We start from the raw sequence: 56181 nt of genomic DNA, 5'->3' as shown, positions 1-56181 counted from the left end.
TGAGCGCGACTATCTGATTGCGCAGATCAGCCGGTTCTCGGGCAACATTTCGCGCACAGCCGAGTTTGTGGGAATGGAGCGTTCGGCGCTGCATCGCAAGCTCAAGGCACTGGGGGTCGGTTAAGTTCATGTCCCGCATTGCCTATGTGAACGGCCAGTACCGCGACATGCGGGACGCCAATGTGAATATCGAGGACCGCGGCTATCAGTTTTCCGATGGCGTCTACGAAGTCTGCGAGATCAGGGGCGGCAAGGTCGTCGACATGCCACGCCACCTGACGCGCTTGCAGCGCTCGCTCCGCGAATTGCGCATCGATATGCCGATGCCGCTGGCCGCGCTTGAGATCGTGATTCAGGAGACCGTGCGACGCAATCGCGTGACGTACGGGATCGTTTACCTGCAAGTGACTCGCGGCGTGGCCCGGCGCGATCACGCGTTTCCGGTCAAGCCTGTCAAGCCGGCTGTGGTGGTTACGGCGCGCAGTCTCAACTTCCAGAAAAATCAGGAGACCGCAGCAAAGGGGATCGGCGTCATCACCGTTCCCGAAAATCGCTGGCCGCGCGTCGACATCAAGTCCGTTTCCCTGTTGCCCAACGTGCTGGCGAAGCAGCAGGCACGTGAGAACAACGCCTACGAGGCATGGTACGTCGACGGCGATGGCCATGTCACTGAAGGGTCATCGAGCAACGCATGGATCGTGACGAGAGATGGCAGGGTCGTGACCCGGTCGGCCGAGAGCGGCATTCTCGCCGGCATCACGCGGGCGGTGCTGACCGAGGTGCTGGCAGCGCTCCAGATCAAGCTTGAGGAGCGCCCATTTACCCCTGCGGAGGCTTATGAGGCCGCCGAGGCGTTCGTCACCGCATCCAGCCAGATCGTCATGCCGGTGGTCAGGATCGACGGCCGGAACATCGGGGATGGCAAGCCGGGCTCGATTTCCATGCGATTGCGGGAAGAATTCCACCGATATTCAGCATTTTCGTAAGATTTTCGGCCCTTTGGCGGCTTAGCCCGGTACCGCGGCCTTGCCTAACAACCGGGCGTGTCCTTTAATCGCGCTGCAGCACCCGGAGGGGGATCTCAGGGACGCCGGCAGCCAGACCACGCCCCGAAGAGGGCAGGTCGGGCCCAAAAACAAGAATGCGGGATAAGAAAATGGCGGCAGACCGCGCACAAAACCTACAAGACACGTTTCTCAATCACGTTCGCAAAACCAAAACGCCACTGACGATCTTTCTGGTCAATGGAGTGAAGCTGCAGGGCATTGTCACCTGGTTCGACAATTTCTGTCTGCTGCTTCGGCGCGATGGTCACTCGCAGCTTGTCTACAAGCATGCGATCTCGACGATCATGCCGGGCGCTCCGATCCAGTTGTTCGAAGGCGGCGAGGACGCGCCAGCTTGAGATTGAACTAGTTTGGAACCCCGAGACTTCGACGGGGGCGCCGACCGGCCAAGGGCGGCGCGGGGCGATACAGGACGGGTGCTGGTCATCGGTCCTTACAAGCGCGTGCGGCGGGGCGACCCCGACGCGACGGCGGTAGCTCATGGAATACGCAATCCGGAGGCGCGGCTTGAAGAAGCCGCGGGGCTGGCGCGCGCCATCGATCTCACCGTGGCGGAAGCGATCCTGGCGCCGCTGAGCGAAATCCGGCCGGCGACCTATCTCGGCAAAGGCAAGGTCGAGGAGATGATCGGCCTGATCAAGGCCAATGAGGTCGATCTGGTCGTGATGGATTGTGCGCTCTCGCCGGTCCAGCAACGCAACCTCGAAAAGGAATGGAACGCGAAGGTGCTCGACCGCACCGGCCTCATTCTGGAAATCTTTGGCCGCCGCGCGAAGACCCGGGAAGGCACGCTGCAGGTCGAACTCGCGCATCTGAATTATCAGCGCAGCCGTCTCGTCCGGTCATGGACCCATCTCGAACGCCAGCGCGGCGGTTTCGGATTCATGGGCGGCCCCGGCGAAACCCAGATCGAGGCGGACCGGCGCATGATCGGCGATCGCATCTCCCGCATCGAAGCAGAACTCAAGAAGGTCCAGGCAACACGCCGGCTGCACCGCGCGGGGCGTCAGCGTGTCCCGTACCGCGTCGTTGCACTGGTCGGCTACACCAACGCCGGAAAATCCACGCTGTTCAACCGGCTGACCCGCGCCGACGTTCAAGCGGCTGACATGCTGTTCGCAACACTCGATCCGACCTTGCGTGCGCTGACACTACCGCACGGCGGCAAGGCCATGCTGTCGGATACCGTCGGGTTCATCTCGGACTTGCCGACCATGCTGGTGGCGGCGTTCCGCGCCACGCTCGAGGAAGTCATCGAGGCTGATGTCATCCTGCATGTGCGCGACATCTCGCATGAAGATGCCGAGGCCCAGCAGCATGATGTCGAAGGCGTATTGAGACAGCTCGGAATCGACCCGGGCAGCGGTCAGCGCATCGTGGAGGTCTGGAACAAGATCGACCACTTCGATGAGGAAGGCCGCGACAACCTTATGAACATTGCCGCGCGGCGTCCGCCCGAGCGGCCGTGCTTTCCGGTGTCGGCCGAGACCGGGGAGGGCATCGACGCCCTGCTTGCGGCCATCGAGGATCGCCTGGCTGCGACGCGCGTGACGCTCGATCTGTTCATCGATGCATCCGATGGCGCCGGCATCAGCTGGCTGCACCGGAATGCGGAGGTGCTCGACAAGCACATGGAGAATGGCCGCTTTGCCATGACTGTGCGCGTCGATGAGACCAAGCGTGACATCACCATTGCCAAGTTTGGCGCGGTACCCAGCACGCACTGAGACGTTATTTTTCAGTCTTGGCTTCGTTCCACAACGCGTCCATCTCCGCCAGCGTCGCCTCTTCGAGCGATGAACCGCGCGATGCGAGCGTTCGCTCGATATAGGCAAAGCGCCGCTCGAATTTCGCGTTGGTCGCGCGCAAGGCCATCTCCGGATCGGCATCGGCATGGCGCGCCAGGTTGACCACAGCGAACAGAAGATCGCCGGTCTCCTCGGCAATATGCGCCTGGTCGCGGCTATCCAGCGCGGCCTCGATTTCATCGGCTTCCTCGCGAATTTTGGCGAGTACCGCACGTGGGTCGTTCCAGTCGAAGCCGACGGTCGAAGCGGTGCGTTGCAAGTCCATCGCGCGAGCGAGAGCGGGCTGGCTCTTTTTCACCTTCTCCAGCAGGCCGGGCTTTGCGTCAGGAACTTCCCCGCGCAAAGTCGCGCGTTCGGCTTTTTCCTCGGCCTTGATGCTGTGCCACAGACCCTTCACCTCTTCGGGTGTCATACGCCCGGCTTTCTCCCCGAATACATGCGGATGCCGCCGGATCATCTTGGTCGTGATGGCGTTCACCACATCGCCGAACGCGAAGGCGCCTTTCTCCTCGGCCATCCGTGAATGAAACACAACCTGAAGCAACAGATCGCCGAGTTCTTCCTTCAGGTCATCAAGGTCGTCACGGGAAATCGCCTCGGCAACCTCATAGGCCTCCTCGATGGTGTAGGGGGCAATCGTCGCAAAGGTCTGTTCCAGATCCCACGGACACCCGGTTTTCGGCGTACGCAGCGCCGCCATGATGTCGAGGAGTTTGGAGATGTCATGGGAAGGAGGCATGGCGCACCATGGGCATGAGGAGCTTCCCCTCTATGCCGTAACGACGGCCCCGAGACAATTGGCGGCGCGGTGTTCGGGTGCTAAGTGCAGTGCCATGACGGAATTAGGCCAAAACAACGCAGCTCTTGTGCTTTTCTCCGGCGGGCAGGATTCCGCCACCTGCCTCGCGTGGGCATTGACTCGCTTTGAGCGCGTGGAGACCATCGGATTTTCGTATGGCCAGCGGCATGCCGTTGAGCTTGAAAGCCGTGCAAAGCTGATCGACGGGATGATGAGGCTTCGGCCCGAGTGGGCGGCCAGACTCGGCGAAAGTCATACACTGGACATTCCGACCCTCGGCGACATTTCCGAAACCGCACTGACGCGCGACACGGCAATCGCAATGGGTGAGGGTGGCCTGCCCAATACGTTCGTGCCGGGCCGCAATCTGGTGTTTCTCACTTTTGCCGCTGCGCTGGCCTATCGACGGGGCATCACCCACATCGTAGGCGGCATGTGCGAAACGGATTTCTCCGGCTATCCCGATTGCCGGGACGAGACCATCAAGGCGCTCAATGTGGCGCTCAATCTCGGGATGGCGCGTCCATTCGAATTGCACACACCGCTGATGTGGCGCGACAAGGGTGACACATGGGCGCTGGCGGAAGAACTCGGCGGCCGGGGATTGGTCGATCTGATCGTTGAACACTCCCACACCTGTTACCTCGGTGAGCGCGGCGCACGGCACGACTGGGGTTACGGCTGCGGCGAGTGCCCGGCATGCAGCCTGCGCGCCAAAGGCTGGACGACATACGCCGCGAAAGCCAAGACCGAAACGTGATGACGCTTGCGCAACGGTTTCGCACGGAAGGCCTGATATTTCTATCGGCCTATATCGCCTGCATTCCGGTCGCCAATTGGTTGATCCAGCACGTCGGCACGCTGTGCCCGCCGGACGGGCCATGTCTTATTCCAGTGGCACCCGGCTTGATGGCGCCAAGCGGTGTGCTGATGGCGGGTCTTGCGCTGGTGCTGCGCGATCTTGTGCAGAGGCGGCTCGGCGTGACTTATGGATTGGCGGCGATTGGAGCAGGGACAGTGCTCTCTGCGGCGTTCGCACCGGCGCCGCTGGTGGTCGCATCGGCAGTCGCGTTTCTCCTGTCGGAACTTGCGGATTTCGCAGTCTACACACCGCTGCAAAAGCGCGGGCTTGTGCTCGCCGTAGCGGCGAGCAGCCTTGTCGGACTTGTTGCGGACTCGCTGCTCTTTCTGTGGCTCGCTTTCGGCAGCCTTCAGTTTCTCGCAGGCCAGATCGTCGGCAAAGCCGTGATGGTGCTGCTGACGCTGCCTGCGATCCGCTGGCTGCGCGACAGGGACCAGCGATTGGGCGTGACGTAGCTTCAGCGTCCCTTGAAGTCGGCTGGCCGCTTTTCGAGAAAGGAGGCCAGACCCTCACGGAAATCCTGAGTGCGCATCAGGGGCAGCAGTTGCAGGAAGACGTGATGGACATGATCGTTGAAGTTTTCCGAGAGGCCGACACGCATCATGCGCTTGGCCGATTGAACCGCGAGCGGCGCATTGGCGGCGATCTCGGCGGCGAGGGCGCGAGCGCGCGGCATCAGTTCGGCGTCCGGGACGACGTGATTGGTCAAACCCATCTCAAGGCTTTCCTTCGCCGAGAGCGTGCGGCCGGTGAAGATGATCTCTGCGGCCTTGGCCCAGCCCAGCATGCGCGGCAGAAACCATGTCCCGCCTGACTCCGGCACGATGCCACGCTTGACGAACGCGGCAGCGAACTTTGCGCTCTCGGCCATGATGCGGATATCGCAACCCAGCGCAGTGTCCATGCCGTAACCGGCCGCAGCGCCATTGAGCGCGCAGATCGTCGGCTTCTCCATATTGAAAAGGATCGTTGGAGGCGCGGTCTTGAGGTCAAGCGTTGTACGCGCGCCGTCGGCGTCACTCTGCGAGCCGATGCCAGTGCCGCTCGATGCACTGCCCACATCCAGTCCGGCGCAGAAGGCGCGCCCGGTCGCCGTGAGAATGACGGCACGCACCTCGGGATCGTTGTCAGCTTGCAGGAGCAGTTGGCCGAGCTGCGCCAGCATCGGGCGAGAGATCGTATTCAACCTCTCCGGGCGATTCAGCGTAATCGTGGCGATGTTGCCGTCGACCGCATAGAGCACTTCCGGCTCGGCTGCGCGGGCGTCCTGTACTCTTTCGACATTCGACATTTGGGCTTCCTCACATTTTCTCGTCGCAGGTAAGATGAAAAGCCGATAGGGCGCAAGCAGCCGCTGCCGCTCGGCTGCCTTGCACCAGATCCAGCAGCCGAATAGGCTCGACGGGCCGCGCACCGGGAGACGTCATATGATGAAACTCAAGCCGAATTGCGAATGCTGCGACAAGGACCTGCCGCCGGAGAGCAGTGAGGCAGTGATCTGCACATTCGAATGCACGTTCTGCAAAACCTGCGCTGATACCGTATTCGGCGGCGCATGCCCGAACTGCGGCGGCAACTTCGTCCCGCGGCCTGTCAGACCGGCAGCGATGTTGCGGAAGTATCCGGCTTCGACCGAGCGGCATTTGCGGGAGCAGCCGTGCTTGGCGAAAGCGAGCTGAGACGCAGGGACTTCGCTACTCCTTGTGATGATCATCCGTGCGCGGATGCTGGTGCCGCCATTCGCGCGGCGGTGTGAATGTCCCGGCCCACAATCCGCGCCTGGCGGATTTCGCAGCATCCTGTTGGGCGCTGTAAACGTTCGCAAATCCTGATGTGACAGCCCAGCCTTGCTGGACCATCCAGCCGTTGATGTCGGTGCCGTCGGGCAGGGTGCAGGTCGCCAGCGTGCGCCCAAACTTGTCGATCGATTTCGGCTGACAAGTGAGATTGTGGCCGCGGATACGGCTGCGCAGTTGGGCAGATGACTGCCGTCCGCATGGCCAGTCGCGTCCCTGAGCATCGGTGCAGGTCTGATCCAGTTCAGGGGCATCGATGTCAATGAGACGAATCCGCGTGCCGGCGATCGTCAGGGTGTCGCCATCGGCCACGAATGCATTGCCCGAGACCGGGGCGTCCGGTGCCCGCATCCAGCGTTCGACGGCGTAAACGCCGAGCGAGCCGATCAGGACGATTACCATGACAGTCCAGCGCCGCGTATCCGGGGTGAACTGTACTGCTCTGCGTGGTTGCCGCTGTGACATCCTGTACTTCTACTCGAGCGCCTCAGTGGCAAGCGAATCTCAATGTGAGAGTTTTATGTCACGCCGACCCCATCACGCGATTCCTCAACTGAATTATCGGCATTAGGTGAGTCGGGTTCAAGCGATGTTGCCAGCCACTTTCCCTTGAGACTATGTGGAGATTGCAGATAGCCTTGAACATCGACCCCTTCGGCGTGACCTATGCATGAAAACTTCGCCTGGTGGAGGTTTGGAATCCTCTATCAGATCTATCCGCGCTCGTTTCAGGACTCGAACGGCGATGGCGTGGGCGATCTCCGCGGCGTTATCGAGCGGCTGCCTTACTTGCGTGAACTGGGCGTCGACGCGCTGTGGCTGTCGCCGATCTTTCCGTCGCCGATGGAAGACTTCGGCTACGATATCGCAGACTATACCGGGATCGATCCGGTGTTCGGCTCTCTCAACGATTTCGATGCACTGGTTGTGGCCGCGCATGATCTTGGACTGAAGATCGTTCTCGATCTTGTGCCCAACCATACTTCCGACCGGCATCCTTGGTTCATTGAAAGCCGCAGTTCGAGAGCCAACGCGAAACGCGACTGGTACATCTGGCGCGACCCCAAGGGTGAGGGCGGCCCACCCAACAACTGGCTTTCCGAATTCGGCGGCAGCACATGGGAATTCGATGCGGATACCGGACAGTATTATTATCACGCGTTCCTGCGTAGCCAGCCCGATCTGAACTGGCGCAATCACGACGTCCGCCGTGCGATGCATGACGTCATGCGCTTCTGGCTGCGGCGTGGCGTCGACGGATTTCGCGTCGATGTGATGTGGCATCTGATCAAGGATGATCTGCTGCGTGATAATCCGCCAAACCCAGACTTCATTTCGGGGCAGCAGCCTTATCAGCAGCTGATCCCGCTGTATTCGGCCGACAGGCCCGAAGTCCACGAGATCGTGGCTGAGATGCGCAGGGTCATCGACGAGTTCGACGACCGGGTTCTGATCGGCGAAATCTATCTGCCACTGGACAAGCTCGTAACCTACTATGGCCGTGATCTGGCTGGTGCGCATCTGCCGTTCAACTTCGCGCTGATCTCGACGCCGTGGAATGCGCGCACCATTGCCAAACTCGTCGGCGACTACGAAGCCGCACTGCCGGCAGGTGCATGGCCGAACTGGGTACTTGGCAATCACGACCGCCAGCGCATCGCCAGCCGCGTGGGCGGCGATCAGGCGCGCATCGCGGCAATGCTGCTGCTGACGCTCCGCGGGACGCCTACGCTGTACTACGGCGACGAGATCGGCATGCCGCAGGTCGAAATCCGGCCGGATCAGGTGAGGGATCCCTGGGAGAAAAATGTACCCGGCCTCGGAGTCGGCCGCGACGGTTGTCGTACGCCCATGCAATGGGATTCGACGCTATATGCCGGCTTTAGCACTGCCGCGCCTTGGCTGCCGTTGGACCGGAATTTTGGCGCTGACAACGTTGCCATTGAGCGCCATGATACCGGATCCATGCTCAGCCTGTATCGGGCGCTGATCAGGTTACGCAGCGAACGGCCCGAGCTTGCGCTCGGTACATACAAGCTCGTGAGTATCGCTGAGGCGCTATTGGTGTTCGAGCGCGAGCATCAGGATCAGCGGTCTCTCGTTGCGCTGAACTTCGGGTGTGTGTCTGCAGAATTCGATGCGGCTGGTCTGCACGGGCAAATTCTGCTGTCGACGTTTATGGATCGCCAAGGCGAGGCCATACCCAAAAGATTGGCTCTCCGGGCCTCAGAGGGGCTTGTCGTAGGACTGCTAGGATAACCGGGCGGTCTGGAGCGCCATAGATCAAAGGCCACACCTCCGATTCGCATAAGGTATATTATGGAATATATTATATATCAGCAATTCCAGTATGATCGATCAAATATTCGATAAAATGGTCAAGGTATGTCGGGTTACATCTGAAAAACTTCGCGTAACGGCCAGGCATTCCTCTCCGGTGCATGCGGCTGTCCCGGCCTCTTCGCCTGGCGTCAGGCAGGCCCGTGAGGTTCATCCGCGTTAGACATCGGCCAGATGATTGACCGCGTGAACTGTCATTGTAGAACGATGCACGTGTCTGACCGGCAGACGCCGTTGGTGCTCACCGCGTCGGACAAATTAAGGAGTCAGGGACATGAGCAGCGATCAGGGCCAATACAGCACCGGTCTGGACAAAACCGCCGCCAACTATGTCCCTTTGTCGCCGCTGAGTTTCCTGGCCCGCAGCGCCAGCGTGTATCCAAATCACACCAGCGCGGTCTATGAAGGCCTCAGATTTACCTGGGCGCAGACCTATGAGCGCTGCAAGCGCTTTGCTTCGTTTCTGGCTCAGCGCGGTATACGGCGTGGTGACACCGTCGCGGCCATGCTGCCGAACATTCCGGCGATGAATGAGGTCCATTTCGCCGTGCCCATGGCCGGTGGCGTCCTCAACGCACTCAATATCCGGCTCGATGCGGCCTCGATCGCATTCCAGCTCGACCATGGCGGCGCAAAGGTCATTCTGGTCGATCCCGAGTTCACCGGCGTGATTTCAGATGCGCTTGGTCTAATGAAGGGTCCAAAGCCGCTGGTGATCGATGTCGACGACACGGCGTTTACCGGCGGCAAGCGCATTGGCGAACTCGAGTATGAGGCGGCGGTCGCGTCCGGTGACCCGGAGTTCGCGTGGCTGACGCCGGACGACGAATGGGACGCCATCGCGCTCGGCTACACGTCCGGCACCACGGGCAATCCTAAGGGCGTCGTCACGCATTATCGGGGCGCCTATCTCAACGCCGTCAGCAACATCCTCGCGGGCAATCTCGGTACGCATCCGATCTATCTCTGGACGCTGCCGATGTTTCACTGCAACGGCTGGTGCTTCCCGTGGACCATCGCAGCGTCGGCCGGTGTCAATGTCTGCCTGCGCAAGGTCGATCCGGCCAAGATTTTCGAGCTGATCAAGGCTCACGGCGTGACCCACATGTGCGGCGCGCCAATCGTCTACAACACGCTGATCAATGCGCCGGATGCTCCCAAGGGCAAGTCGGCGAAGCCCGTCGTGGGACTGATTGCGGGCGCGGCGCCGCCGGTAGCCGTGCTTGAGGGCGCCGAGAGCATCGGCATCAAGCTGACCCATGTCTACGGCCTCACAGAGGTCTACGGCCCCGCCTCCGTTTGCGCCGAACAACCCGGCTGGGACGAGCTTCCGGCAGACCAGCGCGCCCAGCTGAAGCGCCGGCAGGGCGTGCCCTATCCGCTCCAGGAAGCCGTCACGGTGCTCGATCCGGAAACGATGCGCGAGGTGCCGCGCGATGGCGAAACCATCGGCGAGGTCATGTTCCGTGGCAACATCGTCATGAAGGGCTACCTGAAGAACGAGAAGGCGACCAGGGAAGCCTTCGAGGGCGGCTGGTTTCATACGGGCGACCTCGGCGTGCTCGACAAGGACGGCTACGTCATCATCAAGGACCGCTCCAAGGACATCATCATCTCGGGCGGTGAAAACATCTCGTCGGTCGAGGTCGAGGACGTCCTGTACAAGCATCCGGCCGTGCTGTTCGCGGCCGTGGTCGCCAAGCCGGACCCGAAATGGGGTGAGGTGCCCTGCGCTTTCGTCGAACTCAAGGAAGGCGCCAGCGCAACCGAGGCGGAAATCCTGAGCTACTGCAAGGGCATATTGCCGGGATTTAAATCACCGAAGTCAGTGGTGTTCGGCGCGATCCCGAAGACGTCGACCGGCAAGATCCAGAAATTCGCGCTGCGCGATCAGGCCAATTCTGCGAAGGCGATTTCCGCCTGAACCTCAGGCCTCGATCGCCAGACGCATGCCGTCGTAGCCCGCCTCGATACCCGGCGGCAATTTGGCTTGCAGCACGTCGTAGTCCAGATCCGAATGCAGGTTGGTCAGAACCGCGCGGCGCGGCTTGAATTTCGCAATCCACGACAGCGCGTCGTCGAGACTGAGATGGCTCGGATGCGGCGCATAGCGCAGGGCATCGATGATCCACAGATCGAGGTTCTCCAGCGCGGGAAAGCTCTCCGGCGGAATGTCGTGGAGATCAGGCGTATAGGCGGCATTGCCGATGCGGTAACCGAGCGCCGGTATGTTGCCGTGCTGAACCAGGAACGCGGTCAGGGCGAGGGAGCCGCCCTTCCCCTCGACTCGCTCGGTTTCACCGGCCTCGATTGATCGCTTTTCGAGGATCGCCGGATAGTCACTGCCGGGCGCCTGCTCGAAGCAATAGGCAAAGCGCGTCAGGATATCCTTGGCCGTGGATTTGTTCAGGTAGACAGGAATCCGCTTGCGCTGATGCAGGACGACGGAACGCAGGTCGTCGATGCCGTGGGTCTGGTCGGCATGTTCGTGGGTCAGGAACGTCGCTTCGAGATGATCCACGTTGGCATCGATCAACTGCTCGCGCAGATCCGGCGAGGTATCGATCAGGACGCGCGTCAGGCCGTTGGCGCCACCCTTTTCGGCCAGCAGCGAACAACGGCGGCGGCGGTTCTTCGGATTGTTCGGGTCACATGCGCCCCAACCAAGCGCGGGGCGCGGCACGCCGGCGGACGATCCGGAGCCGAGGATTGTCAGTATCACCGTCATGCAGCTTTTGCGTCCGGGCGCGGCACTTTATCGAACAGCCGGAAGAAATTTTCCGTGGTTTGCTGCGCGATCTCGTCGAGTGAAACGCCGCGTGTTTCCGCCAGCACCCTTGCAGTCTCCGTGACAAAGGACGGCTCATTGCGCTTGCCGCGGAATTTCCCCGGCGCGAGGTATGGCGCATCGGTTTCCACCATGATGCGGTCCGCGGGCAGTTCGGCAGCGATGTCACGGATCGCTTGCGAGTTCTTGAACGTCAGGATTCCGGTGAAGGAAATCGACAACCCAAGCCCGATAGCCTTCATCGCAAGTTCGCGTCCGCCTGTGTAACAATGCAGCACGGCTTTGAACGGCCCCTTCGCGATTTCATCCTCAAGGATGCGGCCGCAGGCCTCATCGGCCTCGCGAGTGTGGATCACCAGCGGCAATCCGGTCGCGCGCGCCGCCGCGATGTGAGCACGAAAGCCCCGCTCCTGCGCTTCAGGCGATCCATCCTTGTAGAAATTGTCGAGCCCCGCTTCGCCCAGCGCCACCACCTTTGGATGCCTTGTGAGCGCTATCAGTTCGTCAGGGGTGATGCCGTCCTCTTCATCCGCGTTGTGCGGATGGGTGCCTACGGAGCAATAGACATTCGGAAACCGCGCTGTGATGCTCAATAATCCATCGACCTTCCGCACCCGCGTGGAGATGGTGACAATACGGCCAACGCCTGCGGCCTCAGCGCGCTTGACGATCGCATCGAGATCGTCCGCAAAGTCCGGAAAGTCGAGATGGCAGTGACTGTCGACAAGCATCTGGCTTAACTCACCGCGGCGTCTTTTGGTTCGACATAACGCGGGAAAACCGGCGCAGGCGGCGGCAATTGCGAGCCACCTTTTATCCGGTTACTGAGCGCGGCGAAATCGCGCGCGTCCGGCGCAATTCCGAGAATGTCGAGCAGCTTGGCACAAGCATCCGGCATAGCCGGCTGCGCAAGGATCGCAATCTGACGGACGACTTCAGCGGTAACATACAGAACCGTCTTCTGGCGCGCTGGATCGGTTTTGGCCAGCGCCCACGGCGCCTCACCCGCGAAATAGCGGTTGGCCTCCGCCACCACGGCCCAGATCGCGTTGAGCGCCTGATGAATCTGTTGCGTGGCCATGGCGGTACGTGCCTGCTCGAGCATGCCGTCCGCCATTGCAAGGATAGCCTTGTCGTTGTCACTGAACTCGCCGGGGTCCGGCAGCACGCCCTGATGCTGCTTGGCGATCATCGACAGTGAGCGCTGCGCCAGGTTGCCGAAGTCGTTAGCGAGATCGGCATTGGTGCGCGCCACGATGGCTTCATGATTGTAGTTGCCGTCCTGACCGAACGGCACCTCCCGCAGGAAGAAGTAGCGAAGCTGATCAACGCCATAGGCATCGGCGAGGCTGAACGGATCGACCACGTTGCCGACAGACTTCGACATCTTCTCGCCGCGGTTGAATAGGAAGCCGTGCGCGAACACACGCTTCTGCACCGGGATGCCCGCCGACATCAGGAACGCCGGCCAGTAAACCGCATGAAAACGGATGATGTCCTTGCCGATGATGTGCACGTCCGCCGGCCAGTACTTCCAGTTCTTGTCGCCCTCGTCCGGGAAGCCAACGCCGGTGATGTAGTTGGTCAGTGCGTCGACCCAGACATACATCACGTGTTTTTCGTCACCCGGCACCTTCACGCCCCAGTCGAACGTGGTGCGCGAGATCGACAAGTCTTTCAGACCGCTTTTAACGAAGCTGATGATTTCGTTCTTGCGCGAGTCCGGCCCGATGAAGTCCGGCTGACTTTCGTACAGCGCCAGCAGCTTGTCCTGATAGGCCGATAGCTCGAAGAAATAGCTCTTTTCCTCGACCCACTCGACAGGTGTCCCCTGCGGCCCTCGCCGCACGTTATCCTCGCCGACAACGGTTTCGTCCTCGGCGTAATAAGCTTCGTCGCGCACGGAATACCAGCCGGCGTAGCTGTCGAGATAGATGTCGCCGTTCGCGACCATCCGCTTCCAGATTTCCTGTGTCGACTCATGGTGCTGCTTCTCGGACGTGCGTATGAAGCGATCGAACGAGATATTCAGGCGCTGGTCCATCTCCTTGAAACGCGCGGCGTTTCGTGTCGCCAGATCCAGGGGCGTCATGTTTTCCTTCTGCGCCGTCTGGATCATCTTCTGGCCATGCTCGTCGGTGCCGGTCAGGAAGAACACGTCCTTGCCGTCGAGACGCTGGAATCGCGCCAGCGCATCGGTCGCGATCGCCTCATAGGCGTGGCCGATATGCGGCGCGCCGTTGGGATAAGCGATCGCAGTCGTAATGTAGAACGAGTTCTTCGCGCGCGCGCTTGCAACACTCTGCGGCACGGCAGCCACCTTGGCCTTGGCCGGCTTCGGCGGCGCCTTTTTTGTCACCGGCTTGACGTCCGGCGCGGTCTTCACAACGGTCGGTTTGGTGGCAGGTTTCTTTACCGCGGATTTCCTGACAGCGCTCTCCTTCGAGCCGCTCTTCTTGCCAACGGCCTTCTTGCCAGCGCGCTTGGTCGCAGCCTTCTTTGCCGTTTTCTTGGCAACTTTCTTTCCGGGTTTCCTGGCCGTCTTTTTCGCAACCGCCTTGCGTCCTTTCTTCGACGAAGCAGATGCGCTCCGGGCCGCAGCCTTGCGTGCCGACTTGACGGCCTTTTTGGCTGCTTTCTTTTTCTTCTTAACGGCGGTCTTCCTGGCTTTGGCCATTAGGCTTCCTTGAAATTCAAAACAGCGCTGACGTGCGCGCACTCATTCGTGATGTGGTCTGCGAGACCGCTGGGCTGGCCCGGTCAGCGAGTTGCGGTGGCTTCTGAGAGCATACCGAACACTGAGAAAACCAGCGGCTTCCGTTCCAGATTGAAGCTTTCTGTGTCGCGCGCGGCACTGTTGATCTTTTCCCATACCTCGGCAAGCCGTGCAAGGCGGGGCAGATTTGCGCCTGCATCGGGGGCATGCAGATGCCCTGTGAGCCAACGGTCAATGGTGTCGACGAAAGCTTTCAGTCCGACGCGATCATTCAGCGGCAACGCATCACCGAGAGCATGAAGCGCGCGCTGATCGAGCTGCGGCAGGCGATTCAGCAATTCGAGCGTGCGCTGGTGCAGCCCGAGCGATTGCCCGCCAAGCAACGTAAGCGCGCGTGCTACGCTCCCCTCAGCTGCGTCTGCTGCCTCGGCGAGTGCGGTATCGCCGCGGGTTAATCCGGCGGCCTCAGCTGCTGCTTGAATCACATCCTGCGTCGCCAGAGGCCGCAATGGGAGTTTCCGGCAACGGGACTGGATGGTGGCGAGCACACGCGCAGGAGCGTGACTAATGAGAAGAAACAGCGACCTCGCTGGCGGTTCTTCAAGAATCTTGAGCAGCGCATTGGAGGCATTGGCGTTGAGTTCGTCGACGGTGTCGACCACACAGACACGCCAGCCACCGACAGAAGCTGCGGTCGAGCCGAAGAATCCAATGGTTTCGCGCGACTCGTCAACCGTGATGACGGTTCGCATCGTGCCCTTCTCGTTCGCTGTGCGCTCCAGCGTCAGCAACCCGCCGTGACTGGCGTTCGCGACCTGGCGTGCCACCGGATGATCCTGATCAACGTACAGACTATCCGCATCCTGCACGGATCGTGCGGAGGAATCGGAATGTGCGAGCACGAACCGCGCCATGCGATAGGCCATGGTCGCCTTGCCGATGCCCTGCGCACCGCCGATCAGCCACGCATGAGGAATGCGACCGCTGCGATAGGCCGTCAGTAATGTCTGCTCGGCATCGCGATGACCGAACAGCGCCGTCGTTTCGCGCGGCGCCGGAATTGATGTCTCGGATTCAGCCGTGCGAGCACTCATGCCTTTGTGGTCTCGCGAACGGTCGCTACGGAGAACAGGTGATCGCGCAGCGCTTTCCAGACCCGCTCCGCGACAGTCTTGGGGTCGGCATCTGCGTCAACCAGCGCGCAGCGCTGCGGATCGCTTTCGGCTATCTTGCGATAGGCTTCTCGCAGCTTCTCATGGAAGCTCACGCCCTCGCCTTCGAAACGATCTGGTACAGCGGTCCCTCGCCGTTTGAGCGCGCGCTCCATCCCGACTGCAACAGGAACGTCCAGAATGATCGTGAGATCGGGCTTGAGGTTTCCGATGGTGACACGCTCCATCGCCCGGATCAGTGTCGGATCGACCTTGCCCAATTCGCCCTGATAGACGCGTGTCGAATCCGTGAACCGGTCGCACACCACCCAGAGTCCCTGCGCAAGCGCCGGCTCAATTACCTGACTGACATGATCGTCGCGCGCGGCAGCAAACAGCAAGGACTCCGTCTCGGGACCGAATGCCTTGGCCATTCCCGAAAGCAACAGGTGGCGTACGATTTCCGCGCCGGGCGACCCGCCAGGTTCGCGCGTTGTGATCGTCCGCAGTTTGGCTGCGTTGAGACGATCCGCCAGCAACTGGATTTGCGTCGATTTACCGGAACCTTCTCCGCCCTCAAAAGTGATGAAGCGGCCGCGCGGCGGCTGTCTCGGTTTGACAGCGTCACTCATGTCAAAGCTTCTCCGCGCCGGCGCGGAACAGGCCAATGACGAGTTCGCTGGCGCCGTCGAACGCGCGGCGGGTTGTCGAACCTGTCTCGATCGCTTCCGCCGCGACCAACGGACATTCCAGTGCAATGTTGCTGCCGCGCCAGACCTTGAGCGTCCCAATCCGTTGACCCGGCAGGATCGGTGCGCGCACCGGCCCTGTGTAAACAATTCGAGCAAGCAACTTGTCGTTGCCGTTCCTCTGCACCATGACCTTGATGGGCTCCGGGCTTGCCAGTTTGACGGAACGCGCGCTGCCGCCGAACACCTTTGCATAGCCGACCGTCTGATCCTTGGCGAACAGCGTCCGCGCCTCGAAATTACGGAACCCCCATTCGAGCAGCTTCTTGGCCTCGGCTGCACGATCATCGGCATCTTCAAGTCCGTTGACCACCACGATCAGCCGCATGCCGTTCTGCACCGCCGAGCCGACCATGCCGAAGCCGCCCTCCTTGGTGTAACCGGTCTTCAGTCCGTCGGCGCCTTCGAGCATCGTCAGCAGCGGATTACGGTTCTGCTGCCGGATCTTGTTCCAGGTGAATTCGCGCTCGCCGAACAGCTTGTAGTTGTCCGGATAGGTCAGGATGATGTGCCGGGCCAGCATGCCCAGTTCGCGCACGGTCATCTTGTTGCCGGGATCCGGCAGGCCGTTGGAATTTCCGAACGTCGATTTTGTCAGGCCGAGTTCGCGCGCGCGTTTGGTCATCATCGCAACGAAGTCGCGCTCGCTGCCCGCCACGCCTTCCGCCAGCGCAATGCAGGAATCGTTGCCGCTCTGGATCAGCGCACCGCGCAGAAGATCGTCGACGCTGACCTTGCTGTTGATTGCCGCGAACATGGTCGAACCGCCGGACGGCGCTCCGCCCTTTCGCCAGGCATATTCGCTGATCCGGTACTCATCGGTGGGCTTGATGTCGCCCTTCTTCAGCGCGTTGAAAACAACCTCCGCCGTCATCAGCTTCATCATGCTGGAGGGCGCGCGGAGTTCGTCGGGGTTTTTCTCGAACAGGATGCTGCCGGACTTCGCCTCGATCAGGATCGCGGTCGGCGCATCGATCTCGTACCCCTCGTCCTTTTTGGCCCCCTGCACGCTGTTGTTGGCCGCGTGGACCCCGCCGCCAAGCGCCAGACCGGCCGTCAGCAGAACGGCGACAAGCGGCCAGAACCGCCCATGTCGACGCCCGTGAGTCCGGGATGCTCTGAGAATGGCTGCCATGTTGAGATTCCTGAGGATCGCCTTGTAACAGTTGGGCTGATACCAAACAACGTGCGGCGGGCCGCTTCGGTGTCCCGGTCGCCTTCAAAATGTTGAAAAGAGGCGGAAATCCATGTCGTCATCGCAAATGATCTCAGCCAACGGCATTGAGATTTTTGTGACAGAACAGGGCTCCGGCCCGCTGGTCCTGCTGTGCCATGGATGGCCCGAACTCTCCCATTCCTGGAGGCATCAACTCCCCGCCATTGCGGCTGCCGGCTTCCATGCGGTCGCGCCAGACATGCGCGGTTTCGGGCGTACGTCTGCCCCCCTGAACATCGACGCCTATTCCATTTTCGACATGGTCGGCGACATGGTCGCGCTGGTGGCGGCCCTCGGCGAAACCAAGGCGATTATCATTGGCCATGACTGGGGCGCCCCCATCGCCTGGCATGCAGCCCTGTTCAGGCCCGACGTCTTCACAGCCGTCGGCGGATTGAGCGTCGCCCCGCCATTCAGGGGGCGCGAGCGGCCACTGGAGACGCTGGCGAAAAGTGGCGTCACCAACTTCTACTGGCAGTATTTCCAGAAGCCGGGTGACGCTGAGGCCGAGTTCGAGCGCGATGTCGATTTCACGATGCGCGCGGTGACCTTCGGTGTCGACGGCTCGCTGTTTCTGAAGGACGGGCAAGGTTTTCTGGGCGACCTGACTATTCCACGCCCCCTGCCGGCATGGGTCAGCGAGCAGGACCATGCGCATGTCGTCGAAACTTACCGTCGGACCGGGTTTCGCGGCGGCCTGAACTGGTATCGCAACATCGACCGGAACTGGGAGCTGACCGCTCCGTGGCAGGGCGCGAAAATCCATCAGCCATCGATCTTCATCGCGGGCGCCAACGATTCCGTCGTCACCGGCATTCTCGGCGGAAAGCGCGTCACAGAAATGGAACGCGTGCTGCCCAATCTGAGGCGCAAGCTGATCATCGAAGGCGCGGGCCACTGGATTCAACAGGAGCGCCCCGACGAGGTGAACGCGGCGCTGGTTGAGTTCCTAAATGGCGTGCGAAGCTGATCGCTCGGGATCCGGGCTCAGTAAAGCCCGCGACCCGACATCAGGTTAGGGCTGTTATCTCGGGATGCCGGAGCATAGGCCGCAACCGGCCTTGTCGTTGCCGGGGCTTCCTCGGCAGCTTCCTCGACCTCAGCGGGAGCGCTGCGTTCGAAGCGGCGTCCGCCAGAGCGCGCAGCACGCGAGGCAGAGACCTCCGACGAACCCGCCGCAGCAAAATCTTCCTGGGTATGGCCCAGCGTATAGGGACGCCCGGCGGGCAGCGGGACATCACCACGGGCCACTCCGCGCGAGGGCGAAGGGGTCATATCCGGAATGAAGGCACGGGCCGACGCGATACGAACGGTCGATGGTGCAGGTGCAGGCTCGCCGGTCCGCAGCGTGGCCATCAGTTGGCGATCGTCCGAACCTTCGAGAGGAGCGCGGCCGACATACTCCACCCTCACCCGGCCGATGCCGTTTTCGCGGAACTCAAGCAGCTTGGCAGCGGTATTTGAGACGTCGATCAGCCGGTTGCCATGGTATGGCCCGCGATCATTGACGCGCACGACCACCGATTTGCCGTTGGCCAGATTAGTCACGCGCGCATAGCTCGGCAGCGGCATGGTAGGATGGGCCGCGGTGAGCGAGGTCATGTCGAACACCTCGCCATTGGCCGTCAGACGGCCGTGGAAGGCATCGCCGTACCAAGAGGCCATGCCCTCAGCGCGATAATTCGGATTTTCTTCCGGAACGTAGGTCCTGCCGGCGACAACGTACGGCTTGCCGACGCGATAGGTACCTCCGCCCCTTGGGACCGGATCGCCGAAATCCACCACCCGAGGGCTGCTGGAAACGCCGTATTTCGGATCGACACGGCTGGAGAGCTTGTTTGACGAGGCGCAATTGGCGACCAGCAGACACAAGGCTCCCGCTGCCGCGATGCGCACGGCTGCCCCGCCCGATTCCCTGACGCAAATCCCCATAGAACCCCAAATAGCATCTTTCGCGGCCGCTTGCCTACCGGGCACCGCAGGCCGGAGGCTGGCACTCATACAGCGCTTACCTTAACTCATTGCTTCCATACCGGAAACGGCCCGGCACACGGCTTGGTAAACCGGAGATTGATTTTCCGGCTTTGCAACCCTCCCGCGTGGACAACCCTTGCAATCGCTCGCGCCTTCCCTCAAGAGGTGCGAACCGGAAGGGTGGCCGAGTGGTTTAAGGCACCGGTCTTGAAAACCGGCGTGCCTGCAAGGGCACCGTGGGTTCGAATCCCACCCCTTCCGCCAAAAACATCCGACAAGATATTGAATTCACTTGTCGGTTCACTTTTCCAAACTATTCATCCCCACCATTCTCCCTGCCATGACCTGATAGTCCTGGAAAGGAGGCGCGACGGCTTGCCCTCGACCACCGGTTGCGGTTGGATGCGCTTGGGTCTGGGGAGATCTTGAAATGGCTGGGTCGGAATGGACGACGCGACGCGTAAGTGTCGCGAGCTTGCACTTGGATCGAAAAAATCCACGTCTCGGACGCGAGACGACTGCACGCGCTCCACGTGAGATTATTCAATACCTTTTCGAACATGACAAAGCGCTGGAAGTTGCTGAAAGCATTGCAACAAGAGGTTTCTTTGCTAATGAACCGCTGCTTGCCGTCAACGAAGACGGTCGCTTGGTTGTCGTCGAAGGAAATCGACGGCTGGCTGCTCTCAAAGCGCTCAAAGAACCTGGGCTAATAGAGGGAGCGAAGAGCCGCCAGCTAGAGCGGCTGTCGCGGAAAATCATCGATCAACAATCGATATCAAGCGTGCCCGTTACAATCGCTCCTAACCGCAAGGCCACCGACCGACAAATTGCCGGCCGCCATATCGGCACGCCCGTACTTGCTTGGGAAGCCGAGAATCGCGCCAGCTTCATTTTGGATAAGCTAGAAGAAGGCTACGACAACGATGAACTGCGCGATCAGCTAGGATTCTCGCTCAGTGACATTCAAAGCGCTCGGCAAACACGCGCGATTGCAGACATCGCTCGTTCATTGCCCCTTGCCGAGGAAGTGAAGGCAAAGCTCGATAACCCGAGAGCAAAGATATTCACGACACTCGGCCGAGTTGTCGACTCCACCGTTGGCAGAGATGCTTTAAAAATCGAAAAAGATCCCGATCACGGATTGCGCGGAACGACGGACAAGGCAGAATTTGTAAAGGCATTCACTAAACTTGTTAGCGACGTCGCTCTTGGCAAGGAATCTTCAAGAACGCTGAATAATAGCGACGATATAAAGAAGTACTTTGATGGATGGGACTCAAAAGACAGGCCTTCGAAGAAGAAGGGATCATTTGTCCCCGCGGACATCATCAAGGGCAGGTCGATCGCGTCGCCCGCGAAGGCGGCAACTACTTCAGCACCAAAAAAATCGAAACAAGAAACTAAGACTGTTCTACCCCGTGATCTCGCGGTGCGCGTTCGCAACGATCGTCTAATTGATATTCGTCGCGAACTAACAAAACTCAAACGCGATGAATTTCCAAACGCTGGCGCCGTTCTTCTAAGAGTGTTCTTCGAGCTATCCGCGCTCGACTATCTCGAAAGAACTGGCGAGCTTGCGAAAATTGTAGCCCAGCTCGAAACGAGAGGGCGCTTGCCATATGGCGTTCCGACGATGAAGCAGCTAGTTCCTGCACTAACAAAAATCGCCAAAGCAAAGCTGTCTGCCTCAGACAGCAATAAAGTCGAGAAAGCGATTAGGTATGATGCGGCGGCTCCCTTCAGCTTGAGCGAACTTCATGCATTTATCCACCAAAAGACGGACCTACCGGGCGCTCGTGATATTTGGCAATTCTGGCTACGCACCGAACCGCTGTTCCGCCTTATGCTCGAGGACGACGAGGCAGTCGAAAAATGAAAATTGCGAGTCCACTTCGATATCCCGGAGGCAAATCCGCTATGTCCGGGCTGCTACAACAAATAAGGCGTCTAAACGATCTCGGTGATCTAGCTATCGCAGAACCCTTTGCGGGCGGCGCTGGCGCATCCCTTTCGTTGTTATATCTGGAAGAAGCACCCGCCGTTCACATCAACGATGCGGATCCAGCGATCCACGATTTTTGGTGGTCGCTAACCAATCAGTCTAAGCAATTCTCGGAAATGATATCGGCGAAGCGGATCAGCATGGCCGAGTGGCGCCGCCAGCGTGAAGTTTACAAATCTCGCGGCCGCGTGGCGCGATTGAAACGGGGTTTTTCAGCGTTTTATCTCAATCGTTGCAATCGATCTGGAATTATTATGAATGGCGGTCCTATCGGTGGGGTTAATCAAACTGGTGATTGGCTGCTAGACGCTCGATTCAATAAGGATGATCTGATCGCGAGATGCCAAAAGGTCGCCGAATATCGTGACAGAATTCACGTTTCGGGGGACGACGGTGTCGAATTTATCAGCAAACAGGATCCAACGAGTGTGATGTGCTTCATCGATCCTCCCTATTTTGTCAAAGGAAAGACGCTGTACCTAAATGCGTTGGACGAAACGTATCACAAGGGACTGGGCGAGCAACTCCGCGGAATGAAGGATGCTGCATGGATACTCACCTACGACGACTGTCCCGAGATCCGAAAGATTTACAAAGGCTGGGCGACAATTAGACCTTTTAGCTTGCGCTATGCCGCGGCAGAACGACGAAGTGGAAAGGAAATTCTCATTGCGCCGAAGTGGATGAAGTTGCCATCCGCTCAATCATCAGCAGCCATTGCTTGGTGATGATCGACGGTTGAAGCGATCGGTATTCCCTCCACGACGCTCCTGCGCGAGGTCGTGACCGTCTTAGCTTGAGCTTCGATAGCCGACCTAATGCATCTTCGAATCCGGAGGCGGGTTCTCGGGATCGTAGCCGAGCCGTTCCAGCACGATGAAGGATCGGGTTAATGCGGTATCGAGCATTTCCGCGAGACCTCTAAGGTGTTCTTTGGTCTCTACCCAACCATCGAGCATATCGGGAACAATCCCCTCTTTAACAACCCCGCTCATGAATCTTTCGAGGGATTTGTCGTCATGGTTTAGCGCCAACAGCGCTAAACGGACACGCGGTAAAAATGCCAAGGACCAGTCTTCATTGGTCCAGCTGAATTTTGGACGAATAGCCGCGAACGTCATTGCGCTTCGTTGTTCTGCAGTCGCGGCCTGGCCGCGCGATCTAGTCCTGTGCGCCATGTTCCTCTCCATAAGCTCAATCTTAGCGTTGATGTTCGTCCTGCTACGTTCCATCCCGCGACCTGCGGTACGATCAGCGACCTTCCGCAACCACATCTAGGACTATTTACCTGCGCCCTCGCCTGCGCTTGAATGCTGCTCATGAGCATCCTGTCGTTCTGCCGGCGGACCAAATCGCGCTTCAGCGACGACAAAGCCGTGGACAGCTTTGAGCGCGTCGTTGAGCAGACCAGAATTCTGTCCGACGAACGCACCCACGAACTCGCCAGCCTGATCGTGCGGGACGATCCAACGCCGGCAGAGGTGGCCCGGATTGGAAAGCTGCTTGGTGCTCCGTAATGAGTTCGAAGTCCCGGGAATATCTGTTTGGCAGCAGTATCCGCGCAGCGGCCGAGCGCGCGGCGGAGGCGCGGCTAAAAGCCGATCGGCTGGCATGCGAGGCTTGGACATTACGAATGCTCGGCTATCACGGACCAGCGCAGCCCTCCCCGACGCTCGGTGACGCCCTGAACGCGGGCTACCGCTACCTCGAGGTGAAGTGCCTCGGCTGCGAGACGCACAGCACCGTCGACCTGACAATCGTTCGCCGGCCAAAGACCGCTCCTATCCACGAACTCGAGCGGTGGATGAAGTGCCAGGATTGCTCGAAGGTCCGCGGCTACCCATACAAGCGAAGCCACCTTGTGGCACTCCGCGCCACCAAAATCTCAGCCAGCGACCCGCCGTCGCATGGCTATCCCGGAGAACGTTGATGTGCGGACGCGCTCGACCTGCCGATGATTGGTCTGAGATTAAGATCGCCCTGAAGTTTGATCAGGCGGCCCGGACCCGATCTTCCCCCTAACGGCCCCCGTAGACTTTTGTTACGATACGTCGGCTCGGGGGATTTTGATGACAGCTCTTTTTGCATGGACGTGCGCTGCTGTGGCTGCTCTTGCCACCTTAGGAGCGGCTTATTTTTTTGATCGAAGCGCTGAGGAAAGCATCGAGAAGGTTCGTCGTGACGCGGAGATAAAAACCGCATCACTCGAACACGCCACCGAACAACTTCGCGAAAGCAACAAGAAGCTCGACATCGACCAAGAGCGTCTTAAGGAGCAGAATCTCAAACTGTCGATCGAGCTTGAAAAAGCAAGGACTGCGCACCGCGAATTGGAAGCCAAGTTATCTTCGCGATCTCTTGAGCAATCTCAAAAGGAGGCAATCATCGATTCTTTACGAGGACGAAATCGAATTGGTGTGAAAGTTGTTAGACTTGGCGATCGAGAGGCAAATGACTTTGCCACCTCCCTCATCTCAACTTTTCAAGCTGCTGGGATAGATGTCGTTATTCAGGATACGGGAATGATGGCGCCACCCGTATATGGACTCCGCATCTCTCCCGGAGCTGGATTCGATCCCTTGGTCGAAGCCTTAACCGCGGGGAATATTCAGTTTCAACTTGGCGGGCTTGCCAGCGATAGAGCCACTGTTATCGTCGGCCTGAAACCACCTCAGCTTTGATCAAATTTGCCGCGCAACGAGGAGTAAATGAGACCTGATCATATGCCCATCACCGAAGGGGAGTTGGAGCGGGCTCTCATCCTACGTGCATACTTCATAGAACAAGACGGCCCAGTTTACGTGCCCCTGTTCGAAAAGCTCGAGAAAGAGTTGGCGGATAAACGCCGCGACAAAGCAGTTTTAAATCGCGCGCGCAAGTTGCGCGAGACCTATACGATCGAAGCAAAGACGCCTATCCCGGAACCTTATGTCAAATAAGATTGTCTCTCACGAAATTCGATTTCGCGTTGATCCAGGCGATATTCCTGCAGAGAAAGCAGCCCGCCGACTTCATATTTCGCTAGTCCGCTTCAACGAACTGCTGCCAAACTTGCTCAAGCGTGGGTTTCCTGCCGCCGATCCGGATACTGGAAACTTCGACCTAGATGCGATCGATCAGTGGCGCAGACTTAGAAATCCGCACCTCTTCAGCTTAGCTCCGGCTGAGAAAGCTGAAGAGCCGGCAGGTGACCGAGGCCTAAGCCTTGGAGACAGATTTGTAGCAAGGAAGGCGGCGGCCGATGCTGCGCGCCAGGCACAACACGGGCGACCGAAAAAACCGCCCGGCCCTGTTTTCAAAAAGTAAAGCCGCCGCCACGTCGCGTAGCGACGGCCAACTCTTCTTAACCGCGCTTCTTATCAAATTCCGCCTGCGCACGTTTTTCGCGACGGAGGTGCCCTCGTACATCTATGCCCAGCGCTTCCATCATAGGGAGCGCGCGGGACGACGGCGGCGATTTCTCCCAGCCTTTATAGCCATCGAACAATGGCGCGTGGAAATGAGTCGCCGCACTGTTCACCGGTGACCAGCGACCCGAAGGCTCGTAACCGGGTTCAAGCTCTTTGCAGAGCAACCGATGCTCCATGAATAGCCATTCGCAATAGGCCCTCATCGCTTCGCGCTTCAATTCCGCCGATATCACCGGCGATTCTTGATTCGGTCGCGCTTGGCTGACGGTACTTGTTAGGGTAGGTTTGTTTGCAGCTTTAGCCATGGGTTATCTCCAGTGGTTGAAGTTAGAGCCGAGGCGAAGTTACAGCTTCCCCTCGGCTCGAATTAATTGTACACGTTAATTCATGGCAAAACAATTAAAAACTGTACACAAGAAATCTCGAGGGCGCCCGGCCGGTGTGAGGTATGGCGAAACCATCCCTGCGCGCTTTGAGCGGGGCACGCTCGCCGCTCTCGATGCATGGGCAGAGCGTCACGAGATATCGCGCTCAGAAGCTATCCGCAGACTGGTTGAGATCGGATTGAAAGCGAAGCCCCGATGAGTGTTGACTACGGAATTCCGGCAAGCCAAGTCGTTGGTTTTTTCTTGACAATTGTTGTGGCCTACTTCTCTGCGCGTTGGGGTGGCGCTGAGAGCAGAAAACAATTTAAGTTTAAATCCGATACCGACCGGAAGCTTGCCGCCGCAGAACTCATTCCACTCTTGATGAAGTTTGCAAATGAATGCGATGAGAAGAAAGGTAATCTCTCGACTTTCATCAGCTCGCAGGGCCACGACGGAAAAGATGAACCGATGAGAGGTCTGACATTAGACCCCAAGATCAGGGCAGCTGCGGCTCAACTAGGTTCAGAGGTATCTCAACGAGCTATAAAGCTTGAAGTGACCAAAGATCGTGCGGAAGCGTACGTTACGGACGCAGGTGGATACATAGACCGCGAAGATCTCGACCAGAGCATATTAAGCTATCTCGCATTGCTATCTCTCAAAGCGCGTTATCTGGTCGACTTAGCTGCGGCCAAGGCCGGGATGTCCGCAACTCATCCACAGGATGAAATGGACCAATTGCTAAAGGAAGCGCAAAAACGCAGCTTCGAAATCGACTCGGGTGATGAGAACAAGTGGCACTGACTCTACGTCATGCCTCGCGTCGGATCCAATCCATAACGCGTTTGAAGAGCTTCGTTGATCGGGCCTTCGCCAGAACTGATAGCACCCGACACAGTTGATTCCACCATCCGTTTAATCGTGATTTCCATCGTCGCGCCGCCAGTCCCATTCTGTCGAGGCGGACTTTTCTCAACCGACATTCCGGGTGGCGCATTAACGACCACATTGAAGACGGGCGTACCACCGCGGTTGGCCATCAAGCCAAGGGCCTTCATCTGGCCCGCGGTGAACACGCCTTCACCGTCCTGCAAGATCGCTTGGCGCTCGCCCGGACCAATGCCGGTGTGAAACCGCGGCGCATCGTTCCAATGAGCCGGATGCATGTTGCGCGCGGCACCCTCGAGTCCGACGATACCCCCGCTGTGAAACGTCGGGAACGCCATGCCACCTGTGCCGGCGCCGAGGCCAGTTGATATACTTGGGCCGCCACCGGCGAACAGGCTGCCTAGATCGAAACCGCCGCCAGCGAAGCCGCCTAGCGCGGCCTGCAGAGACTTCGCGATCGGGGCGACAATCATCATCTTGATGACCATTTCCTCCAGAGAGCGGATGACCGTAGCGCTCAAATCGCGGAAGGCGTCGCCGCCCGATTTTGCGCCGCTCGCTATTTCAGTCAGCGAGGTGGTGAAATTATTCATTGCACCGACTGAGAACTGATCGAATTGCTTGTCGAGCCGTCCAGCCTCGAGTGCGAATGACGTCAGGCCTGGCAGGTTCGAACGGGCAACGGCTGCGGCGTCGGCGCCGTCTCGCAACCGCTTCGAGATCACGGACCAGGCAGCCGCATAGTCCTCGGCGTTCCGGATTGTCCCGTCCGCGATCAGCGTTTGAATCTCGCGACCGGCATTGGCCGATTGTCGCGCCGGATTATAGATGCCGTATTGAGAAGCGCGCTGCAGCTTCGCCGACTCTGCTTCGAACCGAGCGGCTTCCTTTAGCGCGGCCTCCTGTTGTCGTGTGATGTTGACGCCGGCGAGGCGAGCCAGGTTGATCTGAATCTCCTTCGCCCGTACCGATTCCTGAATGGTAGCGGCCTGGCCTAGCAGTGTTATGCGCTGTTGCTCTAGTCCGAGCGCGTTCTTCAGGATAGCGGGATCTACGGGCTTGGGAGCACCGGCTTCACCTCGGGCTCGAGCTGCTCCGGTTCGGTCATAGAACTCGCTGAAGTCGGTAGCGGGGCCGAATTTTTCTCCGTATCCGGTTTTCATGAGATTCTGACCGACGTTCACACCGACCGCGAGTAATCCCTTTGTGCCAAAGTCGCTCAGCCGGGACGCCCAGTCATAGGCGTCAACGAATGCAGAGCGCAGACCAGTCGAGAGGTTCTTGGTCGCCTTGTTCCAGGCCTCATCAAATTGACGGGCCTTCGCGATCATTTTGTCATCCGCCGCCGCGCCAAATTTCGTGGCTTCTGCGATCGCAGCCCGGAGACCATCACTTCCCTGCCCCAAGTAGCGCACCCACTCCTCTGAAGCCGGAAGACCCATCTGCTGCAGGAGGTTGAGCTTGGCTTGGTCACCCGGCATTGACTTGATGAGATCCGCGGAGCGAAGCAAATAGTCCTGAAATGATCTCGCGCTGAGGCCGTTCGCGCGAAACATCTCGGCCAATCCGCCCACGTTGTTTTGGGCTTGATAGACCTGGCCGCTGAAAGCTTTCATTGCATTGAAGAATGCCGGCTGTTCGATGCCTTTAAACGATGCCGCTGACTCGAGCTCGTGCAATTCGCGAACCGTCACGTTGGCCTGGCGAGCCACGGCATCGAACTGGAGTTCGCTTTTCTTCCAGCTTTCATACATCGCATATCCAGCAATACCGAGCACGCCGGTGACACCCACCAGAAGGCGAGCGGGAGTGATCACCGAGGCGATGCTGGCTCCGACCGACTTGAGCGCTCCGGTGACGCCACCGTTGGCTCCAGACAAGATCTGGTAAACTTGGCCGCCCTGCGTCGCGATGATCTGAAACGGGCTTGAGCCGCTGGCCAACATCGTCGCGACGTCGTTGACCTGGTAGCCGAGATTGCGCATCTCAAAAGCGGCGAGCCCGGTTGCAACGCTTGTCCCGCGCATGCTGACGACTTGTTCCGCAAAGGACGTCTTGAGGCGTGCAATCGCCGCGGCACGTTCGCTCGCTGTCAGAGCGGTCCGCGCTTCGACCGAATTCAGTTCCTTGAGCGAGCCGAGATAACCCTGCTGCGCCGCAAACAGCGGCGAATACTTTGACCGAAGGGCATCCAGGGATGCGCTCAGCGCCTGAATGTCCGCCGCGCGCGCCGCGCTGTTGTCGTTCGCGCCAATTCCAAACGAAGCGTTTATTCGGGCTTGGACTTGCTGCGCTTGAACAAGCTGGCGGGTCGCCCGTTCTACATCGGCAACGAATCCCGCCTGAGCGGCGAGACGGCTGTTTAGCCCTTCGACTGTTGAGGCGATCGAGACGAAACCCCGCTCGGCCAGCTTCGCCGCATCCGCCGTCATCCCAAATTTCTGATAGGCGCCGGTCAAAAGCGCCTCTGCCCGGTCCAGCCCCATGCCGCGGTCGACGGCATTTCCGATCTTTTGAATGGTGGCCTCGAACTTCTGGCCGGATCCGTAGCCCTCGAGGAGCGCCTTGCTGACGGCCTGCATTCCAGGAATGGCTTTGACCAGCGCGGCATCGGCCTGCGCAAGCGCAGCGTTGCGCGCCTTATCGGCGGCAATCATCTGCTGGTCCGCGGAGACCTTCTGAGAGGCCCCGCGGACATAGCCGGCGGCATCAAAGTCGCTGCTAACACGGAGCGAAGAGAGCGCTACCGTCATGAGTATAATCCTCCGCTCGAAGCGGTTCCTGTTGCGTTGCCTGGAAAGTAATTTGCGCCGCCGCCCCCTGTGTAGATTTGGGAGTTAGTGGTCACCCAGTATCGAGGACCCGTAACGGTGCCGCCAGAGTACGTGTTGGCGCTGGAATAGATAAGCGAAAGATCATCAGCTCTCGCGAAGCCAGATCCGAATGCTAGTGTGCCGCTGATCGTGATCGTTGCGATCTGGAAGCGGATGCGACCGCCGATCAGTGAGTAAAGATGTGAAGGCGCAGATCCCGTGATACTGTAGTTGACAAAGCTGGTGATCGTACCACCCTGCATCGCTTGCACATGGGCGGAGCCGCACGCACCGAAGTCCATTTTTCCGGTGACATTGCATTGCGCGCCCAATTCAACGGTCAACCCCCCGCCGACAGCAGCCTTTAGTTTGAAGCCTTCGATACTGAAGGCTGCATAATTGCTGGCGTACACGGCGTTGCCGGGCTCATCAATTACGACGTTGCTCGGCGTGGTGACGTCGCCACGTAGGATGATTTTTCCGGCACCGACTTGGGCTGACGTGATCGATACACCCGCTCCGTATGTGCCAGCACCAACCTGAATCACCACATCGAAGCCGCCAAGGTCCAAGGCTCCATAGACGACATTGATCGCCTTTTGGATCGTAAGAAACGCGCCACCGGCGGTGTTAGCAAGACCGTCGTTGGTGTCGTTACCGTCTGTTCGTACGTAGTAGGTCCGATTGGCGGTGAGCTTTCCTCGCCCTGGTGCCGAGTTCTTCTGAATCGATACAACGCGCCAGTTGCCATTCGCGTCACTCTCGCACTCCCACACGTCGCCATTTTCAGTCGTTAAACTGGCGCCGCCGGGAAGGATCAATGACGAACGAATTAGGGCAACCGAGCGCAGTTCGGTCCTGGAGAGCCGCCTCATGCCGCACCCCACTCTTGATGAAGCGGCCAGCGCTTGGGAACGGTTTGAACGATGTTATCCCGCGTTACCGTAGTGACCAGGCAAAGGCCACCAATCTGATTAGGAAATTGGTGGTTTAGAAACTTTCGTTGGAATTCGATCATAGTAGGGCCCTCCGCAAGGGGATCGAGCGACGCCGGTGACTTCCCTTTCCAGCTTTGGAAGATTGTTGCCGCAATTCCGGGATCGCACGGCTGTAGCAGGACATCTCCGGCCGGTGAATTTTCTGAGTACCGTTGCACACCACGTCGCCGCTTGTGATTCACAGCGAAGTAGAAATCAGAGCCCGACGTTTCAGATATGCCCGCAACGTAGATTTCGTAGTCAGGGTGCGTGTGCGTTATCATCTGCCTGGGATACATTGCCTCGCAATGGTGCATGATCTGGCCGATGTTGCGCTTTACCTCATCGTAGCTGTCTGCTTGACATGCCTCAGCAGCGATCATCAGGCCTGCACCAACTGTCCCAGAGCAAGCGATAACCGTCCGAAGGTGCGGCAAGGGAATTACTTTGCTAACGATGAAGCCGTCTGACGTAAGCCCATCCGTGATCATGTGCACGCGATCAGCTTGTTTGATGATGTTAATAGCTGTCATTGGTGCCTCCCTTGATTTCAGTGCCGGCGACTGGCTGACCGCCAACCAACCGCCGGCTAGGCGGCCTCCCGGTGTCCCTCGGGAAGCCGCTATTGAAGCGAGCAGCCGCGGCGCTCCGGACCAGGTTCTCATAACGGGAGCGCAACGCGTGGCCTGAGATGATCTTGGCGAGCAACCTCTGATCATCTGAAGCGCCCAGCGAATCCATGAAGAGATCCGATGGGCCATGGATAAAGATACGTTCAAGGGCAAATAAATTCTCTTCCGTCGCGTCCGCGCCGAAATCCCTGAACGCGACCTTACCGAACCGTTCACCGGCTCGGCGACATGCATCGAGAATTGGGTCGGAGATACTCATCTCAAGGACAACTCCTCCAGCCGGAGCCGTCTGGCCCGCGCTTGTCGCTTTCGCTGCTCGTCCGTGAGATCGGCGGGATCTCGCGTGAGCCGGGCAATAGTGGCCTGGCGAGGCGACGACGATCCGTTCAGAATTTGATTCAGTGCTCGATCTGCGGTCTCAATTCGATCGATCATGTTGGCTGCAAGCGCGTCGCGACTGGATAAACAGCGTCCGCCCCCGAACTGAGAGCGGACAACGCTAGCGGTTGTATTTCGTCCGCGCGCAACGGCTCCGACGAAGTCGGCATAAATGTTGTCGACATCGGTCTGGAGAAACTGCTTCGCGGCAGCGCTCAGTGGCTCCAGCGGATTCGCCTCAGTCTTGAACGGGCCGGCCGAAATGAAGGTTGGCTTAAGTCCCATATCGGCCAACATTTGCGACTGATCGATATGCAGGTAGAACACACCAACGCTTCCGATATCCGCGGACGGAATAGCGACGATTTCGCTACACTGACTTGCCAGCCAATATCCGGCGGAAGCGCAAAGCGGATTTACTATCGCAACGATCCCTTTCCGCGATCGTGCCGCGTAAATGGCGTCCGCAGCCTCTTTCGTGCCCGTGACGGCGCCGCCTGGCGTGTTCACATCTAAAACGATAGCGTTCACCGAGGGGTCGCTAGCCAACTCGGTAACGGTCCTTGCTAATTTTTGCGTGGAAAACATATACGGCCACATCTCAAGGTCGTACGTAGCCGTGCCTCTGACTGAAACAATGGCCGCTACCTTCCCCTTGCCATGCGCGGCTGGAACGATGTTTGTTCGATGGGACGCTAGAGGCTGCTGTGAGTCCGATGATAGTGCCGCCAATCTGGCGTCGGGGATCGCGTTGCCACGAGCAAGGTGCATGACGATGCTTAAGAGCTCCGGTGACTCCCGCCCGTCAAACGCCACCACCTCGCCATGCAGCTTCCGCAGGCCGCGGCGCAGGGTGTCGAAGTCCGACCCTTTCCCAATGGCGAGATGCTCAAACATCAGTTTCGCGCCTCCAGCGTTACGAAAGGCGAGACGGTCTCCGCCGAGTTTTTGACTGTGACAGGAGATGTCCAGGCTGGCGCCCCGTCGACCCGCGCCGCAACTCGGAATGCGGTTTCATCAGCCACGAAACGGACGTGGATACTGGAAAGGATGCCAGTCCCCGCCTCGCACTCAACCACCACGTACTCAGCGAGATCAGCCAGAATGATATCGCCGATCTCTCCTAACGACGATGTTGCCTCGGTCAGCACGATTGGAAAATCCAATAGCGTCCGCTCGCCCTCACTGTTCGTGCTGAGGATTGAGCCGTCGGTCTCCCACATGGAAAGGATTTCAGCGAAGGCGTCGTTACCCATGAGCCAACATGCCGTCGGAAATGACCCGGGCCAAAGCCGTTTTACCATTGCCTTCAGATTGTCGAAGCTGATCGTGCCGGCGGCCTGTGCAGCGTCCTTCTCGACGGTAATCAGCGCGGGCGCGTTCAAGAGGCCCAGCGGCTGGCCAACCCCGGATCCGGCGACGATGGAATCTTCGACGTCGAAAGCGAGCTCACGGGATGTGACCCGAGTGAACCACGCGTCAAGCGCGACTGTGTCTCCGAGCAATTCGTCGGTGACGTTGATCACGCCGCCGAGCTTTTTTGCGCGGAACTTCACCAGTCCGAAGGACGGCTTTGACTGAGGGAACGGTTCGCCTTGATCGAGCCAGGCGAGGTTCAAGCCGCCAAAGCGCGATCCGTCAGCTCGCGAACGTTCATCAACAGCCGGAATGTTCAGGTCACCGTGCTTCGTTGATACCGGTTGCTTGGTGCAGCGCCTGAGGATCTGTCCAACAGCGTCGACACGCTCCCAAATCGATGATGCGTGCTCAACGGGAATCAGAAACCCGCCACTGACACCGGTTACGCCGCCAAGCCCAGCGACGGCTTGCATGGCTAACCGTCGGTCAGGACCATCCTCCAGGTTGCGGGCGAACGCCGCAGTTGCGCCGAGCATACGGCCCAGTGACGGAAATTCTTCGCGATAGTTCACGGCAGTATCCTCATTTCTCGCAGGCGCCGCGCCCACGACGCGGCTGAACTATTCCAGACATCTAGACGGGATTGTCGCAACTCAGCGGTGACATCGGGCAGTAGCGCGGAAGTCGGTTCAGGTGCAGATGAGGCAAACTCAGCGCGAATTGCGTCCGCTGCGGCAATTGCGCGCGTCAATGTTTCCAGCGCCGCGGCAATGTCCTGGGTGGCGGCAAGGTGCGCCGGCTGCAGCCTCTCGCCTATTCTCGTGGACTCTGCTTGTACGGCTATTTGAAACCGATCGCGTTCATCGGCAACGACGGCATGAAAGTCCTCGAGCTCGCCCTCCGCCTTTTCAATCAGAGCCGCCAAGCCGCGCCGTGGCGGACCATCCGGAAAAGCCGCTGCGATCGCAGCGCGCATGTGTGCGAGCCGAGGACCTTTCCTTTCGAAATCGGAGGCGGCTTCAAACGCAACAACAGTGCGGAGGGCCTTAAGATAGCTTTCCATTGCGGCGAGTTTCGCCTTCACCGGGAGCCAGCGCGCTTTGGCGCTCTCGAATTCGGCGACAGGTTGATTCTTGGTCGCGGTTGCAAGCATCACGTCACCACCATGGATGTTGACCTTTACCGATCAGCCTCGCGACGGCGGGCCTACGTGATGGTCAGACTCTGGATCGATGATTCGCTGGGGCATTCAAACGATGATGATGCCCCACAAGGATGTGCTTCCGAATGTGCTCGGCAGAGGGTACCCCGCCCAACTTCATCAACTCGAACAGAACTACGGTTCTGGTACCGGCAATATCTGACGGGACCCCTGCCTTAAATCGATCAACGCGCCATCGCGTTGTCTCGTAGGCGATGATCTCCTCCACCAGATGCTTTGCCGCCCCGCGCGCGCTTTTGTTCGAGTGCCATTCCGCGCAATATTCGCGGATGGTGGTATCTCGCCGCTTCAGCCATCGCCATTTTTCTCGCTCGGCACCGATCCCATTGACGATCTCAACACATCGCGCGCGCTCTTCGGCGGAGAGCTCAGCTATCTCAGCAACGATACGGGCAACGGGATCGTCCGCGATCATGAGGCGCCCTCGCCCGCAGGTGCGCGCCTGGCCGCGCTGGCACAACCGCGGGAGCAGAACGTTTGCACGTGGCCGGCGCGCCGTTCGGCACCGCTGGGATTGCGGGCGATGAAGGTGGCGGAGCACTGCGGACAGGTTCGCTTCCGGCGGCGGTCCGCGTTTGCCCTCCGGCCCTCGTCGCCGCGACGCTTACCGCGGATATGTCCACAGGTCGTCCCGCAGCAAACAGTTTTTCGGAGCGGCGTTTCAAACGGGTCGCCGCACTCGGCGCAAATCTTTGCAAACAGGCGCGGAAGGTAAACCGGTGCAATCGTACGCCGGCATACATTGGAGCACGTGGTGGGCACCGGTCCGCGCGTACCTTGAGCCACAAAGTTCCCGCCGCAAACTCTGCAATTGCCGGCTCTGGGTTTACCCAATCCGGAATTCTCGATTTCCATCAAAATTGGTCCCGGGGGTTTTTCGGTCATTTTGCGATTTTCGGCCAAAATTTTCGGCCGCCCCAAAAAAAATGTGCGAATGCGGACCCAAGCGGTGTGAACCCCTTCGGTCTTTCGGAAACGATGGCCCCCCGGGGGTCACTGTGCCGCGCCGTGCTCGAACTGTGTCGATCGCTACGCGCGTGATGTGCGATCTCATTGCGCTGCAGGCCTTTCCGCGCAGCCGGACCGTGCGCGGACCTTGTCGGCTCTGTGCCGGCAGACCCCGTAATTTTACCTAAGCGATTGAAATTGCTTGCTACGGTTTCAACCCAATCCTTTTGCGGGTTGAGCGAACAGCCGAAAATGATCCAACGAACGCTCGGCCGACAAAATCGACGTTGGGAAGTGGGCCAGACTGGGTATCGCGACCAGAGTGAGATGAGTCGAACCGACTCATTGGCTGATCCGCAGGATGTCCCTCTACAGGGAAGATATAATAGGCAGTTACAGCATGTGTAACTTGGCAAGAATGGCAGTTCTTGCTGCTTTTCTGCGGTTCTCCTAGTTCCCCTTTTGTAACCAAGAAGTTCCAAAACCGTCACTGGAAATTGCGCAAAACGACACTGGGAAAATTCCTTCATGCCGCCCTCCGATCGGCGGCACGACGGGCGAGGTGTTCAGCACGAACAGCTGCCTTGTCCGCTCGTTCCCTCCGCAATCGCTCGACTGCATTAGAAATCCGAATCCGCGCCTCCTCCTCTGTTTTGATTGCCTTCCACTCGTTTGTGGGCGTCATGCCGTCCGGGGTTCCGAGCCATGTCAGTCGGTACTTCGAGGGAGCTTTGCGTGATCCGTACGAGCGTACACCGCGCGTCGGATCCACGATCCCGAGCGCTTCAGCCTCGATGATGGCGTCCAGTATCTTTCCGCGGCGCATCCCACGGGATTGGAGCATGTCGTAAGGAGCTTTTAGGTTTCCATTTTCCAGTCCACCATGATCAGCGTGCTCCGCCATGAGGCCATCTATAAGCTTTCTGCATTGATCGGACATTGCGAGCCAAGCGGGGCTGATTAGAAGGTCACGTGGGACTGGGACGCAGAATCCCACGCCTTGTGGTAGACCCAAGGCGCGGCGCATCCGTTTTCCTGCGATAGCACCGGTAGCGCGCCCTCGATTATCGCGCTTGAAATCGACGGTCATGCAGCACCGCCTGGCGTGATGACCAAACGCCAGAGCGAGGCTCTGATAGCCCCCTCCAGACACTTAGATTCGCGAGTGATTAAATCTTCTCCGATGCCTTTTCGACGCATCGCAGCAGCTTGCACTTCGATTTGATGAGCGATGTACCTTTCGCCGGCGTCGCTGTTCAACTGAGCGGCGCGTTGCGCCTGTCGGTCGATAAAGGCTTGCCTCCGGAACACGGGGAATGGAATGACAGTTGCCATCACGCTGCTCCGCTATTGCGTGCGGCCCATCCCTCCGGATCCTTGGACCATTCCAAGACAGCGGCGCGGTCGTAGGCAATCTTGCGCGCTGATAGTTTCAATCGCTTTGGAAACAGTCCTAATTTCTCACGACGCCAGCGCGTGATACCGGACAACCGCGAAATCGCGTCTACTTCTTCGGGAAGCAGGAATGGAGATTCAGCTTGCTTGATGTCGGACATCGATCACCCTCTCAAATAGGTGATCGATGGTGATCACCTTTGCAAAACGGATTCCGGCTTAAGCCGAAATCGCCTTGCTCTGAGTGGTCTCGCCCGTTCGTTTAGGGAAAGCTGATTGACTCTTAGGGTCAATTAAGAGTCGGCTTGAAACTCCCTGACGTCAAGAGAACGTTTAGGGGTTCCTAACGGAAATCGTAAATCTATGCCATGCCGGACTTTCGACAGGGTTTCGTTAGGTTCGCGAAGAAACTGCTCCCACGCGATCATGAGTCCGCGTCGCTTTTCTAAGGCATCGCCTCGGCGATAGGCCCGCTCGCTGTCATCACCCACCAGATGGCTCAACGCAGCTTCGGCGACTTCTCGGGCGAAGTCTGTCGTGTCGCCGGCCCAGTCCCGGAAACTGCTTCGGAAGCCATGCGGCGTGTATTCGCTGGCGCCCAATGTAAACATCGGCTTGGCCAGCGAGGAGTCCGCCAAAGCCTGCTTCTTCAGGCCCGGGAAGATCAGCTCACACTGCCGTTTCCCGGCGAGCCGGGCGACGAGATCTAAAATCTCGAGTGCGCGCTGGGTCAGAGGCACCCGGTGCTCGCGCCCCTCCTTCATTCTTGCCGGCGGGACAATCCAGAGGCCGCCTGGCCGGTCGATTTCAGTCCAGAGCGCCCCACGGGCCTCCCCGGAACGGGCGGCGCATAGGATCGTGAACTCCAGAGCCAAGTTAGAAATTGTCGGGACAGATCTGAGCCTTGCGACAAACTCTGGAACCTGGCTGTAAGGCATGGCCGCATGGTGGCCGCGGGTAAGCTTAGCCCGCTTGGGCAAGATTTGATCGAGATGGCCTTTCCAGCGAGCCGGATTCTCGCCGCTGCGGTGGCCTTGGGCGCGTGCCGAGTCTAGGACGCGTTCAATCCTACCCCTCACCCGGGAAGCGGTCTCTGGCTTCGTCTGCCAGAGCGGGCGCAGGATCCGCAGGACGTCGGCAGTCTGCACCTGGTCGACCCGGGTTTCTCGGACCGACGCGGCGTAGACCAGCATCGTCATTTCCCATTGGGCGCGATGCTTTGGATTTTTCCAGCTCGGCTTCATGGTCTCGATCAGTTCATCGGCGGCGTCTCCGAAGGTTGGGACGGCCTGCTCGGCTCGTTTGGCCTCGAGGGGACTCCGGCCCTCCGCGAGTAGCCGGCGGGCCGCAGTGGCCTTTTCACGGGCCATGCTGAGCGGCACGTCGCGGGCCGGACCGAGTCCCATCTCGATCTTCCGGCTACGTGGACCGCGGTACAGAAATACCCAGCTACGCGCACCGGCCGGGCTCACCGTGAGGTACAGATTGCCTCCGTCAGCATGACGGCCGGGTGGCAGCTTTTGGGTCAGCACATTGCTTGGAAGTTTGTTCAGTGTTCGCGCCATTGTATCCCCACCACTGTCCCTACCAATCGCGTGAAATTTCACGAAATAGTAGGAGGCGATTTGGGGAATCCTGACAAGCCTAGTGCGCGGGAAAGCCTTTGTTTTGTTGGCCTATGAAACGCTCTGACAAGAAAAGAAAATATAAGTGAGAAGCTCACCCCTTCCGCCAGACTTCGAATGGAATGCCGGGCCCGCGCCGCAGGTATCACGCCGGCAGCGGCACTCCGGGTTGCTTGTCGAACCTGTGCGCCAGCCAGGACGAAATTGTCGCCGGAATAAAACCGACCAGTCCGTAGAGCAGATAATGCTTGAGGCCCGTCTCGCTCCCGAGCGTGCCATAGAGAACTGCCGTTGCGCAAAATGCGACGATGCCGGTCAGAAGCATCCGAAGGACCGGACTGATTCTCCGGACGTGGAAGAGAATGTCGTCGACGGCACCGATCATCAGCGCCGGGATGATCCCGAACAGGTAGTTGTAGGGAATGGTCATCAGCAGGACCTTGAACAGTTTCTTCACGACATCGTCCCCATCCCAGTAGCCTTCGGGCGTTCCAAGAACGAGAAGGAAAAAGCCCGCTACCAGCGGCCCTATGGCTGCAAAGATGATGTATCGCTTCATTCGGTCCCTCGCCCTGCCCGGCTTCCACGCACTCAGATTTGTTGCGGGCAGTTGGCTCATAAGAAAACGAGAAAAGAAACCGCGCAAGCTTTAGGTACCGGCTCGGCTCCTCCAGCCTCGCGGGGCCGCGTGTTCTCGATAACGACTGATCGACCTGTCCGTGCGAACGGAATTCAAAGGAAAAACACGATCCCGGCGCGACCGTTTTCGTACTGCCCGTCCCATCCTGAACCGATGCGCAATCGGCCGCTTACCGTGCTCCCTTGAGGGTGCATGACGTGGAGCATGTAGTCTTCACACCCGCACTACAGGCCAGGCAAACCGCCGTGCATTGCTCAAGGTTCTTGGGATCATAGGGGCTGTAGAGTTTTGTTGCACATGCGAGAGACACTTCAGGCTGCGCCGGTTTGGGTCCTAGCGATTGCAATGCAAGGAAAACCAGAACCAGCAGACCGACACCAATAGCCATAAACGATGCCACGCCGCGGACAACGCGTGACCGCTCGTGTCTCTCAGCCTTGGTCGTGCCGCCAATATGATTGCCGGTCACCGGGGCTCCTCCAGCCAACCAACGCGCCGGGCGTCATGCGGGTTCCATGCCCGGACGGTCCGTAAAATTGCCCGGCAGCCTATCGTTTTCCGAAGCTCAACGCCGGGACTATTTGGTTAACCGAAGATTAAAACTCCCTCCCGGCATTCGCGCTTTGATTCAAATTTTCCGAAACTTTCGGCCGCTAAGAATACGCTTCGATCATGGAGCGAGGCCGATGGCTGTTTTCAGAAAAGATTCCCGCAAACCCCGACACACCACGCGTCACGACGCCTGGATGCTGCTCGACGGCGGCTTTGCGAAGCGCAATTGCACGGTCCTGGATCTGTCGTCGGGCGGCGCGCGCATCGAACTCATCGATACCGGACCGATCGGAAACAACCTCAGCCTGGCGTTGACCGGCGACGTGCGAAAAGTGACGCATTGCCGGCTCATCTGGCGCAAGGACACGATTATCGGCGTGGAGTTCAAAGGCCGCACCTGATGTGCGCGCCTCGCGCCGGTTGCTGACGAACAATGGAGAGGTGGCTGAGTGGCTTAAGGCACCGCATGCGGTACACGGTAAACCGTGTCGGAGGTTCGAATCCTTCCCCTCTCCGCCATCCCCGAGATGTACTCGGTAAACCCGAAATACAATCAGCGACGGCTACGTTTGCCGGCCGCGGGCGCCGCCTCATCGGGATAGGCGCCGCGGCGCTGAGCCAGGCGCCAGTTGGGAGCGCATGTCCCGTTCAGGCCGCCAGTGCTCGCCTGACACTGGGCCATCGTGGAGTAATCGCATTGCTCGATCGTGCCACTCCATCCCTGAACATAGGTCATGCAGTACGGATAATCGATCGCCTGGGCCGAAGCCTGACCGAGAAGGCCGTATCCGGTAAGCGCAAAAAGGGCGAGTTGAAGGTAACGCATTTCGTCCTCGATTCGTTTTCGGCCGCATGAGACACCATCGGGGCTTCTGGCTCAAGCCGGTGGCGGGTTCGTGCGATCACAGTTCAGCGAGAACGCTATGAGCGCCGCACATTCGTTTTGTTCTTTGCAGATTTCTCGCTCTGCCGGATAGACTGTTCGCAGGGTCTACCGGTCAGGAACCGGACTGTGCCTCAGCGCCTAGCCAAGATCAGGAGAAGCCGTGAGCGATCCGGACCAGGACAACCGAAAGCGCAACCTGAAAATCGCCGAAAACGAAGCCAAACGCGAGTTGAAGAGTGATATCCGGCTCTCGACATGGGCGATTGGCATCGTCGTCGTTGTTGGGCTGATCGCTCTGGCGATCTTTCTCAAAAATTAGGTTTCAGATTCGAGCCGTGGCCGGCTGACGATGCTTCCGGCTCCGGCAACATTATTTACCGAACGTCATGTCCACGCATTTCATGACATCCGGCCCGACGCCTACGCTGAGCAGAATGCAGCCTTTGGCACTGAGCTTGGTGCTGTCGCTGACCCAGATCGCCGTCCCGCCCGATCCAAAGAACGAGTTTGTGTTCGGCGGCTCGGTTTCAGTCGCATCGAACTGGTAGCTGGAATCGCTGGGGAAGATGCGCGCCTTCAATTTGCAGTCGCCATCGGTATCGACCTTGAGAACTTCCTTGTTGTCACGGGTGACGCCAACGCTCACCTGGCAGCGATAGAACTCGGATGTCTTTGTATTAAAAATGTAGGCGTATGACTTGCACGAAATGTTTTGAAGTTTGCCAGCATTCAGTCCGCGGCCGCAGGAGATGCGCTGATTGCTGCTCAGCTTGATGTCGTCGGCCGCTCTCGCATCGGAAATGCCATTGAATGCCGTCAGCGCCAGAACCGGCACGAGCCCAAGAAAAAATCCACGAAACGTCTTCATCGATTGACCCCTATTGCGCATGCGTGCTGCGGCGAAAATGATGCCGGTTATCGCATGTCCGGCGTAACTCTAATGTAGTTTTCGGCGGTAGGCCATTGGGGCGTCCGCGGCTCCTCAGCCAGGCGCGCCGGCAACGAGCGCCATGCACAACACGTTGCGGGGTCACCCGTGGGCCAAGGCCCGCGTCCTTAGCTGCTCGACAGCATGCACCAACCGGCTTTGCCCCTGTTCGCCGATGGCTGCATCGCGGGCCTCCTGAATGGCTTCCCCGAGCCTCGGCAGCAGGAGATCTCCGTCGCATGTCGGTTTGACCAGACGGTCGATGATGATGTTCCACTCGGCCAGTCCGTTCTGGTAGGCATCGCCATGTCCCTTGATGAGATTGGCCGTTCGCACGACCGCAACGGTCGCTTCCGGCTGCTTCACCAGGCTGCGATCAACCATGTGAAGCCACCGCTCGACCCACACGCGTTCCAGCTTAAAGCGCTGGGAGAATGGACGCGTAATCCGCGCGGCAGCCAGCCATTTCAACCGTTGAAGCTTAAAGCGTGTCCGCGAACTGAAACGCAATGTCACACTCCTGCGCGCCAGCTTCGCCAGGCGCAGGCGCTGGAACAGATCGAGAGCCGGCGCTGCTGCCTTGGGCGGCAGCAGCGGGATCACCTCGTCCCAGCGAAACTTCTCAACCCGGTCGATCGAGCGCGGGTTTGGCCCGGCGCTCGCACCTCCCGCCTCGGCCAGCTTCAGCTGTGCGATGCGGATAGGGTCCTCGAAATGCATGCGATCGGACAGCAACTGCGCGAGTTCTGCAAGGTCGGGCACATGGTGGGCCGCAGGACCGACATAGCGTTCGATCCGCTCGAGATAGGCCAGCGCATAGTCCGGGTCCTGATAGTCGATCAGCGAATGAACCGCTTCGCTGACGATCGGGACAACATCCGCTGGCAGTTGCGCCGACAGCCGCGCCAGCGCGGCCCGCGCGACACGCGGATTTCGCGTTTCTTCGCCAAAATACCGCTCCTTCAACAACCGGAACGGCGATGGCGGGACTTTGACCCGAATCTTCACGACGTCGCCTGCGCACCTGTTTCGGCAAGCTGCGCTTCCAGCCTCCCAAGATTCTGGAAGAGCCGCGCGCTGACCAGCCGCAGGAAGTAGAATCCGAAAGCCGGGTTCTGGACGTAAAGCTCCTCCACCTTTTGATAGGTCACACTCAGCACGATCCCGCCCTCAAGGCACTCCAGCGTTTGAGTTCGTTTATTCGAGGGCGACAGCATACCGAGTTCGCCGACGATGGCGCCGTTCGGCAGTTCGATCCCGGACTCGACAAGCCGGAAGCGCCCGCTGACGATGTAGAACATCTCCTCGGCTTTCTCGTGCTTGTAGAACAGGATTTCGCCGCTCTTGCATTTGCGCTCGGTCATGAACGGCTTCAACCAGGCCATGGACAGATCGCTGTTGACGGATTTCTTCACTTCGCGGACCAGCAGCAGCATTTCGCGGAGCCGGTACACGTTCAGCGGCAGCAGGATCATGTGAAGCACCATCACCGGGTAGTGATGGTGAACGACCGAAAAGCCGATCAGGAGGACGTTGGTGATGATCCCGAAGATGCGAAGCGGAATCATCGTTCGCATGGTGTACCCGGCTACCACGAACGCAGACGCGATAAAGCCGCCGGCGCCGGAAACGAGTCCTGACATATCCATCGGAATCAACCTGATGCTAAAGGAAGCTGATATATATTATGCCGCGCCGCGCCTTGTGCGACAACGGTTCTCGCGGCCAATGCTTTAATCGAACCTCAAGTCTTTCCGCGAAAATCCGAGCAAAAGGCGCGCTGCAAAAAACATGCGCACCGATCAAATCTCAAACGACAGCCCTTCCTTTGCAACGACCGTTCCCGGCCGCACCCTGGCTGCTGCTGCGGCGATACGGTCCATCTCATCGTCGTCATGTTCGGGATCGTGGTGAAACAGGAAAAGCTTCCCGACTCCCGCCTCGTCGGCCAGCCGGACGGCTTGCTGCCAGCTTGAGTGGCCCCAGCCGACATGCTCAGGCAGTTCTTCGTCGGTGTATGTCGTGTCGATGACAACAATCGACGCATCGCGGGCGAGCTCTATCAGCGCCGGATCTATTTCGTCGGCGCTGAGTTCGGTATCGGTAATGTAGGCCATGGCACGGCCGCCAAACTCGACACGGTATCCGATCGCACCGCCGGGATGATTGAGCGCCGCGGTCATAACCTTGATGCCGGGCCGTGGAGTCAAAACATCGCCAGGTGCGAAGTCGGTGAATTCGATCTTGCCGTGCGCGGCTTCGATTTCGATCGGAAATAATGGATAGCTCATCAGCTTCCGAACCGTTTCCTGCACCCCACCTGCCGCCTTCAGGTTGCCGGCCCAGAGACGCAACCGGTTTCCCGTCATGAAGGCAGGCACGAAGAACGGAAGGCCAATCAGATGATCGATATGGCAGTGACTCAAAAACAAATCGATGTCTGTTGGTTCGGCTTCTTCGGCAAGCGTGAGGCCCAGCACACGCAGTCCCGATCCCGCATCGAAGACCAGGCGATGGTCACCGCAACGAACCTCGACGCATGATGTATTGCCGCCATACCGCACGGTATTGGGGCCTGGACACGGAATGCTCCCACGAACACCCCAGAACCGCACGGACATTGTGGTCGGCATGAAAAAACTCAATGAACCCTTCGCGAGAATTGCATGCCGCTGTCATCTTCACCAACATGATACCCCGCACTGTTCACCAAAAAAATGGCTTGCCATGCTGGGACGCGACAGGTAGCGCGGCGGCGTTTCGTCTCACCCATCATTTGGTTGTCAGAGCAAAGACACCGTTCCAGTTGTCAGGCGGCGGGGTTTCCTGGAACGCCTTGATACGCTCGAAATAGAGGTCGTAAAGCATAGAGAAGGTCTTCGCTTCGTCGGCCATGCGGGCCTTCGCAATCGCAGCAAGGGCACCCTCCCAGTCGCGGCCGCGGTAACACGCCAGCATTTCGATGCACAGATTGCGAAGCCGCTGAAACTGTCCGGATTTCGCGACGTCTTCCCGCCCGGCGATGGCGTAAATCACCTCGGGCTCCTTCTTGCCCTTCACCGTGATGAAGTCGAGTTCGAGAATCGCGAATTTGTCCTTGGCCGCGAGCGCCGTGGCCGACCCGGCGATGATTGGCACGCCGTAGGATTTCGATTGTCCCTCGAGGCGCGAGGCCAGGTTCACGCTGTCGCCCAGCACCGAATAGTCGAACCGGAGGTTCGATCCCATGTTTCCGACCACGCAGGTCCCGGTGTTCAGGCCAATTCCGACCTTCATGGGAATGAACGGCTTGCCGGCTTCATTCGCTTCCCGCTCCCGCTCGACATTCAGCGCTTCGATGCGATCGATCATGTCGAGTGCCGCATTGCAGGCGTTGATCTGATGTTCCTGATCGCTGAGCGGGGCGTTCCAGAACGCCATGATCGCGTCGCCCATATACTTGTCGATCGTGCCCTTGCGATCGAGGATCGCGTTGGTGAGCGGCGTCAGGAACCGATTCATCAGGGAAGTCAGGCCTTGCGGATCGTTCTTGAACGACTCGGAGATCGTGGTGAAACCGCGCACGTCGCTGAACATGATGGTCATGTCGCGCTCCTCGCCGCCGAGCACGAGTTTTTCCGGCGATTGCGCCAGCTGTTCGACGAGCGCTGGCGACAGGTACTGACCGAAGGCGGAACGGATGCGGCGGCGCTGAGCCTGTTCACGGAAATAGCTACTGAACACCAGCACCAGATAGATCGCGGTGCTCGCGATCAATGGAAATGTAAAGTCAATCAGCAGCCGATGTTCGGAGAAGAAGTACCAGGATGTCGCCACCATGATGCTGACGATGACGGCGCCGAACAGCAGAAGCATGATGGCGCTGAGAATTGGTGCGAGCCAGATGATGGCGATCCCGAACAGGATCGCGGCCAGCAGCTCGGCGCCGACCGCATAGTTCGGTTGCGACAGTACCGAGCGCGTCAACGCCGCTTCCAGCACCTGTGCGTGGACCTCGACGCCCGGCATCACGGGATCGAGAGGCGTTGTCTTCACGTCGAGCAATCCGACGGCCGACGTACCGATCAGGATCAGCTTGCGTGAAATCAGGTCGGGACCGGCCTTGCCGTCCAGCACATCGGCAGCCGACACATAACGCGCCGCATCGTGTTTGGCGAAATGCACCCAGAGCTGGCCGTTGCGGTCGGTCGGGACTTCAAATCCGGGGACCGCCACGCTCTTCACGCCGGCCTCGTCCGATTTGACCAGAATGGTGTCGGACTTGGTCACGATGCGCAGCATTTCAAATGTCAGCGAAGGCATCAATTCGCCTTGCGCCAGCATGATCATCGGAACCCGGCGGACGATGCCGTCGCGCTCGGTGCGGATCGTGAACAACCCGCGGCCCGGAGCGGCCTCTTCCAGCGCAGGGATGTTTCGAAGTAGTCCGGGGAATTGCAGAAGGAATGGACGCGGGTCGCCGCCCAACGTCGCCAATCCCGTCAGAGGCAGGTTCAATTCTGGCTGCGGCACAAATTTCGGCAGACCGGACTCACCAAGAACGGCGGGCGATTTACGTAAAACGTCAGCAAGCACCCGATCGTTGCTCGGCAGGGCCCGAAGCTTCTTTCGGCTCTCCTCATCAAGGTCACGAAACGCGTCCGCAGCGAGTCCCGGCGACAGCCGGTCAGGCTCCGCGAACACGATATCGAAAGCGATAGCGGCTGCGCCGAGATCGGTCAGCCTCTGGACAAGATCAGCCACCCTTGTTCGCGGCCATGGCCATTGCCCAAATTTGGCGAGGCTTTTTTCGTCGATGTCGATGATGACAACAGGACGCTGTGTGCTGTGGCGCGGCTTGAGGATTTGATATCCGTCGAAAACGCGGACCCGCAACTCCTCCAGCGGGATCGGATCGACGACCCGTACACCGAGAAATGCGATCAGAAGCAAAAGCGACAGCAACCGCCCGTAGCCGAAATGCCTGGCGTACATGCGGATACGCGCAACGAACCGGACCGACGATTTCCACACTGCCCGCATCATGCCGTCAAACCGATACCCGTCACTTTTCCCGGAAAGCACGCATGAGCTGGTCGCTCAGCGGCTTCGCAAGGTAGGATATCATGGTTCGTTCGCCGGTCTGCACAAAGGCCTCGACCGGCATGCCCGGAATCAATTTGACCTCCCCGAGCTTGGCCACTTCTTCCGGCGGCATCGACACGCGAATGGTGTAGTAGCTCTGTCCGGTGCGCTGGTCCGTCGTCGTGTCCGGCGAAATGCGGCTGACGGTCCCGTTCAGTTCGGGCGTGGTGCGCTGGTTAAAGGCCGAAAGCCGCAACAGCGTCTTCTGTCCGATCCTGAGCTGATCGATATCCTGCGGGTTCACCTTGGCCTCGACCGACAGGTTATCGGATTCCGGCACGATGAGCATGATCGCGTCACCGGCGGTGATCACACCGCCTACAGTATGAACCGTCGACTGAAGCACCATGCCGTCCTGCGGTGCGCGAATGTCGATGCGGCGCAACTGATCCTCGGCGGTAACCTTGCGTTCGACGAACTCGCCGATCTTGTCGTTGATCTCGCGCATCTCCTTGGAGACTTCGCTGGAAAGGTCCTTGTCGATCTGGATAATCTGCAGTTCGATTTCGGTGATCTTGCCCTTCGCCTGTGCCTTCTGCGCAATGAATTGCGCGCGGTCGCCGTCGAGCCGCGCGGCGTCACGCTCCAGCACGGTCAGACGCGATATCTGCACGAGATTCTTGGCGAACAGATCGCGGACGCCGATAAGCTCCTTCTGAATGAGTTCGATCTCACGGGACTTGGCATTTTCCTGCGCTTCGAGCCCGCCGATTTCTTCCTTGAGCTGCGCGATGCGCTCCTTGAGCTGGGCCTTCTGATTGACGCGGCCTGATGAGCGAACCTGAAACAGCTTGACCTCGTTCCCGATCAGCGCCCGCACATCCGGGTTGGCGAAGGCATCCATTAACTCGGGTGGAAAGGTTATGCGGTCCGCACCATCCTGCTCCGCCAGCAGCCGCGCACGACGCGCCAGCAGCCCGTCGAGGCCCTTGGTGACGATCGCGAGGCTTGCCTTGGTCACCGTGTCGTCGAGCCGCACCACAACGTCGCCGGCCTTGACGCGGTCACCATCGCGCGCCCTCACCTCGCCGACGACACCGCCGGTCGGGTGCTGGACCTTTTTGACGTTGGAATCGACCACGATCGAGCCCGGCGCAATCAGCGCGCCGGAGATTTGCGCCGTCGAGGCCCAGCCGCCGATCCCGCACGTCAGCAGCGTGACGACGACGAGTCCGACAATCAGATGAAACCGGATTGATCCTCGCGATCCGGGCTTATCCAGGCTTTTAAAGATAGAGAGCCGCTCCAGCGGCGAAAACAGGGCGCTGAAGATGCGGCGGACAATGCTTTCCGTCCCGGCGAGCGTCGGCTTCATGGTTGCGCTCCTCCCTTGTCGGAAACGATCTTGATCGCAGGCGGCGCTGCCGCAGGACGTTGCAACACCTGGCCGAGAACGGCGTCCTTCGGCCCGAAGGCCTGCACCCGCCCGTCCTTCATGACCAGCACGAGATCGACGCTCTCGATGCCGATCGGACGATGGGCGACGACGACCACGACACCGCCTCGCGCGCGCACCGCAAGGATAGCCTTGTTCAGCGCCACATCGCCTTCGCTGTCGAGATTGGAGTTCGGTTCATCGAGCACGACCAGGAATGGATTGCCATACAGCGCGCGAGCCAGCGCGATGCGCTGCGCCTGTCCCGCCGACAGCACGCTGCCCTGATCGCCGATCTGGGTGTCGTAGCCATCCTTCATACCGATGATGAGATCGTGGACGCGCGCTTCCCTCGCCGCGGCGATGATGTGCTCCGGAGAGGCATTGTCCTCAAACCGCGAAATGTTCTGGGCGATCGTACCGGCGAAGAGTTCGACATCCTGCGGCAGGTAACCGATATGTCGGCCGAGAATTTCCGGCGACCATTGGTCCAGCGCCGCGCCGTCCAGCCGCACTTTGCCGCGCAGCGGCTGCCATACGCCGACCAGAGCGCGCACCAGCGATGATTTGCCCGACCCGCTCGGGCCGATGACGCCAACGCCCTGCCCGGCCTCGATCGCAAACGTGACATCCTGGGCGACCACCTTCTGTTCGCCGGGTGGGCTGATGGTCAGCGTTTCGACCATAAGTCTGTTTGTCGGCGCTTCAAGCAGCGTTGGCGCCGCCTGTTCCGGCAACATGCCGAGCAGACGGTTGAGACGGTGCCAGCTTTGGCGGGCCGCTACGAACCCTTTCCAGTGGGCGATGGCAAGATCGACCGGCGCCAGTGCACGGGCGCTCAGGATCGAACCTGCGATGATGATGCCCGCGGTCGCCTGCTGGTTGATGACGAGATACGCGCCGACGCCGAGCACCGCCGACTGCAGCATCATGCGCATGACCTTGGCGATGGCGCCAAGGCCGCCGGCGACGTCGCTCGCCCGCTGGTTGCTCGCAAGATAGTCGCGGTTGGATTCATCCCATCGCTTGCCGACGCGCCCGGCCATGCCCATCGCGGTGAGCACCTCGGCATTCCTGCGGCTGGCGAGCGCAAGATCCTGCCGCCGCATCGCCAACCCTGTCGAGCGCTTCATGGGCTCGTTGGTCAGGTATTCGGTCAGGATGGTCAGCGCGATCAGAATGATGGCGCCGACCAGCGCGGTGATGCCGATCAGCGGATGGAATGCGAAACAGATGGCGAGATAAAGCGGCAGCCACGGCAGGTCGAACAATGCCCCCGGCCCCATTCCTGACAGGAACGAGCGGACGTTGTCGAGATCGCGCAGCGGTTGAAGTCCCTCGCTGCGGTTGCCGATAACGAGCGGCATCCGCACCACGATGTCATAGACCCGTCGGCTCAGCATCTCGTCCAGCGCCGATCCAATGCGGATCAGAATGCGGCCGCGGATCAGATCGAGGATACCCTGAACGAGGTAGAGGCCACCTGCCAGCACGATCAGGCCGACCAGCGTCGGGATGCTGCGGCTCGGCAGCACGCGGTCGTAAATCTCCAGCATGAAGAACGAGCCGGTGAGATACAAAATGTTGATGACCAAGCTCATCACGCCGACACCGACAAACGCGCTGCGGCAGGCGCGAAGCGCCGTTCCCAGTTCGGAACGGGGCGAATGCCCCTGATGTGATGTCTTCGCGGGCTGCATCGATACCTGGCCGTTTGGCTGCTGTCAGGACGCCAATCTGGAATTCATGAAATGTGGCGCTGTGACCAGCCTATCATGCCACGACACGGGTATTTATTGCAGCCGGAAACATGATCGAAGTTAATGTTTCCGGCCCATTCTCAAATCACGCATGGAGAATGAAATCGCTCGCATTCAGGGCGGCAACGCCCTTCAAGAGCAACGTATCCGTCGTGCCGTTGATGTGAAGCAGCGTATCGCCGCCGGTGTGATCGGCGTTGGTCAGGATGTCTGCCAGAGCCGTCGCATTGATGGACGAGAACGCCTGCAAATCGATTTTGTCGGTACCGGCCTGGAAGCCGTTTGTGATGACGTCCTGATTGGAGCTCGGCGCGAACACGAAGGTGTCCTGATAGCCCGTCGCGAAAAAGACGTCCTTGTCCGATGTCCCTTGCAGGGTGACAGGACCGGTTCCGGACACGTTGAAAATAAAGTTCACCGTATCGTGCGCCCCCGCAGCATCGGTCACGGTTAGCGCAACTTTGTCGGTAGCCGGCGTTCCCGTCGGTGTGTAAGCGATGCCCGTCCCCAGCGCTCCGTTCACTGTTGCCAGATCGCCGGAGCTGGGACTGAACGTGACAGTGCCGTGATCCGCGGTTGCCGTAACGGTGAAGGTATCGCTGGCGTCAGGATCGGCGACCGAGAGATTCGAAATGGTGGTCGTTCCGCTGCTTTGCGCGGTCTGGAAACCATTGGCATCTATCGTCGGCGCATCGTTCGTTCCAGTGATCGTCCACGACACCGAAGCCGGCGTCGGCGTCGTGACGATGCCGTCCGAAACGCTGTAGCTGACGGTTACTGTCGTCGTCGCACCCTCGGCCAAATGCTGATAGGCGGCGTTGCCCGGATCGAGCGTAAAGGTGTGGTGGACAGCGTCGTAGGTCACGCCGTCAGGCAACGTGCCGGGTACGTTCACCACGGACAGCGTGCTGCCGTCATCGACATCCGACGCGTTAGCCAGCGCATCAAGTGTGCGCGTCGATCCGTCCTCAACCGCGGACGGATCAGACACCACGCCGCTGACGACCGGCGCATCGTTCGTCCCTGTGATCGTCCACGACACCGAAGCCGGCGTCGGCGTCGTGACGATGCCGTCCGAAACGCTGTAGCTGACGGTTACTGTCGTCGTCGCACCCTCGGCCAAATGCTGATAGGCGGCGTTGTTCGGGTCGAGCGTAAAGGTATGATTGACGGCATCGTAGGTAACACCGGCAGGCAGTGAACCGGGGACATCGACGCCGGGCACGTTGACCACAGACAGCGTCGCTCCGTCATCGACATCCGACGCGTTAGCCAGCGCATCAAGTGTGCGCGTCGATCCGTCCTCAACCGCGGACGGATCAGACACCACGCCGCTGACGACCGGTGCGTCGTTCGTCCCTGTGATCGTCCACGACACCGAAGCCGGCGTCGGCGTGGTGACAATGCCGTCCGAAACACCGTAGTTGACGGTTACCGTCGTTGTCGCACCCTCGGCCAAATGCTGATAGGCGGCGTTGTTCGGGTCGAGCGTAAAGGTATGATTGACGGCATCGTAGGTAACACCGGCAGGCAGTGAACCGGGGACATCGACGCCGGGCACGTTGACCACAGACAGCGTCGCTCCGTCATCGACGTCCGAAGCGTTGGCCAGCGCATTCAAAACACTGACCGGAGCATCCTCGACTACCAGCGCATCGGACACGGTGCCGCTGACGACAGGCTCGTCATTCGAACCGGTATAGGTGACGGTCACCGTTTGGCTGGTCGAGGTGCCAGTAGCGACGCCGTTATGATAATCGGCAACGGTGATGTCGTAGGTAACCGTGAGGGTCTGGCCATCCGCCAGGAAATCCAGCGCGCTGTCCGTGATCTTGTAAGTCCAGTCAACCGACCCACTGCCCGTCCCTGTGCTGTCATGCGGCACCAGCGTACGCGCGCTTGCGTTTGTCAGGTCATTGATCTGGATTGACGTCAATGTCCCGCCCGACCAGTCGAAAATAGCGGACGATTGCGTGACCTGATGTGTGTCGGTCAGGTCGACATCGGCGAAGGTTACGGTGCCGCCGGCCGGATCCAACGTCGCGGATCCGGTGGTGGCCGTCAACTCCGGGACCGTGGCACTGGCGGCAGCAGTGCCGCTGGTTATCGTCGGCGTATCGTTGGTGCCGGTGATCGTAACAGTGACAGTCTTGGCAACCGACGTATCGTTGCTGTTGCTGCTGTTGTCTTTGACAGTGATCGTATAGGTCGCCGTAATTGTCTCGCCTTCCGCGAGGTACTGGATCAGATTGGTATCCAGCGCGAAATCCCAGTTGAAGTCGTGATCGCCCGCAGCCAGGGGCGACGAAGGAACCGTCAGTGCGGTTGCCAGCGCGAGAGCCAATGCAGGAGAGACACCTGCGCTTCCCGCTGCATCGTTGTTGTAGGCAACGTGCGCCGTATGGGTATCCGTCAGGTCGGTATCGGTGAACGTGACCGAGCCGTGGTCTTTCAGAATACCACCGACAGGATCGACGTCTTCCTTGACTGCTGCGCCGTTGTCGATGACAGAAATAACGGGCTGGTCATTCGCGGCGCCGACCTGAACGGTGATCTGCTTTGTCGACGAAAGGCCGTTGTTGTCCGTGACCGTGACATCGTAGATCAGCGTCAGGGTCTGCCCCTTCGCCAGAAAGTCGAACAGATGGTCCGGCAGCTTGAATTCCCAGCTGATCGAGCCCTGGTTGTTGGTATCGGTATTGTTCTCCGATACCGAGGCCGTCACCGCGCCATTGAGGGCATCGCGGGTTGCCTGCGGAATGTCGTTGTAACTGCCGCCCGACCAGACCACTGATGAGGCGCCCTGAAGCGCGGCGCTCGCCGTATGGGTGTCGGAGAGGTCCACATCGGCAAACGCCAGCGTGCCGGTCGCAACATCGACGACCGAATTCGGCGCGCCTGTTGTGTCGGGAACCTCGTCGGCCTGATGAATCGACGCGTCGGCCGTCAGCACCGGTGCATCGTTGGTGCCGGTGATGGTGATCGTGACGGTTTGTGTGACCGGGACGCCGTTGTCGTCCTTGATCGTGATCGTATAGACCTGTGTAATCGTCTGGCCTTCAGCCAGCGACTGCAGCGTGGGATCGTTGTCGTCCAGCGAGAAGTGCCAGCCAACCGAGCCCTGGTTGTTGGTATCCGTGGTGCTCTCCGAGACCGGATCAATGGTGAATGTTCCGATCTTGGTCGTCGTCGGGGCATTTCCAGCCCCGCTGACAAAGCCTGGCAGGGCTGAACTGGTCGTCGATGTCAGTTCGACGGTGGCGGTGTGTGCATCGGTCAGATCGACGTCCTTGAACGTGATCGTGCCGTCTGCCTCGATATGACCCGACGTGACCGGGACGTCTTCCTTGACCGCGCCGGTGATGATCGTCGCAGTTCCTCCCACGATGGTCGGCGCGTCGTTGGCGCCCGTAATCGTGATCGGGATTTCAACGATGCCGGTATCTGGTCCGGATGTCGCGGTCACCTGGATCTTGAAGGTGACGGTCTGGCCGTCGTCCAGGAAATTGAACTGCTCGCGATCGAAGGAGACGATGCCTGTGGTCTGGTTGATGTTAAGCAGCGGTTTCAGAAAAGCTTCGCTGAGATAGCCGACCGTGCTGACTGCGCTCTTGATGATGGCGCTGCCGGCGACGAATGGAACACCGATATCGTAGAACGGCGCACTGCCGATATCCGGGTCGTCGATCTTGACCACGTCCTTGAAGTTGAAAACCCTGATCGTCGGAGCGAACGCCTGATCCGCGAAAACAGGGAGCGCCGAAAATTGCGCCTTTGTGTTGTAGAAAGTCCTCGAGGGATTTGGCTGCCCGGTAACGGGATCGACTCCGACGCCCGGAATTGTGATGACCTTCGGTGGCCCGAGGTCCTGCAAAGGCTTGTAGAACGCAAACGGATTGATGTTGTCGCCGGGAGAGCCAAATCCGGTTTTCTGCGACTTCGGATTGGAGTTGTCCGGATTGTAGTTCGGGAAGTACAGCTTGAAGACTTCCTGGATCAGGGCCTTCGCAGATTCCTGATCCGCAAGCGTCTTGAGCTGTTCGATCGCCGTCGGAGGCTGACCGATGCCGCTAACCGAAACATAGGTCACCTGCCCGGCCTGCGACACCGTGCCGATAAGTTGGCCGGTCGTCTTGTCGTAGAGATTGTAGGAACCCGTGTGCCCATCAGGCTCGACCAGCACCGAAAATTTTGTCGGTCCGTCATTCGCGCCGATTTCCACCAGCACCGCCGTACCGCGAATACCCATCGTGGCAACCGGCGTCTCGACGCGCATGTTGCCGTTCTTGGCGGTCTGTCCCGCAACGAAGGTAATGGTGCCCTGAACCAGGCTGATCAGCGATGAGTTCGACGATCCGTTCGGATCGAAGATCATTTCGTTGAGCACCATGCGTGCGTTCGACGTCATGCCGAACACGCTGCCATCAACAAACGTCATGCCGATCGAAGAGTCGGATCCGGTCTGGACCACGTCGCCTTTTTGCACGGCGTCCCCGACACGCAATTCGACCGATACGCCGTTGCGGATGACGGTGGCGCTTCCGGACATTTTCTGGACGTGACCGATGATCTGTCCAGCCTGTGCCGGCGCTGTGGCCTGCGCGTAGTGGACGTGGCCGGTCAGCGCATCAACGATGTGACCGGCAAGGGTCGCGCCGTCCTTGGTGGCGAGGACTGGCCGTGCGTCACCCTTGAAGTAGTTTCCGACGACGAATTTCTGGCCGTCGCCCGAAATGATCAGGTCGCTGCCGATCCGCATATACTCGCCAGAGAACAGCAGATGCGCGTCGGGAACAACGATGTGGCTGTCCGACGCGTGATGCTGAACGAATCCTGGTTTCGGATCAAAAGAGAATCGCTCCCCGCCCAGCGAAACTGGGGAGTCGTGCGCTAACCCGGCGTCAAATGGTCCGGAAAAATTCAAACTCAGCCCGCCCGTCTGAAAATTATTCTTAAGAAATTTAGAATTACCGGTTCATAGCATCAAAGACCGCAGCCCCATAGTGAATTGAACTAAACGGCATGGTTTTACATGGCCGCGTTAAGTAAAGCTGCGGGGTCATGACTTGGCTATTCCGCCACTACTTTCTAGCGTCATGGGATAAAGTCGATAATTCATGCTGCTCCGCAAAATCATCCCCGGGTGAGGAAAGGCCAATCCAGCCTAAAAGCCTGAAGAAACGCACAAAAATAAACGCAAGATAACCAAACTATACAATCGATATATCAAAATAGACTTGTGCTGTACGCTCTACAATACGTCAAACACTTACGTGTTTTGGCGATTTACACGGTCAGCCGCGCCGTTAGCCCTATCTACAATTTTAGACAATGTGGTCAGCGTTAGTTCCGCATATTTGAATCCAAATGGCGGATTAGCCCCTCGTTTAAACCGTCGAAAAGGGGATCGCGCCTACTCCTTGTGACGAAATGATCCGGTCACGAGCTCGCATATCTCTGCAAGCCGATGCCCGGACACGGGGCGTCACATGTCGGCTTTCAATGTTCTGCGCACGAGCGCACTGTCATTCGTGATTGTTATCAGCACCTTGAGCGGCGTTGCTCACGGGGCGCCTCACGCCGTGCACGATGCGTACAGCGAAGCTATCAAGGACCGGCCGGGCACGGCTACGGAGCCGTTTGGGCTGCCGACCTCGACCCTGGCCGACGGCCCGCTTCGCGCCAAATGGCTGACGGTTGAGCGCTCCATCGCGGCCGAAGCCGAGGTCATTGCCGGCTGCGCCGGCGATCCTGGACACTGCGCATCCCAGCCGGCCCTCCGATTCCTTGAAATCGTGAAGATGGCTTCCAGCCGTGAGGGCCTTGCCCGGTTCGGCGAAATCAACCGCGCTTTCAACCTTGCCATCCGGCCGGTCAGCGATCGTGCTCAATACGGCGTCGAGGACTACTGGCAGTCACCGCTGGCGACACTCGCGGCTGGCGCGGGCGACTGTGAAGATTACGCGATTGCCAAGCTCGTTGCGCTCCGCGCCGCCGGCGTTGCCGCCGAGGATGTTCGCCTTCTGATCATCCGCGAGACCGCAACCGGCGACGACCATGCCGTGGTTGCAGCCCGGTTCGAAGGACAGTGGCGTGTGCTCGACAACCGGACTTTCATCATGCTCGAGGACAACGGTTTCGACAAATACCGCCCGCTCTTCGCGATCGACGCGGAAGGCACGAAACGGTTTGAACAGCCGATGTTCGCGAACGCCGCACAGGTCACGCAGGCGCGCCCGGCCGAGATCGCGCAGCATGAAGTCGCCGCCGGTCCCGGAACATCGGAAACCGCGTTGAGCATGGATAGTTCTGCATTCGACGAGTTCTGTCAGACCCTCGCGATGTAACGGACATCTGACGAGGCCCGGCCGGATTGGCTCACGGTCCGGTTAACTGATCTGTGTCCATCGCTCAGATTTTGGCGATGGTTTTAATGGTCGCGACAAACAACAAGGCAGCGAGTGTAACGAGCAGCCATCCGGGGTTGTCGCACAGGGTCGCTCCCTGACGGCAGACTTCGTCGGCCAGAGCCCAGCCGCGGTTCCGGGTGGCGCCGGCGAGCAGGAAGATGCCGCCCGCGCCTGTGATTGCGAGAATAAGCTGACGCATGGGTCCACTCCTTTCCGACGCCGATGTTCGGCGGGAACAAGTGAATCAATGCTTGTCCGGATTGCCGAAACCCGGGTGTTTCGCGAGAAAATCAGCCACGCTTGAGGGCGGCGGCCTTGTCCATGGCTGCCCCTATGGCGGCGAACCGGCCCTCAACCTCGGTGCGCATCTCAGGATGAGTAAATACATAGAGATCGTTCGCGCGGATCGCAGTCAGCACACGCGCGGCAACGTCCGACGGGTCGAGCCCTGACTGGATCAGTTCGGCAATGTGGGCGACCATCATGCCTAGCGGAGTTGCGGGATCTGGCGTTTCTGTCTGACCGTAATGTTCCGGCCGGTTACGTCCGCTCTCTCCGATCCGCGTGCGGACGAATCCTGGACAGAGGACGCTGACACCGATTCCGAACGGCGCAAGTTGTAGCGCGAGCCCCTCAGACATGCCGACCACCGCGAACTTGCTTGCGGTGTAGGGGCTGAAACCCAATGCGCTCTCCATGCCGGCCATCGAGGCCGTGTTGACGATGTGACCGCCCTCGCCGTGGGCACGGATGTGCGGAACGAAGGTGCGGATGCCGTGCACGACGCCCAGGAGGTTGACATCGAGCACCCATCGCCAGCTATCCAGCGAGATGTTGTCAATTCCGCCGCCAGCGGCGACACCGGCATTGTTGCAAACGATGTGTACGTTTCCGAATGCGTCATATGTTGCCTTCGCGGCGCGTTCGACGCTGACAATATCGGTGACATCGCAGTCGATACCGCGCACCTCCGGACCTATGTTGTGAAGGCTTTTTACCGCAGCGGCCAATGCGTCCGTTTCGATATCGGCGAGCATCACCTTCATGCCGGCTTCCGCAAAGGCCCGGCCGAGTGCGAAACCGATGCCGCTGGCACCTCCCGTCACGAACGCTGTCTTGCCGGCGAGTTCCTGCATGTTTCCCCCAATGATTCTTTTGGCTGACGCCATCATCTCACAATCGGGTGAGCGAGAACCAGCGTCGACGAACAATCATCGCAA

Annotated in this window: 57 protein-coding genes and 2 tRNA genes (1 of these 59 cut by a window edge); 23 read left to right on the top strand and 36 right to left on the bottom strand. The window is 59.3% G+C overall.

Annotation, left to right across the window (positions count from 1 at the left end; translation table 11 throughout):
- From I554_RS0103420 to hflX, 4 genes are all read left to right on the top strand, one after another.
- On the top strand, positions 1 to 124 hold the 3' end of the coding sequence (locus I554_RS0103420; protein WP_024577930.1) for a sigma-54 dependent transcriptional regulator. Its footprint begins 1247 nt before the window's first position; the window shows 124 of its 1371 coding nt (coding positions 1248-1371); its start codon lies off the left edge, out of view; its stop codon occupies positions 122 to 124.
- Positions 125 to 128: 4 nt separating this feature from the next.
- Positions 129 to 986 (top strand): D-amino-acid transaminase, encoded by an 858-nt coding sequence (locus I554_RS0103415; RefSeq protein ID WP_024577931.1) that lies wholly within the window; start codon positions 129 to 131, stop codon positions 984 to 986.
- A 170-nt stretch (positions 987 to 1156) separates the two neighbouring features.
- Complete coding sequence (gene hfq / locus I554_RS0103410) at positions 1157 to 1405, top strand: RNA chaperone Hfq (protein WP_006020546.1); 249 nt, start codon at positions 1157 to 1159, stop codon at positions 1403 to 1405.
- A 12-nt stretch (positions 1406 to 1417) separates the two neighbouring features.
- A complete protein-coding gene (hflX, locus tag I554_RS0103405) occupies positions 1418 to 2794 on the top strand; it encodes a GTPase HflX (RefSeq protein ID WP_024577932.1) in 1377 nt (458 codons plus the stop codon).
- A gap of 4 nt (positions 2795 to 2798) precedes the next feature.
- Here hflX and mazG read toward each other — a convergent pair whose 3' ends face one another.
- Positions 2799 to 3614: a nucleoside triphosphate pyrophosphohydrolase gene (gene mazG, locus I554_RS0103400; RefSeq protein WP_024577933.1), complete on the bottom strand. Its 816-nt coding sequence runs from the start codon at positions 3612 to 3614 to the stop codon at positions 2799 to 2801.
- A gap of 94 nt (positions 3615 to 3708) precedes the next feature.
- Between mazG and queC the strand changes: the two genes are divergently transcribed.
- Positions 3709 to 4434, top strand: coding sequence for a 7-cyano-7-deazaguanine synthase QueC (queC, locus tag I554_RS0103395; RefSeq protein ID WP_024577934.1), 726 nt, complete (start codon positions 3709 to 3711; stop codon positions 4432 to 4434).
- Complete coding sequence (locus I554_RS0103390) at positions 4434 to 4991, top strand: VUT family protein (RefSeq protein WP_024577935.1); 558 nt, start codon at positions 4434 to 4436, stop codon at positions 4989 to 4991. Before queC ends, I554_RS0103390 begins: the two co-directional genes overlap by 1 nt.
- A 2-nt stretch (positions 4992 to 4993) precedes the next feature.
- Here I554_RS0103390 and I554_RS0103385 read toward each other — a convergent pair whose 3' ends face one another.
- Entirely contained in the window at positions 4994 to 5827 is an 834-nt protein-coding gene (locus tag I554_RS0103385) for an enoyl-CoA hydratase-related protein (RefSeq protein WP_024577936.1), read from the bottom strand.
- 136 nt (positions 5828 to 5963) lie between these two features.
- On the opposite strand from I554_RS0103385, the gene I554_RS26200 reads away from it, so the two are divergent.
- Positions 5964 to 6215 (top strand): DUF1272 domain-containing protein, encoded by a 252-nt coding sequence (locus tag I554_RS26200; protein ID WP_034473809.1) that lies wholly within the window; start codon positions 5964 to 5966, stop codon positions 6213 to 6215.
- Positions 6216 to 6230: 15 nt separating this feature from the next.
- On the opposite strand, the gene I554_RS0103375 is transcribed toward I554_RS26200, so the two are convergent.
- Entirely contained in the window at positions 6231 to 6734 is a 504-nt protein-coding gene (locus tag I554_RS0103375; RefSeq protein ID WP_024577938.1) for a thermonuclease family protein, read from the bottom strand.
- 264 nt (positions 6735 to 6998) lie between these two features.
- Between I554_RS0103375 and I554_RS0103370 the strand changes: the two genes are divergently transcribed.
- Together I554_RS0103370 and I554_RS0103365 are read left to right on the top strand one after the other, a co-directional pair.
- Positions 6999 to 8591, top strand: a complete 1593-nt coding sequence (locus I554_RS0103370; RefSeq protein WP_024577939.1) for an alpha-amylase family glycosyl hydrolase — start codon at positions 6999 to 7001, stop codon at positions 8589 to 8591.
- A gap of 355 nt (positions 8592 to 8946) precedes the next feature.
- Positions 8947 to 10596, top strand: coding sequence for an acyl-CoA synthetase (locus tag I554_RS0103365; RefSeq protein ID WP_024577940.1), 1650 nt, complete (start codon positions 8947 to 8949; stop codon positions 10594 to 10596).
- Positions 10597 to 10599: 3 nt separating this feature from the next.
- Here I554_RS0103365 and I554_RS0103360 read toward each other — a convergent pair whose 3' ends face one another.
- The 6 genes from I554_RS0103360 to I554_RS0103335 all read right to left on the bottom strand — a co-directional run bounded on the left by I554_RS0103360 (position 10600) and on the right by I554_RS0103335 (position 17211).
- Positions 10600 to 11400, bottom strand: a complete 801-nt coding sequence (locus I554_RS0103360) for an MBL fold metallo-hydrolase (RefSeq protein WP_024577941.1) — start codon at positions 11398 to 11400, stop codon at positions 10600 to 10602.
- Positions 11397 to 12191: a TatD family hydrolase gene (locus I554_RS0103355; RefSeq protein ID WP_024577942.1), complete on the bottom strand. Its 795-nt coding sequence runs from the start codon at positions 12189 to 12191 to the stop codon at positions 11397 to 11399. The genes I554_RS0103360 and I554_RS0103355 overlap by 4 nt, the downstream gene beginning before the upstream one ends.
- A 5-nt stretch (positions 12192 to 12196) precedes the next feature.
- A complete protein-coding gene (gene metG / locus I554_RS0103350; RefSeq protein WP_024577943.1) occupies positions 12197 to 14137 on the bottom strand; it encodes a methionine--tRNA ligase in 1941 nt (646 codons plus the stop codon).
- Between the two features lie 83 nt (positions 14138 to 14220).
- Positions 14221 to 15270: a DNA polymerase III subunit delta' gene (locus I554_RS0103345; protein ID WP_024577944.1), complete on the bottom strand. Its 1050-nt coding sequence runs from the start codon at positions 15268 to 15270 to the stop codon at positions 14221 to 14223.
- On the bottom strand, positions 15267 to 15959 hold the full coding sequence (gene tmk, locus I554_RS0103340; RefSeq protein ID WP_024577945.1) for a dTMP kinase: 693 nt from the start codon (positions 15957 to 15959) through the stop codon (positions 15267 to 15269). The genes I554_RS0103345 and tmk overlap by 4 nt, the downstream gene beginning before the upstream one ends.
- Position 15960: 1 nt before the next feature.
- The gene (locus tag I554_RS0103335) at positions 15961 to 17211 is read right to left on the bottom strand and encodes a D-alanyl-D-alanine carboxypeptidase family protein (RefSeq protein WP_024577946.1); all 1251 of its coding nucleotides are present in this window, start codon (positions 17209 to 17211) and stop codon (positions 15961 to 15963) included.
- A gap of 112 nt (positions 17212 to 17323) precedes the next feature.
- On the opposite strand from I554_RS0103335, the gene I554_RS0103330 reads away from it, so the two are divergent.
- Positions 17324 to 18262, top strand: a complete 939-nt coding sequence (locus I554_RS0103330; RefSeq protein ID WP_024577947.1) for an alpha/beta hydrolase — start codon at positions 17324 to 17326, stop codon at positions 18260 to 18262.
- A gap of 17 nt (positions 18263 to 18279) precedes the next feature.
- Here I554_RS0103330 and I554_RS0103325 read toward each other — a convergent pair whose 3' ends face one another.
- Positions 18280 to 19224, bottom strand: a complete 945-nt coding sequence (locus I554_RS0103325) for a septal ring lytic transglycosylase RlpA family protein (protein WP_024577948.1) — start codon at positions 19222 to 19224, stop codon at positions 18280 to 18282.
- 216 nt (positions 19225 to 19440) lie between these two features.
- Between I554_RS0103325 and I554_RS0103320 the strand changes: the two genes are divergently transcribed.
- The 3 genes from I554_RS0103320 to I554_RS0103310 all read left to right on the top strand — a co-directional run bounded on the left by I554_RS0103320 (position 19441) and on the right by I554_RS0103310 (position 21999).
- A tRNA-Ser gene (locus I554_RS0103320) sits at positions 19441 to 19530 on the top strand.
- A 217-nt stretch (positions 19531 to 19747) separates the two neighbouring features.
- The gene (locus I554_RS0103315; RefSeq protein ID WP_152527603.1) at positions 19748 to 21145 is read left to right on the top strand and encodes a hypothetical protein; all 1398 of its coding nucleotides are present in this window, start codon (positions 19748 to 19750) and stop codon (positions 21143 to 21145) included.
- Complete coding sequence (locus tag I554_RS0103310; protein ID WP_024577950.1) at positions 21142 to 21999, top strand: DNA adenine methylase; 858 nt, start codon at positions 21142 to 21144, stop codon at positions 21997 to 21999. Before I554_RS0103315 ends, I554_RS0103310 begins: the two co-directional genes overlap by 4 nt.
- 87 nt (positions 22000 to 22086) lie before the next feature.
- On the opposite strand, the gene I554_RS0103305 is transcribed toward I554_RS0103310, so the two are convergent.
- Entirely contained in the window at positions 22087 to 22449 is a 363-nt protein-coding gene (locus tag I554_RS0103305) for a hypothetical protein (RefSeq protein WP_152527604.1), read from the bottom strand.
- A gap of 141 nt (positions 22450 to 22590) precedes the next feature.
- On the opposite strand from I554_RS0103305, the gene I554_RS0103300 reads away from it, so the two are divergent.
- From I554_RS0103300 to I554_RS26755, 5 genes are all read left to right on the top strand, one after another.
- Positions 22591 to 22788: a hypothetical protein gene (locus I554_RS0103300; RefSeq protein WP_244432705.1), complete on the top strand. Its 198-nt coding sequence runs from the start codon at positions 22591 to 22593 to the stop codon at positions 22786 to 22788.
- Positions 22788 to 23201 (top strand): hypothetical protein, encoded by a 414-nt coding sequence (locus tag I554_RS0103295; RefSeq protein WP_024577953.1) that lies wholly within the window; start codon positions 22788 to 22790, stop codon positions 23199 to 23201. Before I554_RS0103300 ends, I554_RS0103295 begins: the two co-directional genes overlap by 1 nt.
- 139 nt (positions 23202 to 23340) lie before the next feature.
- On the top strand, positions 23341 to 23952 hold the full coding sequence (locus I554_RS0103290; protein ID WP_024577954.1) for a hypothetical protein: 612 nt from the start codon (positions 23341 to 23343) through the stop codon (positions 23950 to 23952).
- 42 nt (positions 23953 to 23994) lie between these two features.
- Positions 23995 to 24210 (top strand): hypothetical protein, encoded by a 216-nt coding sequence (locus I554_RS0103285; protein WP_029659567.1) that lies wholly within the window; start codon positions 23995 to 23997, stop codon positions 24208 to 24210.
- Entirely contained in the window at positions 24200 to 24577 is a 378-nt protein-coding gene (locus I554_RS26755) for a hypothetical protein (protein ID WP_152527605.1), read from the top strand. The genes I554_RS0103285 and I554_RS26755 overlap by 11 nt, the downstream gene beginning before the upstream one ends.
- Positions 24578 to 24614: 37 nt before the next feature.
- On the opposite strand, the gene I554_RS26750 is transcribed toward I554_RS26755, so the two are convergent.
- Complete coding sequence (locus I554_RS26750) at positions 24615 to 24986, bottom strand: hypothetical protein (protein WP_152527606.1); 372 nt, start codon at positions 24984 to 24986, stop codon at positions 24615 to 24617.
- A gap of 276 nt (positions 24987 to 25262) precedes the next feature.
- Here I554_RS26750 and I554_RS0103275 point away from each other — a divergent pair, with 276 nt between their 5' ends.
- A complete protein-coding gene (locus tag I554_RS0103275) occupies positions 25263 to 25853 on the top strand; it encodes a hypothetical protein (RefSeq protein WP_024577957.1) in 591 nt (196 codons plus the stop codon).
- Positions 25854 to 25855: 2 nt separating this feature from the next.
- Here I554_RS0103275 and I554_RS0103270 read toward each other — a convergent pair whose 3' ends face one another.
- The 13 genes from I554_RS0103270 to I554_RS0103210 all read right to left on the bottom strand — a co-directional run bounded on the left by I554_RS0103270 (position 25856) and on the right by I554_RS0103210 (position 37845).
- Complete coding sequence (locus tag I554_RS0103270) at positions 25856 to 28690, bottom strand: phage tail length tape measure family protein (protein ID WP_024577958.1); 2835 nt, start codon at positions 28688 to 28690, stop codon at positions 25856 to 25858.
- On the bottom strand, positions 28687 to 29625 hold the full coding sequence (locus I554_RS0103265; RefSeq protein ID WP_024577959.1) for a hypothetical protein: 939 nt from the start codon (positions 29623 to 29625) through the stop codon (positions 28687 to 28689). Before I554_RS0103265 ends, I554_RS0103270 begins: the two co-directional genes overlap by 4 nt.
- Entirely contained in the window at positions 29622 to 30260 is a 639-nt protein-coding gene (locus I554_RS0103260) for a hypothetical protein (protein ID WP_024577960.1), read from the bottom strand. Before I554_RS0103260 ends, I554_RS0103265 begins: the two co-directional genes overlap by 4 nt.
- Positions 30247 to 30618, bottom strand: coding sequence for a hypothetical protein (locus I554_RS0103255; RefSeq protein WP_024577961.1), 372 nt, complete (start codon positions 30616 to 30618; stop codon positions 30247 to 30249). Before I554_RS0103255 ends, I554_RS0103260 begins: the two co-directional genes overlap by 14 nt.
- Positions 30615 to 31634 carry a S49 family peptidase gene (locus I554_RS25925; RefSeq protein ID WP_024577962.1) on the bottom strand — a complete coding sequence of 340 codons (1020 nt, stop codon included), beginning with the start codon at positions 31632 to 31634 and terminating at the stop codon, positions 30615 to 30617. The genes I554_RS0103255 and I554_RS25925 overlap by 4 nt, the downstream gene beginning before the upstream one ends.
- Entirely contained in the window at positions 31634 to 32668 is a 1035-nt protein-coding gene (locus tag I554_RS0103245; RefSeq protein WP_024577963.1) for a phage major capsid protein, read from the bottom strand. Before I554_RS0103245 ends, I554_RS25925 begins: the two co-directional genes overlap by 1 nt.
- Entirely contained in the window at positions 32665 to 33249 is a 585-nt protein-coding gene (locus I554_RS0103240) for a hypothetical protein (RefSeq protein ID WP_024577964.1), read from the bottom strand. Before I554_RS0103240 ends, I554_RS0103245 begins: the two co-directional genes overlap by 4 nt.
- A gap of 64 nt (positions 33250 to 33313) precedes the next feature.
- Entirely contained in the window at positions 33314 to 33733 is a 420-nt protein-coding gene (locus I554_RS26740) for a hypothetical protein (protein WP_034473815.1), read from the bottom strand.
- A gap of 1059 nt (positions 33734 to 34792) precedes the next feature.
- A complete protein-coding gene (locus I554_RS0103230; protein WP_024577966.1) occupies positions 34793 to 35356 on the bottom strand; it encodes a hypothetical protein in 564 nt (187 codons plus the stop codon).
- Positions 35353 to 35601, bottom strand: coding sequence for a DUF6074 family protein (locus I554_RS0103225; protein ID WP_051373174.1), 249 nt, complete (start codon positions 35599 to 35601; stop codon positions 35353 to 35355). Before I554_RS0103225 ends, I554_RS0103230 begins: the two co-directional genes overlap by 4 nt.
- The gene (locus I554_RS0103220) at positions 35601 to 35822 is read right to left on the bottom strand and encodes an AlpA family phage regulatory protein (protein WP_024577968.1); all 222 of its coding nucleotides are present in this window, start codon (positions 35820 to 35822) and stop codon (positions 35601 to 35603) included. Before I554_RS0103220 ends, I554_RS0103225 begins: the two co-directional genes overlap by 1 nt.
- 132 nt (positions 35823 to 35954) lie before the next feature.
- Positions 35955 to 37226 carry a site-specific integrase gene (locus I554_RS0103215; RefSeq protein WP_024577969.1) on the bottom strand — a complete coding sequence of 424 codons (1272 nt, stop codon included), beginning with the start codon at positions 37224 to 37226 and terminating at the stop codon, positions 35955 to 35957.
- 205 nt (positions 37227 to 37431) lie between these two features.
- Positions 37432 to 37845 (bottom strand): DUF5413 family protein, encoded by a 414-nt coding sequence (locus I554_RS0103210; protein ID WP_024577970.1) that lies wholly within the window; start codon positions 37843 to 37845, stop codon positions 37432 to 37434.
- A 596-nt stretch (positions 37846 to 38441) separates the two neighbouring features.
- Between I554_RS0103210 and I554_RS27765 the strand changes: the two genes are divergently transcribed.
- Both I554_RS27765 and I554_RS0103200 read left to right on the top strand, forming a co-directional pair.
- Entirely contained in the window at positions 38442 to 38879 is a 438-nt protein-coding gene (locus I554_RS27765; RefSeq protein WP_343205867.1) for a PilZ domain-containing protein, read from the top strand.
- Positions 38880 to 38913: 34 nt separating this feature from the next.
- Positions 38914 to 38997, top strand: a tRNA-OTHER gene (locus tag I554_RS0103200).
- 34 nt (positions 38998 to 39031) lie between these two features.
- On the opposite strand, the gene I554_RS0103195 is transcribed toward I554_RS0103200, so the two are convergent.
- Complete coding sequence (locus tag I554_RS0103195) at positions 39032 to 39304, bottom strand: DUF3551 domain-containing protein (RefSeq protein ID WP_024577972.1); 273 nt, start codon at positions 39302 to 39304, stop codon at positions 39032 to 39034.
- 220 nt (positions 39305 to 39524) lie between these two features.
- Here I554_RS0103195 and I554_RS27165 point away from each other — a divergent pair, with 220 nt between their 5' ends.
- On the top strand, positions 39525 to 39683 hold the full coding sequence (locus I554_RS27165; RefSeq protein WP_192817727.1) for a hypothetical protein: 159 nt from the start codon (positions 39525 to 39527) through the stop codon (positions 39681 to 39683).
- A 51-nt stretch (positions 39684 to 39734) separates the two neighbouring features.
- Here I554_RS27165 and I554_RS0103185 read toward each other — a convergent pair whose 3' ends face one another.
- From I554_RS0103185 to I554_RS25920, 8 genes are all read right to left on the bottom strand, one after another.
- Positions 39735 to 40232 carry a hypothetical protein gene (locus tag I554_RS0103185; protein WP_024577973.1) on the bottom strand — a complete coding sequence of 166 codons (498 nt, stop codon included), beginning with the start codon at positions 40230 to 40232 and terminating at the stop codon, positions 39735 to 39737.
- A gap of 162 nt (positions 40233 to 40394) precedes the next feature.
- Positions 40395 to 41300 (bottom strand): DUF6537 domain-containing protein, encoded by a 906-nt coding sequence (locus I554_RS0103180; protein ID WP_024577974.1) that lies wholly within the window; start codon positions 41298 to 41300, stop codon positions 40395 to 40397.
- Complete coding sequence (locus I554_RS0103175; protein WP_024577975.1) at positions 41297 to 41941, bottom strand: cyclic nucleotide-binding domain-containing protein; 645 nt, start codon at positions 41939 to 41941, stop codon at positions 41297 to 41299. Before I554_RS0103175 ends, I554_RS0103180 begins: the two co-directional genes overlap by 4 nt.
- Positions 41942 to 42094: 153 nt before the next feature.
- Positions 42095 to 42925, bottom strand: a complete 831-nt coding sequence (locus I554_RS0103170; RefSeq protein ID WP_024577976.1) for an MBL fold metallo-hydrolase — start codon at positions 42923 to 42925, stop codon at positions 42095 to 42097.
- 139 nt (positions 42926 to 43064) lie between these two features.
- Positions 43065 to 45317: an adenylate/guanylate cyclase domain-containing protein gene (locus I554_RS0103165; protein WP_024577977.1), complete on the bottom strand. Its 2253-nt coding sequence runs from the start codon at positions 45315 to 45317 to the stop codon at positions 43065 to 43067.
- A gap of 19 nt (positions 45318 to 45336) precedes the next feature.
- Positions 45337 to 46731: an HlyD family type I secretion periplasmic adaptor subunit gene (locus tag I554_RS0103160; RefSeq protein WP_024577978.1), complete on the bottom strand. Its 1395-nt coding sequence runs from the start codon at positions 46729 to 46731 to the stop codon at positions 45337 to 45339.
- The gene (locus I554_RS0103155) at positions 46728 to 48491 is read right to left on the bottom strand and encodes a type I secretion system permease/ATPase (protein WP_024577979.1); all 1764 of its coding nucleotides are present in this window, start codon (positions 48489 to 48491) and stop codon (positions 46728 to 46730) included. Before I554_RS0103155 ends, I554_RS0103160 begins: the two co-directional genes overlap by 4 nt.
- Positions 48492 to 48636: 145 nt before the next feature.
- On the bottom strand, positions 48637 to 53310 hold the full coding sequence (locus tag I554_RS25920) for a VCBS domain-containing protein (RefSeq protein WP_051358569.1): 4674 nt from the start codon (positions 53308 to 53310) through the stop codon (positions 48637 to 48639).
- A gap of 730 nt (positions 53311 to 54040) precedes the next feature.
- Here I554_RS25920 and I554_RS0103145 point away from each other — a divergent pair.
- Positions 54041 to 54898 carry a transglutaminase-like cysteine peptidase gene (locus I554_RS0103145; protein ID WP_024577982.1) on the top strand — a complete coding sequence of 286 codons (858 nt, stop codon included), beginning with the start codon at positions 54041 to 54043 and terminating at the stop codon, positions 54896 to 54898.
- A gap of 64 nt (positions 54899 to 54962) precedes the next feature.
- On the opposite strand, the gene I554_RS0103140 is transcribed toward I554_RS0103145, so the two are convergent.
- Both I554_RS0103140 and I554_RS0103135 read right to left on the bottom strand, forming a co-directional pair.
- Positions 54963 to 55160, bottom strand: a complete 198-nt coding sequence (locus tag I554_RS0103140; RefSeq protein WP_024577983.1) for a hypothetical protein — start codon at positions 55158 to 55160, stop codon at positions 54963 to 54965.
- A gap of 91 nt (positions 55161 to 55251) precedes the next feature.
- Entirely contained in the window at positions 55252 to 56097 is an 846-nt protein-coding gene (locus I554_RS0103135; protein WP_024577984.1) for an SDR family NAD(P)-dependent oxidoreductase, read from the bottom strand.
- Positions 56098 to 56181: the final 84 nt, after the last annotated feature.

The sequence above is a fragment of the Afipia sp. OHSU_II-C1 genome (genome assembly GCF_000497575.1).
Classification (GTDB): Bacteria; Pseudomonadota; Alphaproteobacteria; order Rhizobiales; family Xanthobacteraceae; genus Afipia.
The sequence above is the reverse complement of the archived record's forward strand: the minus strand, read 5'-3'. Positions and strand labels throughout refer to the sequence as shown.

Bases quoted from the DNA above. Each gene is read 5' to 3' on its own strand.
- I554_RS0103415 (WP_024577931.1), top strand. From the start codon at position 129: ATGTCCCGCATTGCCTATGTGAACGGCCAGTACCGCGACATGCGGGAC.
- hfq (WP_006020546.1), top strand. From the start codon at position 1,157: ATGGCGGCAGACCGCGCACAAAACCTACAAGACACGTTTCTCAATCAC.
- mazG (WP_024577933.1), bottom strand. From the start codon at position 3,614: ATGCCTCCTTCCCATGACATCTCCAAACTCCTCGACATCATGGCGGCG.
- queC (WP_024577934.1), top strand. From the start codon at position 3,709: ATGACGGAATTAGGCCAAAACAACGCAGCTCTTGTGCTTTTCTCCGGC.
- I554_RS0103390 (WP_024577935.1), top strand. From the start codon at position 4,434: ATGACGCTTGCGCAACGGTTTCGCACGGAAGGCCTGATATTTCTATCG.
- I554_RS0103385 (WP_024577936.1), bottom strand. From the start codon at position 5,827: ATGTCGAATGTCGAAAGAGTACAGGACGCCCGCGCAGCCGAGCCGGAA.
- I554_RS26200 (WP_034473809.1), top strand. From the start codon at position 5,964: ATGATGAAACTCAAGCCGAATTGCGAATGCTGCGACAAGGACCTGCCG.
- I554_RS0103375 (WP_024577938.1), bottom strand. From the start codon at position 6,734: ATGGTAATCGTCCTGATCGGCTCGCTCGGCGTTTACGCCGTCGAACGC.
- I554_RS0103370 (WP_024577939.1), top strand. From the start codon at position 6,999: ATGCATGAAAACTTCGCCTGGTGGAGGTTTGGAATCCTCTATCAGATC.
- I554_RS0103365 (WP_024577940.1), top strand. From the start codon at position 8,947: ATGAGCAGCGATCAGGGCCAATACAGCACCGGTCTGGACAAAACCGCC.
- I554_RS0103360 (WP_024577941.1), bottom strand. From the start codon at position 11,400: ATGACGGTGATACTGACAATCCTCGGCTCCGGATCGTCCGCCGGCGTG.
- I554_RS0103355 (WP_024577942.1), bottom strand. From the start codon at position 12,191: ATGCTTGTCGACAGTCACTGCCATCTCGACTTTCCGGACTTTGCGGAC.
- metG (WP_024577943.1), bottom strand. From the start codon at position 14,137: ATGGCCAAAGCCAGGAAGACCGCCGTTAAGAAGAAAAAGAAAGCAGCC.
- I554_RS0103345 (WP_024577944.1), bottom strand. From the start codon at position 15,270: ATGAGTGCTCGCACGGCTGAATCCGAGACATCAATTCCGGCGCCGCGC.
- tmk (WP_024577945.1), bottom strand. From the start codon at position 15,959: ATGAGTGACGCTGTCAAACCGAGACAGCCGCCGCGCGGCCGCTTCATC.
- I554_RS0103335 (WP_024577946.1), bottom strand. From the start codon at position 17,211: ATGGCAGCCATTCTCAGAGCATCCCGGACTCACGGGCGTCGACATGGG.
- I554_RS0103330 (WP_024577947.1), top strand. From the start codon at position 17,324: ATGTCGTCATCGCAAATGATCTCAGCCAACGGCATTGAGATTTTTGTG.
- I554_RS0103325 (WP_024577948.1), bottom strand. From the start codon at position 19,224: ATGGGGATTTGCGTCAGGGAATCGGGCGGGGCAGCCGTGCGCATCGCG.
- I554_RS0103310 (WP_024577950.1), top strand. From the start codon at position 21,142: ATGAAAATTGCGAGTCCACTTCGATATCCCGGAGGCAAATCCGCTATG.
- I554_RS0103305 (WP_152527604.1), bottom strand. From the start codon at position 22,449: ATGGCGCACAGGACTAGATCGCGCGGCCAGGCCGCGACTGCAGAACAA.
- I554_RS0103300 (WP_244432705.1), top strand. From the start codon at position 22,591: ATGAGCATCCTGTCGTTCTGCCGGCGGACCAAATCGCGCTTCAGCGAC.
- I554_RS0103295 (WP_024577953.1), top strand. From the start codon at position 22,788: ATGAGTTCGAAGTCCCGGGAATATCTGTTTGGCAGCAGTATCCGCGCA.
- I554_RS0103290 (WP_024577954.1), top strand. From the start codon at position 23,341: ATGACAGCTCTTTTTGCATGGACGTGCGCTGCTGTGGCTGCTCTTGCC.
- I554_RS0103285 (WP_029659567.1), top strand. From the start codon at position 23,995: ATGCCCATCACCGAAGGGGAGTTGGAGCGGGCTCTCATCCTACGTGCA.
- I554_RS26755 (WP_152527605.1), top strand. From the start codon at position 24,200: ATGTCAAATAAGATTGTCTCTCACGAAATTCGATTTCGCGTTGATCCA.
- I554_RS26750 (WP_152527606.1), bottom strand. From the start codon at position 24,986: ATGGCTAAAGCTGCAAACAAACCTACCCTAACAAGTACCGTCAGCCAA.
- I554_RS0103275 (WP_024577957.1), top strand. From the start codon at position 25,263: ATGAGTGTTGACTACGGAATTCCGGCAAGCCAAGTCGTTGGTTTTTTC.
- I554_RS0103270 (WP_024577958.1), bottom strand. From the start codon at position 28,690: ATGACGGTAGCGCTCTCTTCGCTCCGTGTTAGCAGCGACTTTGATGCC.
- I554_RS0103265 (WP_024577959.1), bottom strand. From the start codon at position 29,625: ATGAGGCGGCTCTCCAGGACCGAACTGCGCTCGGTTGCCCTAATTCGT.
- I554_RS0103260 (WP_024577960.1), bottom strand. From the start codon at position 30,260: ATGACAGCTATTAACATCATCAAACAAGCTGATCGCGTGCACATGATC.
- I554_RS0103255 (WP_024577961.1), bottom strand. From the start codon at position 30,618: ATGAGTATCTCCGACCCAATTCTCGATGCATGTCGCCGAGCCGGTGAA.
- I554_RS25925 (WP_024577962.1), bottom strand. From the start codon at position 31,634: ATGTTTGAGCATCTCGCCATTGGGAAAGGGTCGGACTTCGACACCCTG.
- I554_RS0103240 (WP_024577964.1), bottom strand. From the start codon at position 33,249: ATGCTTGCAACCGCGACCAAGAATCAACCTGTCGCCGAATTCGAGAGC.
- I554_RS26740 (WP_034473815.1), bottom strand. From the start codon at position 33,733: ATGATCGCGGACGATCCCGTTGCCCGTATCGTTGCTGAGATAGCTGAG.
- I554_RS0103230 (WP_024577966.1), bottom strand. From the start codon at position 35,356: ATGACCGTCGATTTCAAGCGCGATAATCGAGGGCGCGCTACCGGTGCT.
- I554_RS0103225 (WP_051373174.1), bottom strand. From the start codon at position 35,601: ATGGCAACTGTCATTCCATTCCCCGTGTTCCGGAGGCAAGCCTTTATC.
- I554_RS0103220 (WP_024577968.1), bottom strand. From the start codon at position 35,822: ATGTCCGACATCAAGCAAGCTGAATCTCCATTCCTGCTTCCCGAAGAA.
- I554_RS0103215 (WP_024577969.1), bottom strand. From the start codon at position 37,226: ATGGCGCGAACACTGAACAAACTTCCAAGCAATGTGCTGACCCAAAAG.
- I554_RS0103210 (WP_024577970.1), bottom strand. From the start codon at position 37,845: ATGAAGCGATACATCATCTTTGCAGCCATAGGGCCGCTGGTAGCGGGC.
- I554_RS27765 (WP_343205867.1), top strand. From the start codon at position 38,442: ATGCCCGGACGGTCCGTAAAATTGCCCGGCAGCCTATCGTTTTCCGAA.
- I554_RS0103195 (WP_024577972.1), bottom strand. From the start codon at position 39,304: ATGCGTTACCTTCAACTCGCCCTTTTTGCGCTTACCGGATACGGCCTT.
- I554_RS0103185 (WP_024577973.1), bottom strand. From the start codon at position 40,232: ATGAAGACGTTTCGTGGATTTTTTCTTGGGCTCGTGCCGGTTCTGGCG.
- I554_RS0103175 (WP_024577975.1), bottom strand. From the start codon at position 41,941: ATGGATATGTCAGGACTCGTTTCCGGCGCCGGCGGCTTTATCGCGTCT.
- I554_RS0103170 (WP_024577976.1), bottom strand. From the start codon at position 42,925: ATGCCGACCACAATGTCCGTGCGGTTCTGGGGTGTTCGTGGGAGCATT.
- I554_RS0103165 (WP_024577977.1), bottom strand. From the start codon at position 45,317: ATGATGCGGGCAGTGTGGAAATCGTCGGTCCGGTTCGTTGCGCGTATC.
- I554_RS0103160 (WP_024577978.1), bottom strand. From the start codon at position 46,731: ATGAAGCCGACGCTCGCCGGGACGGAAAGCATTGTCCGCCGCATCTTC.
- I554_RS0103155 (WP_024577979.1), bottom strand. From the start codon at position 48,491: ATGCAGCCCGCGAAGACATCACATCAGGGGCATTCGCCCCGTTCCGAA.
- I554_RS25920 (WP_051358569.1), bottom strand. From the start codon at position 53,310: ATGCGGATCGGCAGCGACCTGATCATTTCGGGCGACGGCCAGAAATTC.
- I554_RS0103145 (WP_024577982.1), top strand. From the start codon at position 54,041: ATGTCGGCTTTCAATGTTCTGCGCACGAGCGCACTGTCATTCGTGATT.
- I554_RS0103140 (WP_024577983.1), bottom strand. From the start codon at position 55,160: ATGCGTCAGCTTATTCTCGCAATCACAGGCGCGGGCGGCATCTTCCTG.
- I554_RS0103135 (WP_024577984.1), bottom strand. From the start codon at position 56,097: ATGCAGGAACTCGCCGGCAAGACAGCGTTCGTGACGGGAGGTGCCAGC.